Source organism: Enterobacter sp. JUb54 (genome assembly GCF_014298075.1).
In the GTDB taxonomy this organism is placed as follows: Bacteria; Pseudomonadota; Gammaproteobacteria; order Enterobacterales; family Enterobacteriaceae; genus Klebsiella; species Klebsiella lignicola.
In genome coordinates this window covers 3,334,827-3,391,628 of sequence record NZ_CP060418.1, presented here as the reverse complement: position 1 = coordinate 3,391,628, position 56,802 = coordinate 3,334,827, and the positions used below count along the sequence as shown (strand labels likewise).

52 protein-coding genes, 2 tRNA genes, 3 rRNA genes and 1 pseudogene (2 of these 58 running past the window's edge) are annotated in these 56,802 nt (G+C 57.0%); 20 read left to right on the top strand and 38 right to left on the bottom strand.

All coding sequences use genetic code 11. The annotated features are described in order from the left end of the window. Positions 1-1,070: the 5' portion of a glucuronate isomerase gene (uxaC, locus tag HF679_RS15650; RefSeq protein WP_187042193.1), read on the bottom strand. The gene continues 337 nt to the left of window position 1, outside the view; only the first 1,070 of its 1,407 coding nucleotides appear in the window; its start codon is at positions 1,068-1,070; its stop codon lies beyond the left edge, outside the window. Positions 1,071-1,534: 464 nt separating this feature from the next. Between uxaC and uxuA the strand changes: the two genes are divergently transcribed. Beyond that, complete coding sequence (gene uxuA / locus HF679_RS15645) at positions 1,535-2,605, top strand: mannonate dehydratase (protein ID WP_123757957.1); 1,071 nt, start codon at positions 1,535-1,537, stop codon at positions 2,603-2,605. Between the two features lie 52 nt (positions 2,606-2,657). Here the strand turns inward: uxuA and HF679_RS15640 are convergent, their stop codons facing one another. The 5 genes from HF679_RS15640 to HF679_RS15620 all read right to left on the bottom strand — a co-directional run bounded on the left by HF679_RS15640 (position 2,658) and on the right by HF679_RS15620 (position 9,581). Further along, a complete protein-coding gene (locus HF679_RS15640) occupies positions 2,658-3,173 on the bottom strand; it encodes a DUF2867 domain-containing protein (RefSeq protein ID WP_187042192.1) in 516 nt (171 codons plus the stop codon). Between the two features lie 131 nt (positions 3,174-3,304). Then, entirely contained in the window at positions 3,305-6,460 is a 3,156-nt protein-coding gene (locus HF679_RS15635) for a CusA/CzcA family heavy metal efflux RND transporter (protein ID WP_187042191.1), read from the bottom strand. A gap of 11 nt (positions 6,461-6,471) precedes the next feature. Then, positions 6,472-7,773 (bottom strand): efflux RND transporter periplasmic adaptor subunit, encoded by a 1,302-nt coding sequence (locus HF679_RS15630; protein ID WP_123757984.1) that lies wholly within the window; start codon positions 7,771-7,773, stop codon positions 6,472-6,474. A gap of 45 nt (positions 7,774-7,818) precedes the next feature. Continuing rightward, positions 7,819-8,166, bottom strand: a complete 348-nt coding sequence (gene cusF / locus HF679_RS15625) for a cation efflux system protein CusF (RefSeq protein WP_123757960.1) — start codon at positions 8,164-8,166, stop codon at positions 7,819-7,821. A gap of 29 nt (positions 8,167-8,195) precedes the next feature. Further along, complete coding sequence (locus HF679_RS15620) at positions 8,196-9,581, bottom strand: efflux transporter outer membrane subunit (protein ID WP_123757961.1); 1,386 nt, start codon at positions 9,579-9,581, stop codon at positions 8,196-8,198. 173 nt (positions 9,582-9,754) lie between these two features. Between HF679_RS15620 and HF679_RS15615 the strand changes: the two genes are divergently transcribed. Both HF679_RS15615 and HF679_RS15610 read left to right on the top strand, forming a co-directional pair. Further along, positions 9,755-10,438: a copper/silver response regulator transcription factor gene (locus HF679_RS15615; protein WP_123757962.1), complete on the top strand. Its 684-nt coding sequence runs from the start codon at positions 9,755-9,757 to the stop codon at positions 10,436-10,438. Next, complete coding sequence (locus tag HF679_RS15610; protein WP_123757963.1) at positions 10,428-11,879, top strand: Cu(+)/Ag(+) sensor histidine kinase; 1,452 nt, start codon at positions 10,428-10,430, stop codon at positions 11,877-11,879. The genes HF679_RS15615 and HF679_RS15610 overlap by 11 nt, the downstream gene beginning before the upstream one ends. 55 nt (positions 11,880-11,934) lie before the next feature. Here HF679_RS15610 and HF679_RS15605 read toward each other — a convergent pair whose 3' ends face one another. Then, on the bottom strand, positions 11,935-13,056 hold the full coding sequence (locus HF679_RS15605) for a cupin domain-containing protein (protein ID WP_123757964.1): 1,122 nt from the start codon (positions 13,054-13,056) through the stop codon (positions 11,935-11,937). Between the two features lie 655 nt (positions 13,057-13,711). Between HF679_RS15605 and HF679_RS15600 the strand changes: the two genes are divergently transcribed. The 7 genes from HF679_RS15600 (at position 13,712) to HF679_RS15570 (ending at position 21,143) form a co-directional block, all read left to right on the top strand. Beyond that, a 16S ribosomal RNA gene (locus HF679_RS15600) occupies positions 13,712-15,251 on the top strand. A gap of 70 nt (positions 15,252-15,321) precedes the next feature. Further along, positions 15,322-15,398, top strand: a tRNA-Ile gene (locus HF679_RS15595). 109 nt (positions 15,399-15,507) lie between these two features. Continuing rightward, positions 15,508-15,583, top strand: a tRNA-Ala gene (locus tag HF679_RS15590). A 205-nt stretch (positions 15,584-15,788) separates the two neighbouring features. Then, a 23S ribosomal RNA gene (locus HF679_RS15585) occupies positions 15,789-18,693 on the top strand. Positions 18,694-18,788: 95 nt separating this feature from the next. Continuing rightward, a 5S ribosomal RNA gene (gene rrf, locus HF679_RS15580) occupies positions 18,789-18,904 on the top strand. Together the 16S, 23S and 5S rRNA genes with 2 tRNA genes alongside form the textbook arrangement of a ribosomal RNA operon. A gap of 397 nt (positions 18,905-19,301) precedes the next feature. Continuing rightward, positions 19,302-19,619, top strand: a complete 318-nt coding sequence (locus tag HF679_RS15575; protein ID WP_154144417.1) for a hypothetical protein — start codon at positions 19,302-19,304, stop codon at positions 19,617-19,619. 114 nt (positions 19,620-19,733) lie between these two features. Beyond that, the gene (locus HF679_RS15570) at positions 19,734-21,143 is read left to right on the top strand and encodes a GGDEF domain-containing protein (protein WP_123757692.1); all 1,410 of its coding nucleotides are present in this window, start codon (positions 19,734-19,736) and stop codon (positions 21,141-21,143) included. Between the two features lie 19 nt (positions 21,144-21,162). Here the strand turns inward: HF679_RS15570 and trpS are convergent, their stop codons facing one another. The 17 genes from trpS to HF679_RS15485 all read right to left on the bottom strand — a co-directional run bounded on the left by trpS (position 21,163) and on the right by HF679_RS15485 (position 35,740). Continuing rightward, positions 21,163-22,170 (bottom strand): tryptophan--tRNA ligase, encoded by a 1,008-nt coding sequence (gene trpS / locus HF679_RS15565; RefSeq protein ID WP_187042190.1) that lies wholly within the window; start codon positions 22,168-22,170, stop codon positions 21,163-21,165. A 217-nt stretch (positions 22,171-22,387) separates the two neighbouring features. After that, complete coding sequence (locus HF679_RS15560; RefSeq protein WP_041143869.1) at positions 22,388-22,717, bottom strand: DMT family transporter; 330 nt, start codon at positions 22,715-22,717, stop codon at positions 22,388-22,390. Between the two features lie 17 nt (positions 22,718-22,734). Then, a complete protein-coding gene (locus tag HF679_RS15555; protein ID WP_123757690.1) occupies positions 22,735-23,145 on the bottom strand; it encodes a DMT family transporter in 411 nt (136 codons plus the stop codon). Positions 23,146-23,159: 14 nt separating this feature from the next. Continuing rightward, positions 23,160-23,852: a hypothetical protein gene (locus HF679_RS15550; RefSeq protein ID WP_123757689.1), complete on the bottom strand. Its 693-nt coding sequence runs from the start codon at positions 23,850-23,852 to the stop codon at positions 23,160-23,162. 12 nt (positions 23,853-23,864) lie between these two features. Beyond that, a complete protein-coding gene (locus tag HF679_RS15545) occupies positions 23,865-24,485 on the bottom strand; it encodes a phosphate propanoyltransferase (protein ID WP_123757688.1) in 621 nt (206 codons plus the stop codon). Further along, positions 24,482-24,919 (bottom strand): BMC domain-containing protein, encoded by a 438-nt coding sequence (locus HF679_RS15540; RefSeq protein WP_187042189.1) that lies wholly within the window; start codon positions 24,917-24,919, stop codon positions 24,482-24,484. The genes HF679_RS15545 and HF679_RS15540 overlap by 4 nt, the downstream gene beginning before the upstream one ends. A gap of 12 nt (positions 24,920-24,931) precedes the next feature. Next, a complete protein-coding gene (gene cutD, locus HF679_RS15535; RefSeq protein ID WP_123757686.1) occupies positions 24,932-25,903 on the bottom strand; it encodes a choline TMA-lyase-activating enzyme in 972 nt (323 codons plus the stop codon). 27 nt (positions 25,904-25,930) lie between these two features. Then, positions 25,931-29,323 (bottom strand): choline trimethylamine-lyase, encoded by a 3,393-nt coding sequence (gene cutC / locus HF679_RS15530; protein ID WP_154144423.1) that lies wholly within the window; start codon positions 29,321-29,323, stop codon positions 25,931-25,933. 25 nt (positions 29,324-29,348) lie between these two features. Continuing rightward, complete coding sequence (locus HF679_RS15525; RefSeq protein ID WP_123757684.1) at positions 29,349-30,515, bottom strand: 1-propanol dehydrogenase PduQ; 1,167 nt, start codon at positions 30,513-30,515, stop codon at positions 29,349-29,351. 14 nt (positions 30,516-30,529) lie between these two features. Next, positions 30,530-30,787 (bottom strand): EutN/CcmL family microcompartment protein, encoded by a 258-nt coding sequence (locus HF679_RS15520; protein ID WP_123757683.1) that lies wholly within the window; start codon positions 30,785-30,787, stop codon positions 30,530-30,532. Positions 30,788-30,813: 26 nt separating this feature from the next. Beyond that, entirely contained in the window at positions 30,814-32,409 is a 1,596-nt protein-coding gene (locus tag HF679_RS15515) for an acetaldehyde dehydrogenase (acetylating) (protein ID WP_123757682.1), read from the bottom strand. Positions 32,410-32,462: 53 nt separating this feature from the next. Then, entirely contained in the window at positions 32,463-32,741 is a 279-nt protein-coding gene (locus tag HF679_RS15510; RefSeq protein WP_015585230.1) for a BMC domain-containing protein, read from the bottom strand. A 14-nt stretch (positions 32,742-32,755) separates the two neighbouring features. Continuing rightward, on the bottom strand, positions 32,756-33,040 hold the full coding sequence (locus HF679_RS15505; RefSeq protein ID WP_041143877.1) for a BMC domain-containing protein: 285 nt from the start codon (positions 33,038-33,040) through the stop codon (positions 32,756-32,758). 16 nt (positions 33,041-33,056) lie between these two features. Then, positions 33,057-33,335, bottom strand: a complete 279-nt coding sequence (locus tag HF679_RS15500; RefSeq protein WP_010634659.1) for a BMC domain-containing protein — start codon at positions 33,333-33,335, stop codon at positions 33,057-33,059. A gap of 405 nt (positions 33,336-33,740) precedes the next feature. Further along, positions 33,741-34,259: a FidL-like protein gene (locus HF679_RS15495; protein ID WP_123757681.1), complete on the bottom strand. Its 519-nt coding sequence runs from the start codon at positions 34,257-34,259 to the stop codon at positions 33,741-33,743. Beyond that, entirely contained in the window at positions 34,256-35,092 is an 837-nt protein-coding gene (locus HF679_RS15490; RefSeq protein ID WP_123757680.1) for a transcriptional regulator, read from the bottom strand. The genes HF679_RS15495 and HF679_RS15490 overlap by 4 nt, the downstream gene beginning before the upstream one ends. A 63-nt stretch (positions 35,093-35,155) precedes the next feature. Next, complete coding sequence (locus HF679_RS15485; protein ID WP_123757679.1) at positions 35,156-35,740, bottom strand: TetR/AcrR family transcriptional regulator; 585 nt, start codon at positions 35,738-35,740, stop codon at positions 35,156-35,158. 244 nt (positions 35,741-35,984) lie between these two features. Between HF679_RS15485 and HF679_RS15480 the strand changes: the two genes are divergently transcribed. The 3 genes from HF679_RS15480 to HF679_RS15470 all read left to right on the top strand — a co-directional run bounded on the left by HF679_RS15480 (position 35,985) and on the right by HF679_RS15470 (position 37,173). Further along, complete coding sequence (locus tag HF679_RS15480; protein ID WP_123757678.1) at positions 35,985-36,404, top strand: FosA family fosfomycin resistance glutathione transferase; 420 nt, start codon at positions 35,985-35,987, stop codon at positions 36,402-36,404. Positions 36,405-36,596: 192 nt separating this feature from the next. Next, positions 36,597-36,884 carry a BrnT family toxin gene (locus HF679_RS15475; RefSeq protein ID WP_123757677.1) on the top strand — a complete coding sequence of 96 codons (288 nt, stop codon included), beginning with the start codon at positions 36,597-36,599 and terminating at the stop codon, positions 36,882-36,884. After that, positions 36,871-37,173 (top strand): BrnA antitoxin family protein, encoded by a 303-nt coding sequence (locus tag HF679_RS15470; RefSeq protein ID WP_123757676.1) that lies wholly within the window; start codon positions 36,871-36,873, stop codon positions 37,171-37,173. Before HF679_RS15475 ends, HF679_RS15470 begins: the two co-directional genes overlap by 14 nt. Positions 37,174-37,416: 243 nt before the next feature. On the opposite strand, the gene HF679_RS15465 is transcribed toward HF679_RS15470, so the two are convergent. Next, positions 37,417-38,841, bottom strand: coding sequence for a PLP-dependent aminotransferase family protein (locus tag HF679_RS15465; protein ID WP_123757675.1), 1,425 nt, complete (start codon positions 38,839-38,841; stop codon positions 37,417-37,419). 177 nt (positions 38,842-39,018) lie between these two features. Here HF679_RS15465 and HF679_RS15460 point away from each other — a divergent pair, with 177 nt between their 5' ends. The 4 genes from HF679_RS15460 to HF679_RS15445 all read left to right on the top strand — a co-directional run bounded on the left by HF679_RS15460 (position 39,019) and on the right by HF679_RS15445 (position 41,946). Then, complete coding sequence (locus HF679_RS15460; protein ID WP_123757674.1) at positions 39,019-39,183, top strand: DUF1127 domain-containing protein; 165 nt, start codon at positions 39,019-39,021, stop codon at positions 39,181-39,183. A gap of 170 nt (positions 39,184-39,353) precedes the next feature. Beyond that, positions 39,354-39,818, top strand: coding sequence for a MarR family winged helix-turn-helix transcriptional regulator (locus HF679_RS15455; protein ID WP_123757673.1), 465 nt, complete (start codon positions 39,354-39,356; stop codon positions 39,816-39,818). Between the two features lie 6 nt (positions 39,819-39,824). Next, entirely contained in the window at positions 39,825-40,892 is a 1,068-nt protein-coding gene (locus tag HF679_RS15450; RefSeq protein ID WP_123757672.1) for an HlyD family secretion protein, read from the top strand. Next, positions 40,882-41,946: a DUF2955 domain-containing protein gene (locus HF679_RS15445; RefSeq protein WP_123757671.1), complete on the top strand. Its 1,065-nt coding sequence runs from the start codon at positions 40,882-40,884 to the stop codon at positions 41,944-41,946. The genes HF679_RS15450 and HF679_RS15445 overlap by 11 nt, the downstream gene beginning before the upstream one ends. Positions 41,947-41,948: 2 nt before the next feature. On the opposite strand, the gene HF679_RS15440 is transcribed toward HF679_RS15445, so the two are convergent. The 5 genes from HF679_RS15440 to HF679_RS15420 form a co-directional block, all read right to left on the bottom strand. After that, positions 41,949-42,197 carry a DUF3343 domain-containing protein gene (locus tag HF679_RS15440; protein WP_123757670.1) on the bottom strand — a complete coding sequence of 83 codons (249 nt, stop codon included), beginning with the start codon at positions 42,195-42,197 and terminating at the stop codon, positions 41,949-41,951. Further along, positions 42,194-42,961, bottom strand: coding sequence for a putative 2-hydroxyacyl-CoA dehydratase activator YjiL (yjiL, locus tag HF679_RS15435; RefSeq protein WP_123757669.1), 768 nt, complete (start codon positions 42,959-42,961; stop codon positions 42,194-42,196). The genes HF679_RS15440 and yjiL overlap by 4 nt, the downstream gene beginning before the upstream one ends. Positions 42,962-42,970: 9 nt before the next feature. Continuing rightward, a complete protein-coding gene (locus HF679_RS15430) occupies positions 42,971-44,125 on the bottom strand; it encodes a double-cubane-cluster-containing anaerobic reductase (RefSeq protein ID WP_123757668.1) in 1,155 nt (384 codons plus the stop codon). Between the two features lie 109 nt (positions 44,126-44,234). Further along, positions 44,235-44,474, bottom strand: coding sequence for a DUF2164 domain-containing protein (locus HF679_RS15425; protein WP_123757667.1), 240 nt, complete (start codon positions 44,472-44,474; stop codon positions 44,235-44,237). A gap of 60 nt (positions 44,475-44,534) precedes the next feature. Continuing rightward, on the bottom strand, positions 44,535-45,461 hold the full coding sequence (locus tag HF679_RS15420; RefSeq protein WP_123757666.1) for a LysR family transcriptional regulator: 927 nt from the start codon (positions 45,459-45,461) through the stop codon (positions 44,535-44,537). A 222-nt stretch (positions 45,462-45,683) separates the two neighbouring features. Between HF679_RS15420 and HF679_RS15415 the strand changes: the two genes are divergently transcribed. Both HF679_RS15415 and metC read left to right on the top strand, forming a co-directional pair. Then, entirely contained in the window at positions 45,684-46,916 is a 1,233-nt protein-coding gene (locus tag HF679_RS15415; RefSeq protein WP_187042188.1) for a dicarboxylate/amino acid:cation symporter, read from the top strand. 37 nt (positions 46,917-46,953) lie between these two features. After that, positions 46,954-48,144, top strand: a complete 1,191-nt coding sequence (metC, locus tag HF679_RS15410) for a cystathionine beta-lyase (RefSeq protein WP_123757664.1) — start codon at positions 46,954-46,956, stop codon at positions 48,142-48,144. A 43-nt stretch (positions 48,145-48,187) separates the two neighbouring features. Here the strand turns inward: metC and HF679_RS15405 are convergent, their stop codons facing one another. From HF679_RS15405 to HF679_RS15395, 3 genes and pseudogenes are all read right to left on the bottom strand, one after another. Next, positions 48,188-49,459: a DUF445 domain-containing protein gene (locus tag HF679_RS15405; RefSeq protein ID WP_123757663.1), complete on the bottom strand. Its 1,272-nt coding sequence runs from the start codon at positions 49,457-49,459 to the stop codon at positions 48,188-48,190. Positions 49,460-49,464: 5 nt separating this feature from the next. Then, positions 49,465-50,127 carry a LysE family translocator gene (locus HF679_RS15400; RefSeq protein ID WP_123757662.1) on the bottom strand — a complete coding sequence of 221 codons (663 nt, stop codon included), beginning with the start codon at positions 50,125-50,127 and terminating at the stop codon, positions 49,465-49,467. Positions 50,128-50,161: 34 nt separating this feature from the next. Then, positions 50,162-50,990, bottom strand: a pseudogene (locus tag HF679_RS15395) (AraC family transcriptional regulator). A 227-nt stretch (positions 50,991-51,217) separates the two neighbouring features. Between HF679_RS15395 and HF679_RS15390 the strand changes: the two are divergent. Then, positions 51,218-52,141: an Rpn family recombination-promoting nuclease/putative transposase gene (locus HF679_RS15390; protein ID WP_187042186.1), complete on the top strand. Its 924-nt coding sequence runs from the start codon at positions 51,218-51,220 to the stop codon at positions 52,139-52,141. Between the two features lie 54 nt (positions 52,142-52,195). On the opposite strand, the gene yjiA is transcribed toward HF679_RS15390, so the two are convergent. From yjiA to hpaB, 5 genes are all read right to left on the bottom strand, one after another. Further along, the gene (gene yjiA / locus HF679_RS15385) at positions 52,196-53,149 is read right to left on the bottom strand and encodes a GTPase (RefSeq protein ID WP_123757660.1); all 954 of its coding nucleotides are present in this window, start codon (positions 53,147-53,149) and stop codon (positions 52,196-52,198) included. An 11-nt stretch (positions 53,150-53,160) separates the two neighbouring features. After that, the gene (locus HF679_RS15380) at positions 53,161-53,364 is read right to left on the bottom strand and encodes a YbdD/YjiX family protein (protein ID WP_123757659.1); all 204 of its coding nucleotides are present in this window, start codon (positions 53,362-53,364) and stop codon (positions 53,161-53,163) included. Between the two features lie 124 nt (positions 53,365-53,488). After that, the gene (locus HF679_RS15375) at positions 53,489-55,639 is read right to left on the bottom strand and encodes a carbon starvation CstA family protein (protein ID WP_123757658.1); all 2,151 of its coding nucleotides are present in this window, start codon (positions 55,637-55,639) and stop codon (positions 53,489-53,491) included. 290 nt (positions 55,640-55,929) lie between these two features. Next, the gene (locus HF679_RS15370) at positions 55,930-56,442 is read right to left on the bottom strand and encodes a 4-hydroxyphenylacetate 3-monooxygenase reductase subunit (protein ID WP_123757657.1); all 513 of its coding nucleotides are present in this window, start codon (positions 56,440-56,442) and stop codon (positions 55,930-55,932) included. A gap of 19 nt (positions 56,443-56,461) precedes the next feature. After that, positions 56,462-56,802, bottom strand: partial view of a 4-hydroxyphenylacetate 3-monooxygenase, oxygenase component gene (gene hpaB / locus HF679_RS15365; RefSeq protein ID WP_123757656.1) — the 3' end only. The gene runs 1,222 nt beyond the window's last position; the window shows 341 of its 1,563 coding nt (coding positions 1,223-1,563); the start codon falls outside the window, past its right edge; its stop codon occupies positions 56,462-56,464.

Here is a 56,802-nt window from a genome sequence, read left to right as displayed (position 1 = left end):
ACCTCGTTGTCGCGGGCGTTGAGGTTATAAACAATGGTTTTAGGCAGGCCGTTATTTTCGACCATGGCGTTGAGCAACGCGTTGAGGCTCTGCGCCAGGTGGGTCTGATCGCCAATGGAGTCAAAGCCACAGTTGATGCCAACCTGATTGAACATCGGCTGGTTGTTGTTCCGAATGGCGCCAAAGTGGATCTGCATGGCCCAGTCGCGTTGCTTGTACATTTTGGCCAGCGCGACAAATATCATGCTGTCCCAGGCCTGACATTCGTCTTCCGTCAGCGCATCGCCTGCCAGCCGACGCTGAAACAGTGCGGCCTGACCGGCGGCGTCGAGCGGGCGGAAACGGATCTCCAGCGGCCCGTGGTCCGACACGCGACAGCCGGCGTCGTGGAAAAAGCTCACCCGCGCTTCGAGGGCGGCGAGGAAGGTCTCCAGCGAGGTGATAGTCTGCTGCGTTTTCTGCGCCAACTGCGAGACAAACGTCAGGAAGCGGTCGGGATGGGCGTCGAACAGCTCATCCGGGCGGAAGGTGGGCAGAACCCGGGGGGCGAAATCGGCCTTTGTCGCCAGCAGCTGGTGCCAGGTCAGATCGTCGAGCGGGCCGTCGGTGGTGCACAGCGCTTCGACGTTGGAGCGGCAGATCAGCGCCTGCGGTAAAAAATCATCCTGACGCAACTGCGCATTACAGCGCGCCATGATATCGCGCCAGTTTTTACTGTTGAGAGTGTCGTCGATGCCAAAATAGTGTTTCAGCTCAAGGTGGGTCCAGTGATACAGCGGATTGCCAAAGCTGGATTCGACCGTCTGCGCCCAGGCGGCAAATTTTTCCTCCGCGCTGGCTTGTCCCGTAATGTACCGTTCGGCAATGCCGTTGGCCCGCATCGCGCGCCATTTATAATGATCGCCTTCCAGCCACAGCTGGGTGATATCGCGAAACGGTTTATTTTCCCAAATCGCTTTGGCGTCAAGATGACAGTGGTAATCAATAATCGGCAATGCTTTTGCTACGTCAGAATATAACCGCTGCCCTGGCTCGTTGTTTATCATGAAATGATTATTTATCAGCGACATACCTACTCCATAAACGGTGCTGCTTGCGCTAAAGGTTCCCGCGGCGAGGCGGGGTTCGGTGCATTACGGGAATTCAAGGAGGACGAGGGTAAACCCTCTTTTCATTTAACGTCTACTACCATACAAGATGCGATAATAAAAATGTGAGCTACCGCATGTTATTACCTGTCAGGCAGGTTAAGGGCTGGGGTAAATGCGGTGATATTTATTTTTCTGTTAATAAATAACGGTGTTGGTGTAAGTCTAAAAAATTAAATTCATTATTTTCTTTTACAGCAACAAAACAATAATTCCCACAGTTTGGCCTTCACCCGTTGCGTTCGTGAAATAGATTTCTTGCGTCGCTGCACTCTTTTTTTATCGGGTGGTTGATCGGCGGGGTATTAGTGCATATGCTAGTCAATACTAGTATGGTACTTACTCATCAACATGATGCACTGACGCAACGAAAAGGTGGATACGAAATGCAGATGACAATGCGCTGGTTTGGGCCACAGGAAGATAAAATCCCGCTGGAATATATCCGGCAGGTGCCGGGTGTCGAGGGGGTGGTGGGGGCGCTGTATGACGTGGCTCCCGGCGAAGTGTGGCCCGTCGACAAAATTCAGGCGCTGGTGAAACAGGCTCACGACGCGGGCCTGACGATGGAAGTGATTGAAAGCGTTAATATTCATGACGATATTAAAATTGGTACCCCCGAACGCGACCGCTATATCGAAAACTACAAGCAAACCATCCGTAACCTGGCGGGCTTTGGGGTAAAGGTCATCTGCTATAACTTCATGCCGGTGTTTGACTGGATGAAGACCGACATGAATTACGTCCTGCCGGACGGTTCCCTCACCATGGCCTTCGAAAAGCACGGCATTGATAAGAGCCTGGAAGAGGTGGTCAAAGAGGTGCTCGATAACGCCAACGGCTTTGCGTTACCGGGCTGGGAGCCAGAGCGTCTGGCAAAAGTGCAGGAACTCTTCGCCCGCTATGATGGGGTGGATGACGATAAACTGCGCGAGAACCTGTTCTATTTCCTGCGGGCGATTATTCCGGTCTGCGAAGAAGTGGGCGTGAAAATGGCGATTCACCCGGACGATCCGCCGTATTCTATTTTCGGTCTGCCGCGGGTCGTTAAAAACCATGCGGACCTGACGAAGATTTGCGACGCCGTCGATTCTCCGGCCAACGGAATTACGCTGTGCACCGGCTCAATTGCCGAAGACCCGAATAACAACGTCTATGAAATCCTTGCTGAATTTACGCGCCGCAAGCGGATCCACTTTGCCCATGTGCGCAATATCAAGCTGATTAAAGACAAAGACTTCTACGAATCGGCGCACCCTTCGCAGTACGGCTCGCTGGATATGTACCGCGTGATGCAGGCGCTGCACGATAACGGTTTTGACGGGTATATTCGCCCCGACCACGGCCGCTTTATCTGGGGAGAGACCGGGCGTCCGGGATACGGGCTGTTCGACCGCGCCTTAGGGGTAACCTACCTGATGGGGCTGTGGGAAGCGCTGGAGAAAAAACGCGTCTGACGTTCGTCGCCGGGGGTAGCAGGCCCCCGGTTGGCGTTGCGTGGTAGGTGGCTTAGTGCCAGCCCCGTGCCGCCGCTCTCTTAAGCATGGCGCGCACCACCAGGCGATGGAAGGGCGCAATCAGCGTGATATACAGCTTCCCGGTCCGGTTATGGCAGTGCACCACGGAGGCCAGCACAACCTCTCTTTTATCCTCTTCACCGCAGTGACGCTGTAGCACCGAGATCCTGAAATCCAGATGCCGGTCATCGGCGCCGATGATCAGCTCGTTGCTCTCTACGGCGATTACCGGAAAGAAATCGATGTGCGGCATACCGCCTGCAACCAGCGCGGCGCGCATTTGCGTGGAGGAGTGGATGCCAAAGGGTTTGACCATGATATCCCGGCAGGCCAGCAGCCATCTGAACCAGCGCGGTGGCCTCTCCAGGACCTGATGAGCCAAGGCGTTGATATCAGAAGGCGCATCTGGCGGCAGCGTGATGGCGAAAGCATCAGCAAGCTCGGGTGATGCAAAGAGATTTACGATCCGGCTATTTCCGGGTAACGGCACGGTACGAACGGTTTGCAAGGCGATCCCTCTGCTGGTGGTGGCATCCGATGACCAGTGTAGTGCGATCCCCTGTTTTTGCGAGAGCCGACCGTGCTGTCCCGAGGTGATAAAAAAGGGCGCCGTGTTGACGCCCTCTTGGTATCCGCCGCTTACGATGACGCGGGCGGTTTCTGCCGGTGGCGGTACAGCCACATCAGCTTATAGGCCGCCGGGATGATAAACAGCGACAGCAGCGGGGCGGTGATCATTCCGCCGATCATCGGCGCGGCGATACGGCTCATCACCTCCGATCCCGCGCCGGTTCCCCATAAAATCGGCAGCAGACCGGCGATAATCACCGCCACGGTCATCGCCTTTGGCCGCACGCGCAGCACCGCGCCTTGATACAGCGCTTCGTCGAGCCGCTCGGCGCTGAAGGTCTGCGGATTTTCCAGCGTCGGGTCGGCCTCAATGGCGTGGCGCAGGTACATCAGCATCACCACGCCAAACTCCGCCGCCACCCCGGCCAGCGCGATAAACCCGGTGCCGGTCGCCACGGACAGGTGGAACCCCATGGCGTAGAGGAACCAGATCCCGCCAACGAGGGCGAACGGCACGCTGGTGATGATCAACAAGGCTTCACCAAAACGGCGGAAGGCCAGATAGAGCAGCACGAAAATGATCATCAGCGTCATCGGCACCATCAGTTTTAACTTCTGGTTAGCGCGTTCGAGCAGCTCAAACTGCCCGGAGTAAGAGACGCTGATGCCCGGCTTCAGCTTCACCTGCTGGGCGATGACCTGCTGCAGATCGTGCACCACCGAGACCATGTCGCGATCGCGGGCGTCGATGTAGATCCAACTTGCCGGGCGGGCGTTCTCGGTTTTCAGCATCGAAGGGCCGGTCACCACCTTCACGTCGGCCACGTCGCCGAGGGTGATCTGCTGCTTCAGCGGCGTCAGGATCGGCAGCTGGCGCAGGGCTTCCGGGCTGTCGCGATAGCTCTGCGGGTAGCGAATGTTGATCGGGTAGCGTTCAACGCCTTCGACCGTTTCGCCCACCATGGCGCCGCCGATGGCGGAGGAGACGAACAGCTGGACGTCGCCGATGGTCATGCCGTAGCGGGCGGCTTTCTCGCGCTGAATATCGATGTTGAGATAGCGTCCGCCCACCAGGCGTTCCGCCAGCGCCGAGGTGACGCCCGGCACGGTACGGGCGACAACTTCGATCCGTTCGGCGACCTCGTCGATATCGGACAGCACCGTCCCGGAGACCTTAATGCCGATCGGGCTTTTGATCCCGGTGGAGAGCATATCAATGCGGTTGCGGATCGGCGGCACCCATAGATTCGCCAGCCCCGGCAGGCGCACGGTTTTATCCAGCTCCTCGATAATCTTCTCCATGGTCATTCCCGGCCGCCACTGATCCTGCGGCTTAAGCTGAATGGTGGTTTCGACCATTTCCAGCGGCGCGGAGTCGGTGGCGGTCTCCGCTTTACCGGTCTTGCCGAACACCCGGGCCACTTCTGGCACGGTCATGATCAGCTTGTCGGTTTTCTGCAGCATATCTGCCGCCTGCGCCGCCGAGATCCCCGGCAGCGTCGAGGGCATATACAGCAGGTCGCCTTCATTAATCTGCGGCAGGAATTCGCCGCCGACGCGGTTAAGCGGCCAGATGATGGTGAGGATCGACAGCAGGGCAATCAGCAGCGTGGTCTTTGGCCAGTGCAGGACCTTCAGCAGCAGCGGATGGTAGATGCGGATCAGGAAGCGGTTGAGCGGGTTGCTGGTTTCCGCTGGGATCTTACCGCGGATCCAGAATCCCATCAGGATCGGGATCACCACGATCGCCAGCAGCGCCGCGCCCGCCATGGACCAGGTTTTGGTAAAGGCGAGGGGGCCAAACAGTTTCCCCTCCTGGCCTTCGAGGGTGAAAATCGGGATGAACGACAGGGTGATAATCAACAGGCTGATAAACAGCGCCGGGCCAACCTCCACCGAGGCGTCGGTGATGATTTTCCAGCGCGTGTCGTTACTGAGCTTTTGCTGTGGATGGTGATGCTGCCACTCTTCCAGCCGTTTATGGGCGTTTTCAATCATCACGATGGCGGCGTCCACCATCGCCCCGACGGCAATGGCGATCCCGCCGAGCGACATAATATTGGCGTTCAGTCCCTGGAAATGCATCACGATAAAGGCGATACACAGGCCGAGCGGCAGAGAAATAATCGCCACCAGGGCGGAGCGGATGTGCCACAGGAACAGGGCGCAGACCAGCGCCACCACGATAAACTCTTCCAGCAGTTTGTAGCTGAGGTTGTCGATCGCCCGGTCGATCAACTGGCTGCGATCGTAGGTGGTGACGATCTCCACGCCGGGCGGCAGGCTGCCTTTCAGCGTCTCCAGCTTGTCTTTCACCGCGGCGATCACGTCGCGGGCATTCTTGCCGGAGCGCAGGATCACCACGCCGCCGGCCACTTCGCCTTCGCCGTTCAGTTCGGCAATACCGCGGCGCATTTCCGGGCCAATTTGCACGCGGGCGACATCGCGCAGGTAGACCGGCACGCCGTTCGCGCCGGTTTTCAGCACGATGTTGTTGAAGTCATCCAGCGTCTGCAGATAGCCGCTGGCGCGTACCATATACTCCGCTTCCGCCAGTTCGACCGACGAGCCGCCCGCCTCCTGGTTCGAGGCATCCAGCGCCGATTTCACCATCGACAGGCTGATGCCGTACTGGGTCAGCTTCTGCGGGTCGACGACAATCTGATACTCTTTGACCACGCCGCCCACCGACGCCACTTCGGAGACGTTGGGGATGGTTTTCAGCTCATACTTCAAAAACCAGTCCTGCAGCGAGCGCAGTTCGGCAAGGTCATGCTTACCGCTGCGGTCGACCAGGGCGTATTCAAAGATCCAGCCCACGCCGGTGGCATCGGGGCCCATCTCGGCGCTGACGCCTGAGGGCAGCTTGCTCTGCACCTGATTGAGATATTCCAGCACGCGGGAGCGCGCCCAGTACGGGTCGGTACCGTCTTCAAAAATCACGTACACGTAGGAGTCGCCAAACTGCGAGAAGCCGCGCACCGTTTTGGCGCCCGGCACCGACAGCATGGTGGTGGTCAGCGGCCAGGTGACCTGGTTTTCAACGATCTGCGGCGCCTGACCGGGATAGCTGGTCTTGACGATCACCTGCACATCGGAGAGGTCCGGCAGGGCATCGACCGGCGTATGCACGATGGTCCAGGTGCCCCAGATACTGAGAAACAGCGCGCCCATCATCACCAGAAAACGGTTGGCCACCGAGCGACGGATTATCCATTCAATCATTTGTCATTTCCTCAGTGGACGTGTGCCGCCGGTGCTGCGCTTGCCGGAGCCGTACTTGCTGGTGTTGCGGCAGGCGTCTGCGCGCGCATGCGATCCAGCGCCCCGGAGATATTGGCTTCTGAATCAATCAGGAACAGGCCGCTGGAGACCACGTTCTCGCCTTCGCTGAGGCCGCTGCGCACCGCGGTCATGCCGTTGGATTGCTGGAAGACGTCGATACGTTTCGGCACGAAGCGCCCGTCGCTATCGACGGTGATCACCCGTTGCTCGGTGCCGGTATCGATCAGCGCTTTAGAAGGGATCAGCAGCATCGGCTGACTTTGCGTGCTCAGCCGGAGCCAGGCGTTCATTCCCGGCTTCAGCGCTTCATCCGGGTTGTCCACCTGCAGGCGCAGCTGGAGGGTGCGGGTCTCGGCATCGGCGCTGGGCAAAATGGTCCATTTGCTGATGGTGAAGGTCTTATCGGGCCACGCCGGAACCGAGATCGTAAACTGCGAGCTGTCTTTGAGCAGCCAGGCGATAGATTCCGGCACTGCGGCGCTGATCCACACCGGGTCCATCCCCTGAATCTTCGCCACTACGTTATCTTTGGTGATGTTCATCCCGCTGCGTAAATCAAACGCGGTAATCACGCCGTCGATGGGCGCTTTGAGGGTGAAGCGGGTCTGGATTTTGCGCGTCGCTTTGAGGCGACGAATATCCTCCTCCGGCATCCCGGCGAGGCGCAGGCGCTCGAGGATCCCCTCTACCTGGGTGGCGGTGCCGCCGGTTTCCCGCAGCAGTAAATATTCACTCTGGGCTTCGACCCAGTCGGGGATCGTCAGGTCGACCAGCGGCGTGCCCTGGCGGATTTTATCGCCGACGGTCAGAGGGTAAACCTTGTCGATAAACCCCGCCGAGCGTGCCTGGACAATGACAAACTGATATTCGTTAAAGCTGACGCTCGCCGGAAGCAGCTGCGAGAAATGCAGCGGCCCGCGGCGCACGGGTTCGGTTTTTAAGCCCAGGTTTTGGGTTTGCGTCGGGTCGATGCGCACACCGGGCGTGCTGGACGCCGCTGCGTCTTCATCGGCATATTTTGCTACCAGGTCCATGTCCATAAACGGCGACTTTCCCGGCTTATCAAAACGGGTGTTGGGGTACATCGGGTCATACCAGAACAAGACTTTACGGGCGGCGTGTTCGCCGCTCGCCACCGCGCTGTCTGCTACGGCGGGGGGCGAAAAATAGCGATACAGGCCTGCGGAGATAAGACCGCCAATCAGCATACTGCCGATGATTAGCGCACTGTTTTTGCGGGTGAACGATGCCATATCTTTATCCATATCAACGTTATTGGTGGTTATCTCCGTGGGCCGTTATTGCGCGAGATGGATGTCCTGTAATAAGGAGAGGTTGCCCTGCTGCACAAAGGTAAAGGCGACTTTGCTGCCGGTTTTAATGTCGTTGAGCTGGGTTTGCGGGGTGATGGTGAAGCGCATGGTCATCGGCGGCCAGTTCACGGCCGGGATGGCATCGTGGGCGATGGTGACCTTTTTGCTTTCCATATCAATGGATTTGACTTCGCCGGTGGCGCTGATGGCCTGCGCCTGCTGCGCGGCAGGCTGACTGTTCATCATGTCGCCATGCTGGTGCTCAGCGGCCTGGGCGCTAAACATCACTGCGGAAAGAAAGCCAAAAACGATCGTTTTCGTGACCTGATTCATGATTCATGCTCCTGAGAGTAAGTAAAAAGTTATTCCACCCATCCGCCGCCAAGGGCGGTGAACAGTGCGATTTCGTTGACCTGACGGGCGTAGTTGAGGTCCAGCAGGGTTTGCCGGGTGGTGAACAGCGAACGCTCGGCGTCCAGCACTTCGATGTAGCTCACCGCCCCGTGCTGATAGAGCGTTCTTGCCCGCTGCAGTGTGATTTGCAGCGAGGCGAGGTAGCGCTGCTGGGCGCTGATTTGGTCGGCCAGGCTCTGGCGCAGGGCCAGGGCGTCGGCGACCTCTTTAAACGCGGTCTGGATTTTTTGTTCGTAATTCACCACCGACTGCTGCTGGCGGATTTCGGCAAGATCGAGGTTGGACTGATTGCGCCCGGCGTTAAAAATCGGCAGCTCGATGTTGGGGACGAAATTCCACAACCCGCTGGCGGGGTTAAATAAGCGCGATAGGTCGGTGCTGCTGCTGGATAACGAACTGGTTAAGGTTATCGACGGGAAAAATGCCGCGCGTGCGGCGCCAATATTGGCATTGGCGGCGCGTAAACCGTGCTCGGCTTCTAAGATATCCGGGCGCTGCAACAGGATCTGCGACGACAGCCCGGGCGGTAAGACCACGCCGTTGATATCAAGCAGGCTGCTGGCCGCGTCATCGGGCAGATGCTGATAGCTGCCGAGCAGCAGCTGTAACGCATTGTTGGCCTGCGCCAGTTCGCCTTCACGTTTGGCGATATCGGCGCGGGTGCTTTCGATCACCCCGCGAGCCTGCTCCAGAGCCAGCACATTGGTGCTGCCGGTCAGCAGTTGTTTCTCCACAAAGGCGTAGGACTGCTGATAGTTCTGCAATGTTTCCTGGGCCACCTGTAGCTGGGCCCAGGCCAGGCGCTGGTTGAAATAGCTTTGCGACACATTGGAGATCAGCAGGATATGGACCGCCCGGCGGGCCTCTTCGCTGGCGAAATAGTTTTGCCGGTCGGCCTCGCTTAAGTTCTTCAGTCGGCCGAAGAAATCGAGATCGAAGCTGAGGTTAAGCCCGGCCTGATAGTCGCTGTTGGTGGTGGTATCGCCTTTGAGTTTGCCGCTGTAGGTGGTGCTGGCGGCGCTGTTCAGCTGCGGGTAGCGGTCGGCGTCGGTGACGCCATATTGCGCTCGCGCCTCCTGAACCTTGAGCGTCGCCATGCGCAAATCACGGTTGTTCAGCAGCGCTTCGCCAATCAGCGATTTGACCTGCGGGTCGACGAAAAACGTCCGCCAGCCGGTATCCTGATAGTGGGCAGTGGCGGCGACCAGTTTGTTCTGGCTGAGCGAGAACTGCTGCGGCACCGGCGAGGCCGGCTGCTGGTACTCTGGCGCCAGCGAGAGACAGCCGGTCAGAGCAAAGACCACGCTGAGCGTGATGAGCTTTAATGTGCGCATAGGGCAGGTCGTTTTTTGGCGATGATTGAATGGCTGGTACTTTACAAAACCGCCTCTGTTCGACGCGTGACAGGAAAATGACAATGCTGTCATTTTCCTGAGAATTCATTGCTATCCGGTCGCTCTCCACTAGAATTGGAAACCCGCACAAACGGCGCGTGAAGGAGCATGTCATGAAGATTTTGATCGTCGAAGATGAGAAGAAAACCGGTGAGTACCTGACCAAAGGGCTGACGGAGTCCGGTTTTGTCGTCGATCTGGCCGATAACGGCCTGAACGGCTATCACCTGGCGATGACCGGCGATTATGACCTGCTGATCCTCGACATTATGCTGCCGGATGTGAACGGCTGGGATATTGTCAGAATGCTGCGCGCCGCCGGGAAAAGCATGCCGGTTCTGCTGCTGACGGCGCTGGGTACCGTCGAGCACCGGGTCAAGGGGCTGGAGCTGGGGGCGGATGATTATCTGGTGAAGCCGTTCGCGTTTGCCGAACTGCTGGCGCGGGTAAGAACCCTGCTGCGGCGCGGGGCGTCGGCTATCGTCGAAAACCAGTTTCAGGCGGCGGATTTATTCGTCGACCTGCCCAGCCGCAAAGTAACCCGCAGCGGCGCGCGGATCACCCTGACCAGCAAAGAGTTCACGCTACTGGAGTTCTTCCTGCGTCATCAGGGGGAGGTACTGCCCCGGTCGCTGATTGCCTCCCAGGTCTGGGATATGAACTTTGACAGCGACACCAACGCCATCGACGTGGCGGTGAAGCGGCTGCGGGCCAAAATAGATAATGATTTTGAGCCGAAGCTTATCCAGACCGTGCGCGGCGTCGGCTATATGCTTGAGGTGCCGGATGGCGAGTAAGTGGCTGCAGCGGCCGTTTTCGCTGGCGACCCGGCTGACCTTTTTTATCAGCCTGGCGACGGTGGTGGCGTTCTTTGCGTTCACCTGGATAATGATCAACTCGGTCAAAGCGCACTTTGAAGAGCGCGACGTTCACGACTTAAAGCAGCTGGCGACCACCCTGGAAACGGTGCTCAATCATGGCGATGACTCGCAGGCGCGACGGCTGGAAATCCTGAAAAACGTTATCGATGGCTATGCCAATGTCTTTATCTGTCTGGATGATGCCAACGGCACGATCCTGTTCCAGTCGCCAAATGGCCCGGACCTGAGCCATATTCTGCGCACTCCGGGGCTGGCGGCGCAGCTGCAGGACGGGAGCGTGATCTCGTGGACCGACCCGCACCCGCAGGTCATGACCCATGATAATCATCAGCTGCAGACCCGCGCCTGGCGGCTGATTATGCTGCCCCTCGGCAAGCAGGCGGATGGCAAACCGGCGTATCACCTGCTGATGGCCTTATCGATCGATTTCCATCTGCACTATATTAATGAGCTGAAGGCGAAGCTGGTGTCGGCGGCGTCGGTGATCAGCCTGCTTATCATCCTGATTGTGCTGTTCGTGGTCTATCAGGGGCACAAACCCATTCGCCAGGTCAGCCGACAGATTCAGAACATCACTTCGAAAGATCTCGACGTGCGTTTAGATCCTGGCCGTGTCCCGGTTGAACTGGAACGGCTGGTGCTCTCTTTTAACCATATGCTGGAACGTATTGAGGATGTCTTTACGCGCCAGTCGAACTTCTCCGCCGACATTGCCCATGAGATCCGCACGCCGATCACCAACCTGGTGACGCAAACCGAAATCGCTCTCAGCCAGACTCGTAATCAGAAAGAGCTGGAAGAGGTGCTGTACTCCAATCTGGAAGAGTTCTCGCGGATGTCGCGGATGGTCAGCGACATGCTGTTTCTGGCGCAGGCGGACAATAACCAACTGACGCCTGAGCAGAAAACCATGAATCTGGTGGATGAGGTCAATAAGGTGTTCGACTTCTTCGAGGCGTGGGCCGAAGAGCAGGCGGTGACGCTGCGTCTGAGCGGGAGCGCTGGTTGGGTGACCGGCGATCCGCTGATGCTGCGCCGGGCGATCGGTAACCTGCTATCGAACGCCATTCGCTATACCCCGGCCCAGCAGGCGGTGACGATCCATATCCATGAACGCCAGGGGCAGGTGACGCTGGTGGTGGAAAACCCCGGTAAGCCGATTGCCGCCGAGCATTTGCCCCGGCTGTTCGATCGTTTCTATCGCGTCGACCCGTCCCGCCAGCGCAGCGGCGAGGGGAGTGGGATCGGCCTGGCGATCGTGAAGTCTATTGTGACGGCCCATCACGGCAGCGTGGCGGTGGAGTCCGACAGCCGCTCAACGCGGTTTATCCTGACGTTACCAACGCAGCAGTTGTAACTGCCGGAAGCCGGAGCTATCAGGCTCCCGGCTATCCGGCGGTAGTACGGCGGGATTACTCTTCGAAGTACCAGTAGCCCTGGTTGATCAGGCGCGTCAGTTCCGTCACAAAGGCCGGGTTCTGCAGCGCATCGCCCAGCTCTTGCTGGCTCAGGGTGGTGTAACGGCACAGGGCGTCCAGCGACTGAGCATCGGTTGTTTCCAGACGCTCGCTGTTCACAAAGAAGCTGTCGCCGATATGCAGCACCCGCAGTCCGCTCAGGCGGCACAGGTTTTCCCCGCCGGCCAGTGCATCGACGATTTCATCTTCAGCATACGGCGGTTCCGCCGGGGCGACGTCCAGCTCATGACGTGGCGTGGTCGCGAAGCGGCCGAACCACTGGGTAAAGTCTTCCGGCTGGTTAATCATGTCGATCATCATCGTGCGCAGGCGTTCGAGTTCGTACTCTTCTACCCGGCCAGGATGTTCGCGACAGGTGAGGTCCGGATCGCTGTAGTGTTCGCCGCCGAGGTCGTTTTCCAGCGCATAGTCCGCAAAGCTGCTGATCAGGTCGCGGCCATTAGGGCCACGGAAGCCCACAGAGTAGTTCAGCGCGGTCTCGTGGGTGATGCCATCGTGTGGGAATCCCGGCGGAATATAGAGAATATCGCCAGGTTCCAGATCTTCATCGATGATCGGTGGGAAAGGATCGACATGCAGCAGCGCCGGGTGCGGACAGAACTGGCGCATCGGCAGCTTGTCCCCAACGCGCCAGCGACGGCTGCCCATTCCCTGAATAATAAAGACATCATACTGGTCGATATGCGGACCCACGCCGCCGCCGGGGACCGAGAAGGAGATCATCAGATCGTCCAGGCGCCAGTCCGGCAGAACGCGGAACGGGCGGACCAGTTCGGCGGCAGGCATATGCCAGTGGTTCACCGCCTGGGCCAGCAGGGACCAGCCGGTCTCGCCCAGACCGTCGAAATGTTCAAACGGCCCGTTGCTGGCCTGCCACTGATCGTTGACCAGGCTTACCAGGCGACTGTCGACTTCCGGCTCCATGGCCAGGCCAGCCAGCTCGTCCGGGGTAATCGGATCGACGAAGTTCGGGAAAGCCTGCTTTAACACTACCGGCTGCTTTTGCCAGTACTTCTCTAAAAACTCGGGCCAGTTAATGTTCAGTTGATAAGCCATAGATTCACACCAGTCATGAAGAAACGGGCCTGATTATAGAAAGGTGTCGGTGGCGGGCGCTTTGTCATGCGTCAAAGCCGCTGCTTAATTCACCATCGCGGAAGGGCGTTTTCCATTGCTATATATGTATGGCAATGGATGACCATGAGAGAAGAACCGGGAGCAGCAAGGATAACGTGTTCTTTTGTCTGCGAGGCGAAATAGTGTGAATGCGTCTGCAGGCCGCGTGGTATCTGGGTTTCTTTGTTATCAGGCCAGCGCGGGAATAACCGTTTCGTTTAAATAATGAGCGCTTGATAAGTTTTTTGTATTTTAGCGCTTGCCATCCAAAGAGAACTCCCTATAATGCGCTCCCACTGACACGGCAAATGTGAACAACTTCACAGAGTAAGCCGGGTCGGAAAGAGAAAAACTTCTGAAAATGAGGTTGACTCTGAAAGAGGAAAGCGTAATATACGCCACCTCGCGACAGAGCGCCAAGCGCCGTCGCACTGCTCTTTAACAATTTATCAGACAATCTGTGTGGGCACTCAAAGTGACATGGATTCTTAACGTCCTCGGACGAAAAATGAATACCAAGTCTCAGTGAGTGAACATACGTAATTCATTACGAAGTTCTTTTCTTTAGAAATAAAGAAACACGAGCGTCAAACTTAAATTGAAGAGTTTGATCATGGCTCAGATTGAACGCTGGCGGCAGGCCTAACACATGCAAGTCGAGCGGTAGCACAGAGAGCTTGCTCTCGGGTGACGAGCGGCGGACGGGTGAGTAATGTCTGGGAAACTGCCTGATGGAGGGGGATAACTACTGGAAACGGTAGCTAATACCGCATAACGTCGCAAGACCAAAGTGGGGGACCTTCGGGCCTCATGCCATCAGATGTGCCCAGATGGGATTAGCTAGTAGGTGGGGTAATGGCTCACCTAGGCGACGATCCCTAGCTGGTCTGAGAGGATGACCAGCCACACTGGAACTGAGACACGGTCCAGACTCCTACGGGAGGCAGCAGTGGGGAATATTGCACAATGGGCGCAAGCCTGATGCAGCCATGCCGCGTGTATGAAGAAGGCCTTCGGGTTGTAAAGTACTTTCAGCGAGGAGGAAGGCATTAAGGTTAATAACCTTAGTGATTGACGTTACTCGCAGAAGAAGCACCGGCTAACTCCGTGCCAGCAGCCGCGGTAATACGGAGGGTGCAAGCGTTAATCGGAATTACTGGGCGTAAAGCGCACGCAGGCGGTCTGTTAAGTCAGATGTGAAATCCCCGGGCTCAACCTGGGAACTGCATTTGAAACTGGCAGGCTTGAGTCTTGTAGAGGGGGGTAGAATTCCAGGTGTAGCGGTGAAATGCGTAGAGATCTGGAGGAATACCGGTGGCGAAGGCGGCCCCCTGGACAAAGACTGACGCTCAGGTGCGAAAGCGTGGGGAGCAAACAGGATTAGATACCCTGGTAGTCCACGCTGTAAACGATGTCGACTTGGAGGTTGTTCCCTTGAGGAGTGGCTTCCGGAGCTAACGCGTTAAGTCGACCGCCTGGGGAGTACGGCCGCAAGGTTAAAACTCAAATGAATTGACGGGGGCCCGCACAAGCGGTGGAGCATGTGGTTTAATTCGATGCAACGCGAAGAACCTTACCTACTCTTGACATCCAGAGAACTTAGCAGAGATGCTTTGGTGCCTTCGGGAACTCTGAGACAGGTGCTGCATGGCTGTCGTCAGCTCGTGTTGTGAAATGTTGGGTTAAGTCCCGCAACGAGCGCAACCCTTATCCTTTGTTGCCAGCGGTTCGGCCGGGAACTCAAAGGAGACTGCCAGTGATAAACTGGAGGAAGGTGGGGATGACGTCAAGTCATCATGGCCCTTACGAGTAGGGCTACACACGTGCTACAATGGCATATACAAAGAGAAGCGACCTCGCGAGAGCAAGCGGACCTCATAAAGTATGTCGTAGTCCGGATTGGAGTCTGCAACTCGACTCCATGAAGTCGGAATCGCTAGTAATCGTAGATCAGAATGCTACGGTGAATACGTTCCCGGGCCTTGTACACACCGCCCGTCACACCATGGGAGTGGGTTGCAAAAGAAGTAGGTAGCTTAACCTTCGGGAGGGCGCTTACCACTTTGTGATTCATGACTGGGGTGAAGTCGTAACAAGGTAACCGTAGGGGAACCTGCGGTTGGATCACCTCCTTACCTAAAGAACCTGCCTTTGTAGTGTCCACACAGATTGTCTGATGAAAAATAAGCAGTAAAACATCTCTGCAGGCTTGTAGCTCAGGTGGTTAGAGCGCACCCCTGATAAGGGTGAGGTCGGTGGTTCAAGTCCACTCAGGCCTACCAAATTCGCTACCGTGCTGCGTTATGGCGACGCTCGCATACTTCAGTATGCTTCGTGTCACCACGCCTTGCCCGATATCGAATTACGGTAAACAGAGATGGCAATTACGATGGGGTTATAGCTCAGCTGGGAGAGCGCCTGCCTTGCACGCAGGAGGTCTGCGGTTCGATCCCGCATAGCTCCACCATCCTTTACTGCGATTAACAAGAAAACTTCAGAGTGTACCTGAAAAGGTATGCTGCGAAGTTTTGCTCTTTAAAAATCTGGATCAAGCTGAAAATTGAAACGACACACTGTTTCCTTTCTCCGTAATAAGAAAGGAAAAATGGTGTGTTCGAGTCTCTCAAATTTTCGCAATGCGGACTGTTTTACGAAACAGCTTCGGGTTGTGAGGTTAAGCGACTAAGCGTACACGGTGGATGCCCTGGCAGTCAGAGGCGATGAAGGACGTGCTAATCTGCGATAAGCGTCGGTAAGGTGATATGAACCGTTATAACCGGCGATTTCCGAATGGGGAAACCCAGTGTGATTCGTCACACTATCGTTAAGTGAATACATAGCTTAACGAAGCGAACCGGGGGAACTGAAACATCTAAGTACCCCGAGGAAAAGAAATCAACCGAGATTCCCCCAGTAGCGGCGAGCGAACGGGGAGGAGCCCAGAGTCTGAATCAGCGCGTGTGTTAGTGGAACGGTCTGGAAAGTCCGGCGGTACAGGGTGATAGCCCCGTACACTAAAATGCACACGTTGTGAACTCGAAGAGTAGGGCGGGACACGTGGTATCCTGTCTGAATATGGGGGGACCATCCTCCAAGGCTAAATACTCCTGACTGACCGATAGTGAACCAGTACCGTGAGGGAAAGGCGAAAAGAACCCCGGCGAGGGGAGTGAAAAAGAACCTGAAACCGTGTACGTACAAGCAGTGGGAGCACCTTCGTGGTGTGACTGCGTACCTTTTGTATAATGGGTCAGCGACTTATATTCTGTAGCAAGGTTAACCGTATAGGGGAGCCGCAGGGAAACCGAGTCTTAACTGGGCGTTAAGTTGCAGGGTATAGACCCGAAACCCGGTGATCTAGCCATGGGCAGGTTGAAGGTTGGGTAACACTAACTGGAGGACCGAACCGACTAATGTTGAAAAATTAGCGGATGACTTGTGGCTGGGGTGAAAGGCCAATCAAACCGGGAGATAGCTGGTTCTCCCCGAAAGCTATTTAGGTAGCGCCTCGTGAACTCATCTTCGGGGGTAGAGCACTGTTTCGGCTAGGGGGTCATCCCGACTTACCAACCCGATGCAAACTACGAATACCGAAGAATGTTATCACGGGAGACACACGGCGGGTGCTAACGTCCGTCGTGAAGAGGGAAACAACCCAGACCGCCAGCTAAGGTCCCAAAGTCACAGTTAAGTGGGAAACGATGTGGGAAGGCACAGACAGCCAGGATGTTGGCTTAGAAGCAGCCATCATTTAAAGAAAGCGTAATAGCTCACTGGTCGAGTCGGCCTGCGCGGAAGATGTAACGGGGCTAAACTGTGCACCGAAGCTGCGGCAGCGACACTATGTGTTGTTGGGTAGGGGAGCGTTCTGTAAGCCGTTGAAGGTGGCCTGTGAGGGTTGCTGGAGGTATCAGAAGTGCGAATGCTGACATAAGTAACGATAAAGCGGGTGAAAAGCCCGCTCGCCGGAAGACCAAGGGTTCCTGTCCAACGTTAATCGGGGCAGGGTGAGTCGACCCCTAAGGCGAGGCCGAAAGGCGTAGTCGATGGGAAACAGGTTAATATTCCTGTACTCGGTGTTACTGCGAAGGGGGGACGGAGAAGGCTATGTTAGCCGGGCGACGGTTGTCCCGGTTTAAGCATGTAGGCGGGAAGTTTAGGTAAATCCGGACTTCTGTTAACGCTGAGGTGTGATGACGAGGCACTACGGTGCTGAAGTAACAAATGCCCTGCTTCCAGGAAAAGCCTCTAAGCATCAGGTAACATCAAATCGTACCCCAAACCGACACAGGTGGTCAGGTAGAGAATACCAAGGCGCTTGAGAGAACTCGGGTGAAGGAACTAGGCAAAATGGTGCCGTAACTTCGGGAGAAGGCACGCTGATGGTAAGTGAAGCGACTTGCTCGTGGAGCTGAAATCAGTCGAAGATACCAGCTGGCTGCAACTGTTTATTAAAAACACAGCACTGTGCAAACACGAAAGTGGACGTATACGGTGTGACGCCTGCCCGGTGCCGGAAGGTTAATTGATGGGGTTATCCGTAAGGAGAAGCTCTTGATCGAAGCCCCGGTAAACGGCGGCCGTAACTATAACGGTCCTAAGGTAGCGAAATTCCTTGTCGGGTAAGTTCCGACCTGCACGAATGGCGTAATGATGGCCAGGCTGTCTCCACCCGAGACTCAGTGAAATTGAACTCGCTGTGAAGATGCAGTGTACCCGCGGCAAGACGGAAAGACCCCGTGAACCTTTACTATAGCTTGACACTGAACATTGAGCCTTGATGTGTAGGATAGGTGGGAGGCTTTGAAGCGTGGACGCCAGTCTGCGTGGAGCCAACCTTGAAATACCACCCTTTAATGTTTGATGTTCTAACGTAGACCCGTAATCCGGGTTGCGGACAGTGTCTGGTGGGTAGTTTGACTGGGGCGGTCTCCTCCCAAAGAGTAACGGAGGAGCACGAAGGTTAGCTAATCCTGGTCGGACATCAGGAGGTTAGTGCAATGGCATAAGCTAGCTTGACTGCGAGCGTGACGGCGCGAGCAGGTGCGAAAGCAGGTCATAGTGATCCGGTGGTTCTGAATGGAAGGGCCATCGCTCAACGGATAAAAGGTACTCCGGGGATAACAGGCTGATACCGCCCAAGAGTTCATATCGACGGCGGTGTTTGGCACCTCGATGTCGGCTCATCACATCCTGGGGCTGAAGTAGGTCCCAAGGGTACGGCTGTTCGCCGTTTAAAGTGGTACGCGAGCTGGGTTTAGAACGTCGTGAGACAGTTCGGTCCCTATCTGCCGTGGGCGCTGGAGAATTGAGGGGGGCTGCTCCTAGTACGAGAGGACCGGAGTGGACGCATCACTGGTGTTCGGGTTGTCATGCCAATGGCATTGCCCGGTAGCTAAATGCGGAAAAGATAAGTGCTGAAAGCATCTAAGCACGAAACTTGCCCCGAGATGAGTTCTCCCTGACTCCCTGAGAGTCCTGAAGGAACGTTGAAGACTACGACGTTGATAGGTCGGGTGTGTAAGCGTAGCGATACGTTGAGCTAACCGATACTAATGAACCGTGAGGCTTAACCTTACAACGCCAAAGCTGTTTTGGTGATTAGAGAGAAGATTTTCAGCCTGATACAGATTAATTGGGGTGCTTTTTGAGCATCCTGATAACAGAATTTGCCTGGCGGCGATAGCGCGGTGGTCCCACCTGACCCCATGCCGAACTCAGAAGTGAAACGCCGTAGCGCCGATGGTAGTGTGGGGTCTCCCCATGTGAGAGTAGGGAACTGCCAGGCATCAAATAAAGCAAAGGGCTCAGTCGAAAGACTGGGCCTTTTGTTTTTTCTGCTTTTTGTCGGTGAGCGCGACTTACCCCATTCCGATAGTATTTATATTTCCCCCCTCCATTTATATATTCTCGTTATTTTATTACTCCCTTTTTATTGTACAAATATACGCAATTATGAATATTTACCATGTATCAGAAATATAAAAATAATAAAGATAAAGTTATTATTTTTATTATTTAAAAGTATTTAACGGTAATTTGTTCTCATATTTAACGACCTGTGCGGTTGTCACTGGACATTTTAAATGAAATGTTTTAGTGTCATTAACAGTTTGTTAACTCGGATGAACAGAACGTGTGTCGTGGCCGACAGAATTGTATCGAGCGGCACGATGAGAATACCCATGAAGAACCTGCTAACATGGTCGCCCCTGCGCCCGCTCATAAGTTACCTGCAAGAACGCTTCACCTTTTTAGTTCTGCTATGCTGGCCGGCGATTATTTGGGTCGTATGCCGGGGATGCGTCTGGGCCATCGAAAGCGTACTGCTGCTGATGGGAAAGCCGCTCAGCGAGTCGTTTACCGTACACCTGCAGCCACTGATGACCTTCAGCGCCCTGGTACGCATTTCCCTCAGTTGGGTAGCGCTGCTGTTTATCCTGTTTAGCATGGCGATGGGATTCACCTGGTTGCTACGCCGCGTGATGAACCGCAAACCATAGTTATCGCCGCCAGGATCGTTCTCACCTGCTGAATTTTCAATCTGGTTGACCAGAGCGAACTGTTGTATGATCTTCAGCCTTAAAATAGATCCTAATCGGTGAGTGCTTTATTCAATGAGTGATGAAAGCAAGAAATATATCTCCGTTATTTTCAAGGAATGGCTGCCGCTGTATGACGGTTTGACTCCCGATGTGAAGGCTGTTCTTAAAAATATTGCCTCTGAGCGGTCAGAAGCGTTGGCGGCCCGATTTTATGACTTTATTTTTCAGGATCCTGATATTGCCCGCCATCTGACCTATGACCTGGTGCAGGAGCGCCTCAGTCGTTCGCTGACCGCCTGGGTCAATGAGATTTTGACCTGCGACCGGGATGGACTGCAGGCGCTGGCAGAACGGCAATATTTTATCGGCAGTATTCACGCGCGTATTGGTATTCCCGCCGAGGCCGTACTGCGCGGTGCCCGCCAGCTCAAGGCCGGGCTGATAGAGTACATCCGCGATCGCCACGACATTGACCACCAGACCGCGCTGGCGACCCTCCATTATTCGGTCATGGCCATTAACATGGCCATCGAGATGATGTGCCATGCCTACACGCTATCGCACTACCGGGCGACGAAAAATGAAGAGGCCTACCGCCTGTATAGCCTGATGGATAATATCCCGATGGAGTACGGCAAACAGCAGGCCTCGCTCTCCGGCTGGGAAAACAGCACTATTTTTAATATCGTCAGCGAAAATAAAGCCGCCATTAACGGCACATTATTATCGGAATCCGAATTTGGCCTGTGGTTCCGCCATAAATGCGTGCGCTATTTTAATAAAAATGCCCAGATGGCAGAGATCACCGGCATCATTGAACAGGTCGATCGCTTAATTATCGACTGGAAATCATCAGCGGATCGTTCCGGGTATAAAAACACCCAAAGCCTGCTCCAGAGCATCCATATCCATTGCCAGCAGATTGGTCACCAGCTGGAAGTGATCTTTAGCAGCCTGTCGCAGATGCAGAACGGCAAGGATTCACTGACCAGCCTGCTAAACCGCCGCTACCTGCCGGTGGTCCTCAAACATGAGGTTACCCTCGCCATGGAGCATGGGCTGCCGATGACGGTGGCGATGGTGGATATCGACCATTTCAAAGAGATTAACGATAACTGGGGCCACGTGGTGGGCGACCGGGCGATCAAGCACGTTGCCGACCTGCTCAGCGATAATATTCGTTCCAGCGACTATATCTTCCGCTATGGCGGTGAAGAGTTTTTACTGGTTCTGGTGGAAACCAACGCCGGTGAAGCCTTTACGCTACTGGAACGTCTGCGAAAAAGCATCAGCCAGCTCCAGTTTGACGTTGGCGCCGATACCCACATTGCCATCACCGTCAGCATCGGCTATGCCGTGCATAGCGGCCACCCGGATTACAACCGACTGCTGCGCGATGCCGACAGTGCGCTGTACACCGCCAAGCGCAGCGGGCGCGACTGCGTGAAGCTGCATCAGGGCGGGCACGACGCATCACACTGAGGCGCCGTGCCCCGGCTGTTCAGAACAGTACCGGCAACCCTAATCCCCGCATGACCTCATGCAGCGTCTGCTGCGTGAGGTGCTGCGCCCGCTCACTCCCCTGACGCAGCAGTTCCAGCAGCATCCCTTTATCAGCGATAAACGTTGCCCGGCGTTCGCGAATCGGCGCCAGCAGCGTCTGCAGGCACTCCTCCAGCACATTTTTACACTGCCGATCGCCCAGCCCGCCACGCTGGTAGTGGGCTTTCATCTCGGCAACCAAGGCGTGGTCGGGATGGAAGGCGTCCAGATAGGTAAAGACGACGTTGCCGTCGAGTTGGCCTGGATCGCTGACGCGCAGATGGTGTGGGTCGGTATACATCGCGCTGACCGCATGATGGATCTCCTCTTCGGTAGCAGAGAGCGTCAGCGTATTCCCTAGTGATTTTGACATCTTGGCGCCGCCATCAATGCCCGGCAGGCGGCTGACATCGCTGAGCAGCGCTTTGCAGTGCTGCAGTACCGGCGTCGTCGTCAGGCTATTCATTTTGTGGACGATCTCATTGGTCTGCTCAATCATCGGCAGCTGATCGTCGCCCACCGGCACCAGCCCGGCTTTAAAGGCGGTAATGTCCGCCGCCTGGCTGATGGGGTAGGCGAGAAAGCCGACCGGCAGCGAGCGGGAAAATCCCTTCTGCGCGATCTCGTTTTTGACCGTCGGATTGCGCTCGACGCGGGCGACGGTGACGATATTCATATACAGCGCGCTCAGTTCAGCCAGCGCCGGAAGCGATGATTGCAGGCAAATCGTGGTTTTACGTGGGTCGATCCCCACCGCCAGATAATCCGCCAGCACCTCGCAGATGTTGCGGCTGATTTTGTGCGGATCGCTGCCGTTGTCCGTTAGCCCCTGCAGGTCGGCGACGAGAATAAACTGCTGATGGTCATGTTGCAGCTCGACCCGCTGGCGCAGCGAGCCCACATAGTGGCCGAGATGCAGCTGGCCGGTCGGGCGATCGCCGGTAAGAATGGTAGGTAATGTGTTCATCAGAGACTCCTAAGGCTGCGGTAAGCCGAAAGACGTCGCTAAGAAATGATTAAGCCGCCTTCCGGCGGCTTAAAAAATGGAAAACATCAATCGTGCCGCCTGTTATGCAGGCAGCCACCAACGGCATGAGCGGGAGATGACAACGATTCTGTTCATGCCGATTATCCTGACACGAAAAGGGCGCGGGGTAAACCCACGCCCGGCCATGTTTTGCGGATTACATCGTGGAGAAGACGTTCATGATGATGCCGCCGGAGATGATCAGCACCATGGCGAAGATCGCCGGCAGATCCGGTTTTTGCTTATACAGGATCATCGAGCAGATGGTGACGCCGACGATGCCGAAGCCGCACCACAGCGAGTACGCCACGCCCACCGGAATGGTGCTCATTGCGCGGGTGAGGGCGAAATAGCACAGCCCGTAAGCGCAGACGACCAGTACGGAAGGTGCCAGTTTGCTAAAGCCGTTGGTTTTTTTGATCATCGACGTACCGGTAATTTCTGAGCCGATGGACAGCGCCAGCCATAAGAACCCGAGATTAAACATATGCTATTCCTTTTCAGTTAGTTGGCGATCTTGCTATCCAGTGGCGTCACCGGCTCGGCAGGCGCGTCGGTGCTCTCTTCGCTGCCCATTTTTGAAAACAGATTCATGATCACGATGCCGCTGGCGATAATCGCCATGCCAATAATGGCCGCGGTATCCGGATGCTGGCCGTAGAAGGCCATCCCCAGGGTCGATACCACCAGAATGCCGGTACCGGACCAGGTGGCGTACGCCAGGCCGACGGGAATGTCTTTGACCGCGCGGGACAGCGAGTAGTAGCAGGTGCAGTACAGAACAATCAGCAGCCCGAGCAGCAACATTTTGGTGGAGCCTTCGCTGCTACCGAACATCTTGAGGGTGGACGTCGCCGAGGTTTCCGAGAGGATAACCAACAGCATCCATAGCCAACATTTTGTTTTTGAAGACATAATAAACTCCGGATCTATTTATTAAGGTAGGGTTCTTTATTTCTGTTTTTAAGAAAATCGCTCGCGGCATCGGTTAAAACGGCATCGCTGGCGGCGGCCAGCGCCGGATTATTGACGATGTCTGTGACAGTGAGATAACGACGCGCCCCGCCGACCGGCGTCGGAACGGACGCTCCCGGCCCGGCGTCCAGCGTCGCCAGCAGTTCATTCATCGAGCACAACGTGACGCCGCATGCCGTCAACCGGGCCAGGGTCGCGTGCATCTGGCTGGCGTATGGCGTCTGGCTCGCCGCGCCGCACAGCTGGTTCAGCTCGCTGTCCGGGTCGCAGTGATAGCGCAGCGCCAGCACCGGCAGACCGGCCAGCAGCGCGTCGTGCAGGCGCCGGGCAACCGGGCTGTGCAACGTGCCGTTTGCCAGATCGGCCGCCATCGGATAATCGAGAAACGGCACTATCACGGCCCGCCAGGCCATCGACGGCAGCGCCGCCTGCCAGATCCCGGACGGGATAATCTCGCCGATTGCCTGCCACTGGGCCGCATCTACTATTCCGTCTTCCAGCGCGAGGTGCAGACGCTGCCCGCATCCCGCCAGACGACGGTGGACTAGCGGGCGATACCCCTCCGCCGCGCCGACCATCACCAGCACCGGCGGCTGTAGCCGCTGGATAACCCGCGTCACCAGGTGGTCGATCTCTTCATCGGTCATGGCTGGCCCCCGTTATGCAATAAGCGTGACCTGCGCGCCGTTTTTCAATCCGGCGGCGTTGGCTTCTTCGGTATCGATATGCAGCTCGAGGACAAAATCGTCCCGTACCCGCACCACCACTTCATCGAACGTCAGCTGGCGTTGGCCCCGGCTGCCGACCTTGACCTTCTGGCCATGGCTGACGTTCAGGCGCTGCGCATCCTGCGGCGACATATGAATATGCCGCCAGGCACAGATCACCTGAGACTGCAGCTCAACGTGGCCCGCCGGGCCAATCAACAGGGCGTTACCGGCCTGCTCCAGCTGCCCGGACTCGCGAACCGGCGCCTGGACTCCCAGCGTGAAGGCGTCGGCGCGGGAGATTTCCAGCTGGGTTACCGGGCGAGTGGGCCCGAGCACGCGCACCCGGGTCAGCGAGCCTTTGGGCCCGACCACGGTCACGCACTCCTCGGCGGCAAACTGCCCCGGCTGGCGTAGCGGTTTAAACGGCGTCAGCGCGTAACCTTTGCCAAACAAGGCCTCGACATCCTGCTGCGACAGGTGCACGTGACGGTTAGAAATGCCGACTGGAATATCCGGCGTGAGGCGGGTCAGTCGGGCGCTGATTTTTTCCTGTAGCAGGGTGTCGATCATGCCTTCTTCCCTTTCTTCATCGCGGCGCTTTTATCATCCGCCTCGCCAGCTGCCGGTTGGGACGGCGGCATCTCCGGCCCGCTTTTTTCCGCCGACGTCGTGACGACGACAGGTTCTGCGACCGCAGGTTTTATTACCGCTGGTGCCTCAGGGCGCGGCGGACGGCCTTTTAAGTTCCCCAGCGCCTCAACCACGCTGCGTTCCGGGCGGGCGATGACCAGTGAACCCACAACCTGGTCTGCGGCAACCACGGCGATGCCGCGCTCAATGGCGGTGTGGATGGCGCTGATCTCGCCCTCGAAGCAGACGCTGACCAGCCCCGACCCGACTTTGCGATAACCAATGCAGGTCACGCCTGCAGCTTTACAGGCGGCATCGACAGCCTGAATGGCGGCGACCAGCCCTCGCGTTTCAATTACGCCTAAACTTTTCATTGTCGGCTCCTGTTAATGGCGGACTAAGCGGATATCAAAATCGAACTGCGTGAAGAACGTCTCCAGCTGGCTCAGCTCTTCGGGTGAATAAGACGGGTCCTGGGTAATGGGATAGGGCATATCCAGACGCTCATATTTTTTGCGCCCCAGTTGGTGGTACGGCAGCATGTCGATGCGGCGGATATTCCCGCGCTTCGCCAGCTTCTGCACATAATCAATGGCCCCGGTAATCGCATCGAATGAGTCGTTATATCCCCGCACCAGCGGCATGCGCACAATCACGTTGGCGCCGGAATCCACCAGCCATTCCAGATTGCGGCGAATACCTTCATTGCCGATGCCAAATAACGCTTTATGGTGCTCGCTGTTAATTTGCTTAATGTCGAATAAGAAGGTGTCGGTGACCGGCGCCAGCTTTTGGTAATTGGCCAGCGAGGTGGTGCCCTGGGTTTCGACGGCGGTATTGAGCATCATCTTTTTGCATTCGCTGAACAGGGCCACGGCAAAATCGGTCTGCAGGCTCATCTCGCCGCCGCCGATGGTTACGCCGCCGCCGGAGGCAATATAGAAGTCATAATCCTGCATGATGACCTCCATCAACTCGCTGACGGTGACGTCTTTGCCCATAATATCCAGCGCGTTCTGGGTGCAGATCTCTTCGCACTTGCGACAGCCGATACAGTCTTTATTGCGATCGACGAAGTGCTTCATTTCGCCGTTTTCTTCCGCCCGGTAATGGACTCCGGCCGGGCAGACGTTGACGCAGTCGCCGCAGTTAATGCATTTGTCGTGCGAGAACATCACCTGAAACTGGCTGGTCAGCCCTTCCGGGTTGGCACACCACGGGCAGCGGATATTGCAGCCTTTGAAAAAAACCAGCGTGCGAATCCCATCGCCGTCGTAGATCGAATATTTCTGAATGTTGAAGATTCGCCCGGTTAATTCTTTATTCACGCTTGCCTCCAGAAAAAATTGCCAGGACATCCTTGTCCAAAAACGTCCGTGTCTTTATCAGAACTTCTCGATGACCGTACGGCTGATAATCTCGTCCTGAACCTCTTTGCACAGCTCCACGAAGTAGGCGCTGTAGCCGGCGACGCGGACGATCAGGTCGCGATATTTTTCCGGCTCCTGCTGGGCTTTTTTCAGCACTTCGTTATCGACATAGCTGAACTGCATCTGGCCGTTGCCGAGAATCGACGCCGTGCGCAGCAGGGTGATCAGGCCATGGCGTCCTTCCGGGGTATCGAGCAACCCTTTGAGGAATTTGAAGTTATGCACCATGCCGATATTCATGGTCTCGACGTTCATCTTGCTCACGGACTTGATGATGGCGGTCGGGCCTTGCTTGTCCGCGCCCTGCGTCGGGCTGATGCCATCGGAAAGCGGCATCCAGGCCAGGCGCCCGTTCGGCGTGGCGTTGGTCAGTTCGCCAATCGGCGTGTTGTTGGAGATGGACAGCGTGCCGTGGCTGAGGGTGGAGTAGAGCATCTGGTACTGACGGCACTCACGCTCGGTCCACTCGGTGATATCCAGCGCGTACTGGTCAACGTAGTTGTCGTCGTTACCGTATTTCGGTGCGTTCAGGCAGTCGCGGCGCAGCGCTTCAAAGCCTTCGAAGTTCGCCAGCATCGCGTCGCGCATCTGCTCGAGGGTGTATTTCTTATCCTCAAACACCAGCTTGCGGATGGCGGCGAGGGAGTCGACGTAGGTCGCCAGGCCGGAGAAGATAAGCCCAGGTCCGTGGTTGACCATCGCACCACCGGCGGCGACGTCTTTGCCACTTTCCATGCAGCCTTCCACCAGCAGCGACATCAGCGGTTTCGGCGCCACGTCGCGGTGTACGCGCTGGCTGATCACCGTGCCAATCGCGGACAGACGCACGATATGGGCAATCTGTTTTTTCACTGCCGCATCAAACTCTTCGAAGGTGTGCAGGTCGCGCAGGTCGCCGGTATCCAGCCCCTGATAGCTATCAAACAGCACCATCCGGCCGCGGTTGAGCACGAACTCGATGGCAATAGGCCACTGGGTGTAGCCGGTGGAGGTCCACTGGTAGATACGGCCGGATTTCTGCGGCTCTACGCAGCCCATCAGGCAGTAGTCGCGGGCGTCTTCAAAATCGAAGCCCTTGCGCAGCATCATCTTGATATGAGAATCATCAAAGTGGCAGGCCGGGAAGCCCATGCCCGCTTTCACCACGTCGACGATTTTTTCCATATATTTTTGCGGCGACTGGTTGTGAATGCGGCAGGCCAGCGACGGCTGGTAAACCTTCACGAAGCGCACGGCATCCATAATCAGGTAGGTCAGGTCGTTACAGGCATCGCCGCCGCTGCGCTTCTGGCCGCCGACGGTCAGGTTGATAAACGGCTGGTAGCCGGCAAAGTATTTCGCCCCCAGCTCGCTGGACATCCACATCAGCTCGGCGCACTTGATAATAAACGCCTGCATCATCTCCAGCGCGCTTTCGTGGGTCAGGCGGCCTTCGCGAATATCGGCTTCAAACATCGGGTAGCAGTACTGGTCAACACGCCCCAGCGACAGGCCGGTCTGGTTCTCTTCAATTTCGAACAGCGATTCCACGGTCCAGATACTTTGCAGCGCTTCCTGCAGGGTTTTCGGCGGGTTCGCCGGAACGTTGTGGTTCACTTCGGCAATGGTCAGCAGTTCGGCGCGACGCTGAGCATTCTGCTCAAGGGCGGCCAGCTCACGGGCGCGGGCGGCGATACGGTGAGAGTAGTTAATCACCCCTTCGCAGGTTTCAATCGCCGCTTTGTAGTAGTAGATGCGGTCGATATCTTCCGGGTTCTCCATGCTCAGCTGCGCGAGATGCGCCTCGGCATCGGCTTTAATACCGTTCATCCCTTTGGTGAACAGCAGCACGTCATAGCCCGGGCAGGTGTCGCCGCCGCCGTTGATCTGGTGGTAGGAGAGGTCGCTGACGAAGGTCTCGCCGCTAAACGCCCAGACGCCCGCTTCGCGGTACTGTGCTTCGCAGATCTCATCCAGCGAACGGCCTTCCCAGAACGGCACGATCTCTTCGCGAATGGTTTTTTTATCTGCTTCGCTGATCTCAAACGGATCCTGTGGGCGGGTGCTCATGGTATCGAGTTCGTCACGCACCCAGCGCCAGGCGATATCCGGCGAGAAGGCGCCAGCACGCGGTTTGCCGCACGGATGACCGACGATCAGCTCGTCGTCCTGAATCAGAATCGGCGCGGTTTCGCAGGCGTGACGGAAGGCTTTGGCACGCAGCAGAATCGTTGGCATGCCGGGGTTGGCTTTCACCACCTCGGTAAAGGCCAGCGCGCGGTAGATGGACACGCTCGGGCGTACCGTCAGGTAATGGTTGCGCAGGCGCAGCATACGCGGCGTCAGCCCTTCCGCCGTCGGGGTGTCGCAATCGGCGGCAAACGGTACGGATGAGACGCTCCGGGCGCCGCTGAACAGGCGAACCGGCAGGTTCAGGGCGCTCAGGTTGCGCTGGGCGCAGAGGAACAGGCCGGAGAGTTCGTTGATGATAACGTTGGCGTCATCGAGGCGCGCGCCGTGCCGCAGGGCATCGAACATCGGGTAGCCGTCGATCGCGCAGGGGGCGCGGACGTCGCTCAACTGTGCCAGTTTGAACCACAGGCACTCTACGATTTCATACGCCTGCTGCGGCGTCAGGAGACCGCTGGCGATGTCGCGTTGATACCACGGCAGCAGAACTTTATCGGCGCCTTCCGGGTTGACCGCGTAGCTGCCGTTATCCAGCTGCAGCGCCAGCTGGAACAGATAGAAGGCCTGGCAGGCTTCTTTAAAGTTGCGTGCCGGGTGGGCTGGCACCTGATGCAGGATCGCCGCGCTTTCACGCAGTTCGGCCTGGCGGTAGGGGTTACTTTCTGCCGCGGCCAGCGTTTCGGCGCTGGTGGCCAGCTTTTGTGCCAGGGTGAGCAGCGCGTCGCAGGCGTACAGGGCGGCGCGGCAGCCGTTCACTTCATCCATGCCGCTGCGGCTGACGGCGCTGCCGAGGCTGCGGGTTTTCTCTTCCAGCTGATGTTTAATCGCCAGCACGCCCTGCTCGACAATCAGCCGGTAGTCCGGCGAGTCCAGCTCACTGCTGAGATTGAGGAAGCGAAACGCCGACGGGCGGTGGGCGGCGCTTTCATCGTGGAAAATGGCCCCGCGCGGTTTGCGAGTCTGGTCGCCGACAATCAACTCATCGGGGCTGATGACAACCGGCAGCTGGCGCATCAGTTCATAGAAGCGGCGCGCCGGTTTGACGACGGCGGGAATACCCGCGATATCGCCATCGAGGGCGTTCAGCGTGGCGGCATGCTCGGTGCACAGAGTGCTTTTTTGTGAGAGTAAACGTTCAGCCAGCACGGTGACGCGCGGCGTTAAGCTGTAGTGTGCCATGGGTAAGGTTCTCCAAATCTTGTTATCAGTCGCCCTGAACGGCGACGCCGCTCTGGTGCCCGGTCCAGGCCCGGCGATAAATCCCGGTTAACGCACAGGCGTCCGGCGTACGTGGGTTGGTCGGCGTACAGCTGTCGCGCAGCGCCTGGCCAACCATCTCTGCCAGTCGTTGTTCGAATTCGGTAGCATCAACGCGGGTCTCCCCGATGCCGGTCGGCATGGTCATTTCATCTTTGAGCGCCTGAATCGCCACCAGCAGGCTGGCGACGCCCTGGCGCGTGGTGACCGCAGGCAGGTCCAGCAGGTGGGCCAGTCGGGCATATTTGTGGGCGGCGTCGGTGTCGCACTGCCCTTGGTAATCTGCGTTCCATGCCACCACTTCCGCCATTAACAGGGCGTTAGCGCGACCGTGAGGAACATGGAAGATGCCGCCAAGCGCATGGGCCAGACTGTGGGTGATGCCTAGCGACGCGTTGGTAAACGCCATCCCCGCCATGCAGGAGGCGTTGTGCATCTTTTCGCGGGCCAGCAGGTTGTCGCCGCTCCGCCAGCAGGTAGGCAGGTAGCGGAACACCTGCTGCACCACTTTCTCAGCCAGCGCATCGGAAAAGTCGCTGGCGGCGCGGGAGACATAGGCTTCCAGCGCGTGGCACAGCACGTCCATTCCGGTATCGGCGGTGATGGCGGGCGGTACGGAGGCCACCAGCGCCGGGTCGAGCAGGGCGATATCCGGCAGCAGTGTCGGGTCCACCAGCACCAGTTTTTCGTTGTGGGCTTTGACCACCGAAAACGCCGTGACTTCAGAACCGGTACCGCTGGTGGTCGGGATCGCCACGAAGCAGGGGCGCTGGCGTTCGGCCTGCGGGCGGGTTTGCGCCAGGGCGAAAATAACCGCTTTGGCCGCATCAATCACCGATCCGCCGCCCAGCGCCACCACCAGGTCCGGATAGCAAGCATCCATCAGCTTCATACCGCGTACGATGGTGGCAATATCCGGGTCGGCAACCACGTCGTCCCAGACCTGGAAGGCGATGCCGCGCTGGCGCAGGATCTGCGTGACGCGATCGGCGAGGCCAAACGTGATCATCGCCTGGTCGGTGACCAGCAGAACGTGGCGGGCGGGCAGCTCGTTCAGGACCGACAGGGCGTCCTGACCAAAGCAGATCCGGGGTTTCAGCAAAAATTCACTCATTGGGTTATTCACTCCTAAGCGTCCCGAAACACGTTCTCGACAATGGCAACCACCGACATGGCTTTGTAGTGCGCCTGGTTGAGCGCGAAATACGCTTCAGCCAGGACGATGTCGTGCATGCCGGCGCCGACGCTATCGACGGCGACCCAGGTCTGGTCCTTCATTGGCTGCTGGTTATCGTCTAATTTGACGATCAGCAGCAGGTTGCTACCGCGTAGCTCAGCGCATTTCTGCGTGGCGACGACATGGCCGACTACCTTTGCGAGAATCATCGTTTTTATCGCCTTATATCAGTGTGTTACTTGCCAAGACGTTCCAGCACCTGGCGGATGACGCGCTCTACGTTTTGCTCGTTAATCTCGCTGTGTTCCCCGGCGGTTGCGGGAACGGCAAAGCGGTCATCGGCCTGGGCATCGTGGGCCACCGCCGCCGGAGCGCGGAAACGTTGGTCGTCGACGATGCTGTGGTGCGGGTTACTGCTCGGGGTGACGATGGCTGGCTGCGGTTCCGGGCGGCTGCCTGGGGCGCGCAGTTCATCAATGGATCGCACGCCGTAGCCTACTTTGCGGATGTTAAGCAGGTTCATCGGCCCGACGTTATCGGAGCTGGAGCCGCCGCCGACCGCGCCGCAGCCGAGGGTCAGCGCCGGGGTAATATTGGTGGTCGCCCCGATGCCGCCCAGCGCCGCCGGGGTGTTGATCAAAATGCGGTTCACCGGTTTTTCGAGACAGAACTGGCGGATTACATCCTGGTTGCGGGTATGGATAACCAGCGTATGGCCGAGGCCTTCGTTGGTCAGCAGCTCCATCACGCGGTGGCAGGCTGCTTTCCAGTCCTCTTCGACATACAGGCCGAGTACCGGGCACAGCTTTTCGCGGGAGTAGGGATTCTTGTGGCAGACGGTGGTCTGCTCGGCGATCAGCACTTTGGTGCTGGCGGGGACGCTGAAGCCGGCAAGCTGGCTGAGATAGAGGGCGGTTTTGCCGACCACTTTCGGGTTAATGGTGCCGTTCGGGCGCAGCAGCAGCGCCGCCATTTTGGCCGCTTCAGCTTCATTCATGAAGTACGTACCCTGGGCTTCCAGCTCACGATGCACTTCATCGTAAATGCAGCGTTCGACGATGATCGACTGCTCAGAAGCGCAGATCACTCCATTATCGAAGGTTTTACTGGTGATAATATCTTTCACCGCATGGTGAATATCGGCGCTACGTTCGATAAAGGCCGGGCCGTTCCCCGGGCCGCCGCTGATGGTCGGCGTGCCGGAAGCGTAGGCCGCCCGCACCATGCCTTCACCGCCGGTGGCGAGGATCAGTGAGACCTCTTTGCTGTGCATCAGCTCAGAGGTGGCATCCAGCGTCAGTTCGGTGATGCCGCTGACGCAACCGGCCGGTGCACCTGCCGCTTCGGCGGCGCGGGCGACGATCTCAATCGCTTTCCAGCTGCACTGGCGTGCCCCCGGATGCGGGGAGAAGATAATCGCGTTGCCGGCTTTCAGGGCGATCAGCGTTTTATAGATCACGGTAGAGGTCGGGTTGGTCGACGGGACCAGCGCACAAATCACGCCCAGCGGCACGCCCACGTCCATCACTTTTTTAAGCGGATCGTCATGAATGATGCCGACGGTCTTCATATCTTTGATGGCGTCGTAGACGCGCAGCGAAGCGAAACGGTTCTTCAGCACTTTGTCCTGCCAGTTGCCGAACCCGGTTTCTTCCGCGGCCATTTTCGCCAGCGTTTCGGCGTGGTGCGCTGCTTCCTGGGCCACGTTTTTCACGATGGCGTCGATTTGTTGCTGCGAAAAGGTGGCCAGAATCGCCTGAGCCTTTTTGGCGTTGCGCACCAGTTCCCGCGCGTTCTGGCGGGACTGCAAATCGTTATCCAGTTCAATCATGAGTCTATCCTTCATCAGACGAAAAGAGTGGGGACGGGGCGCGCCCTGTCAGGTCATGCCTTGTGCTGCGACGCGATTTTTTCGATATCGTTGTGCGGGCGGGCAATGACGCGAGAGGTGACCACTTCGCCGATGCGTTTGGCCGCTTCCACGCCGGAGTCAACGGCAGCGTTAACGGCGCCGACATCGCCTTTCACCATCGCGGTGACCAGACCGGAGCCGACGTTTTCATAGCCAATCAGCTCGACGTTGGCGGCTTTGCACATCGCATCTGCTGCTTCAATGCAGGCCACCAGACCTTTGGTTTCAATGAGACCAAGTGCTTCTTTCATCATGTTGTCTCCCGTTATTCCGCGACTTTGTAATGCGCGACGATTTTGTTGATGTCGTTATGTGGACGGGCGATAACCAGTGAGGTCACCACTTCCCCGATGCGCTGTGCGGACTCCACGCCGGAATCCACCGCCGCCTTGACCGCGCCGACATCGCCTTTCACCATCGCGGTGACCAGCCCGGAGCCGACGTTTTCATAGCCAATCAGCTCGACGTTGGCGGCTTTGCACATCGCATCTGCCGCTTCAATGCAGGCCACCAGACCTTTGGTTTCAATCAGACCTAATGCATCACCCATTTGCGTTCTCCCGGCCTTAAGCCTTGTGTTTAATGACGATTTTGTTGATGTCGTTATGCGGACGGGCGATAACCAGCGAGGTCACCACCTCGCCGATGCGCTGCGCCGATTCCACGCCGGAATCGACCGCGGCTTTGACGGCGCCGACGTCGCCCTTCACCATGACGGTGACCAACCCGGAGCCGATGTTTTCATAGCTAATCAACTCGACGTTGGCGGACTTGCACATCGCATCCGCCGCTTCAATGCAGGCCACCAGGCCTTTGGTTTCAATAAGCCCCAATGCATCACCCATGGTGATTTCCTCCAGAACAGGTTTTGTGATTCGGGAAAACCGTCCGCGTAACGGCGTCAACACGCGGTAGCGGCGTTCGAAAGTCACTATAGGGCGTAGGGAGATAAGTGAAATTTAAATTCACCAGGCGGCTGTTTTTAGTTTTTTGTTCTGCTATTTAGCGTTTGCGAACGCTGTATTTATCTGTTTGTGCTGATTTGTCGTGAAGGATTTGGTGCTGGATATGGCGGTTTTTGCTTCGCAGAAGCGGGCGATGGGGAATGTTAACGGGATGCTAATTTATTGCGGAGGAGGGGTAATTTAACCCTCTTTAAAGTGTGGCTATGATCGTGTTTTTTCGCGGAGGCTGAAAGCAAAAAGTGCGCTTTTCGGACGCGGGGCGGCGAGCAATATTGCGTGGCGGGATTAATCGAGCTGGCTGCCGGATTTCAGGGTGCAGACAAACAGCGGCGAATTGATGGAGCTGAGCAGGATCGCTTTCTCGTTGAGCTTCTGGGCATTGAGAAACAGGCCGTCATGGCTGTCGGACATCTCACGCATAAAGTAGGCAAAGATAACGTCCGGGGACTCGTCGATGGATGAGGCGCTGGATTCCCACTTGCTGATGCGGTAGTGACGCTCGGTGGGGGAGATGCGTTGGCTGCTGTAGTTAAATTTGACGTAGCGTTGCAGATAGAGCCAGCCGGCGGCGGAGTCGGTATAACCCTCCACGACCATTGAGCCTTTCCCGCCGGCGGCAAAATTGAAATGAATATTGCCGTTAACGTTCTCTTTATCCATGTTCTCGAAACGCATGATGGCTTTGGTCGAGCAGCTCATCACGCCCTCTTTTTCTACAGGCAGCAGTTTCCAGGTGCTGACGCCGGCGGCGGCGATAAACACCAGGGCGGAGAAGGCGAAGAAGGAGCGTGGCGCGAGTTTCATTGCGGCTTCCAGGAGTAGTAGAAATAGTTATCGCAATAGCTGAACGGGTTGTCTTCATGCATGGCGCAGTGGGCGAGGAACACCCGGCCGAGGCCGTTGGTTTCCAGCCTGTCGCCGTAGAAAAAGACAAAGCGTTCGCCGGGCTTACACTCCAGCTTCAGCCGTTGGCGCACTTCATCAAAATTGGCGCCGTAGGCGGTGCCCGATACGGAGCGCAGCATCTCGTCACTGGCCAGCAGCTCACACTGGCTATGGCGCATCTGGGTCAAAGTAATCGGCCGGGGCGGCGCATGGCCGACGAAAGCGCTTATCACCAGCAGCAGGGCGATGACCAGCAGGCAGACGCCGGCAAGGTACCAGCAGGTCCCCCGGCGATGGCCCGGCGGGGGCGTTTTTTGTGTTTCTGCCAGCGGTGTGCCGGGCTGTAGGGGCGGTTGCGCATCTGGCACGTGATTCACCTCAGCAGCGGCGGTAGTCGTTGCTGGTGGTATCGCCGGCGCGGCGTCCATGAGGTCGATGGTGATCTCGGGATTCAGCTGCAACATGCCGCGCGACACGGTGACGATGATGTTATCGATATCGTAGTGGCGGAAGGTTTTACGCAGCATGCTCAGATACTGGTTGAGGTTGCTGTTGGATGAGGTTAACCCGTTGTCATCCCATACTTTTTTCAAGACCTCATTGCGGCTGATAACGCCGGTGTGGCACAGAAAATAGTACAGCAGCGCGCTGGCGGTGATGGACAACTGGCTGTCTGGTTCATTGCTCCCCGGGAGGGTGAGGGTGCCGTCCGTTGCATCATAAATCAGACTGGCATTGATGTTGTAGCGCATCGCGGCCTCGATCTCAGCGCCTGTCTCATCAGGCTATGTTGTTATCAGTCTGGCGCGACAGCCTCACGCCGGCAGCGTCATTCTCGTCAGATCGCTCACTAGCGACTGGCGATGATCGGCGTTCATGGTTGGTCCCTCCGTCAGCTCTGACAGCCAGATGCCGTCTGCCGCATAGCGCACCAGGGTACCAGTGTGGCTGTTATCCAGCGCATCGCCCTGTGCCAGGTGGGCCAGCATCCAGTCACGCCAGCATTTTCGCAGTACCGGCTCATCCGGCATGGCCAGCGACAGCACCATCAGCTGACGGCTTTCGTGGGTTCCGGTCAGCTCGGGAGCGGACAAATAGTGCAGATAAGCGCGTGTAAAGCGGCCATAAGAGAGATTATCTGCCGCCATCAGTTCTGAAATAGCCTCTTCCATAATGGCCAGCAGGCGGGCGAACAGGGCAAAGATCAGCGCCTGCTTGTTGGGGAAGTGATGCAGCAACCCGCCTTTACTGACCCCGGCCTCGCGCGCGACGGCGTTCAGCGAGAGCGAGGCGATGCCATCCCTGCCGGCAATCATTGCCGCCGATTCCAGCAGCTGCTGATGCAGACGCGCGGGATCTTTTTTCCGATGCTGAGTTTCCGTATTCATGGGCGGGATCATACCGACCAGACGGTATGATTATTCTTGATAGCGATCAAGATGAGGGCCAGCGTGATGACGTGGATTGTCGTTATTGCGCGGAGGCTCACAAATCGTCATATAAATCACGGTGATATCTGCGGCATTATCAATATCTGTTTATTTTGCTGCCATATTTCCGCTTTATGCTGGTGGAGAGGAATGGATTGGACAGGCTGATGCGCTGGCTGCGCCAGCAGATTGTGAGGTCATGAGAGGATAAGTCATGTTAAGCGGATTGAATCATCTGACCCTGGCGGTCAGCGAACTGGCGTCGAGCATCGTGTTTTATCAGCAGCTGTTAGGGATGAAACTGCACGCCCGTTGGGACAACGGCGCCTATCTCTCCTGCGGCGATCTGTGGCTGTGCCTGTCGCTGGACCCGCAGCGGCGTGTGACCCCACCGGAAAAGAGCGACTACACCCATTACGCATTTAGCGTCGCCGAAGCCGATTTCGCCGGGTTTGCCGCGCGACTGGAGGTGGCGGGCGTGGCGGTGTGGAAGGTGAACCGTAGCGAAGGAGCATCGCATTACTTCCTCGACCCCGACGGCCACAAGCTGGAGCTGCACGTCGGCAGCCTTACCCAGCGCCTGGCGGCGTGTCGCGAGCAGCCCTATAAAGGCATGGTGTTTTTTGACGAGTGAAGGGAAGCACGTCGCGGCAGAACCGGTGAGCGCCACTCCCCGGAGGCGGCGCTTCGCGCCTTGTCCGGGCTACCAACGGCGGGGCATCTTTACACTTTCCATGATGTAAATGTGAGGTTATTTCCAACACGAACAGTATAATCGCCAGATAATTGTATATACTTTTTCGTATATACAACCAGGACGGATGTTATGCCTTTAGAGTTTGAATGGGATGCAAACAAGGCAACGAGCAATCTAAGAAAACATGGGATCCGGTTTGAGGAAGCGATGTTGGTTTTTGACGATCCGCGCCATCTCACCCGCCAGGATCGTTATGAAAACGGTGAATATCGGTGGCAAACCATAGGCCTTGTTCATGGGATCATCGTTATCCTGGTTGCGCACTCGATCCGTTTTGAAAGTGGTTCCGAGGTTGTTCGAATAATCAGTGCCCGGAAGGCCGACAGCAAAGAGAGGAATCGTTATGAGCGTGGTTAAACATAAAGGCGATAATCCGGCTGTGATGACGGCCCAGCGGGAAGCTGAGCTTAACGCGCTGGCAAACAAAACGGATGATGACATTGATTACAGCGACATTCCCGCTTCAGATGATGAGCAGTGGTCAGATGCGGTACGCGGTAAATTCTATCGGCCGCTAAAAACCCAGGCCTCGGTGCGCATTGATGCCGATGTGATGGAGTGGCTTAAACGCCCGGGAAAAGGTTATCAAACGCGATTGAACGCGATTTTAAGAGAAGCGATGATTCGCGACCTTAACAAGAAATAACCTGTCCCCGGAGCTTGTCCGGGCTACTAACGGCGGGGCATCTGTAACCCCGGTAAGCACAACTCCCCGGAGGCGGCGCTTTGCGCCTTGTCCGGGCTACCAACGGCGGGGTGTCTGTCGCCCCGGTAGGCACAGTCCCCCGGAGGCGGCGCTTCGCGCCTTGTCCGGGCTACCAACTACCAACGGTGGGGTATCTGTAGCCCCGGTAAGCGCAGCGCAACCGGGGTTCAATATGCGATAGCCTTATTCTGGCGCCTGTTCCATCGCGACTTTTACCGCCATTCCCAACTGGACCATCACCTCGCGGTGCTTTTCAACCGGCGGCAGTGCGCAGTTGATTCGCAGACAGTTACGGTATTTCCCTGAGGCTGAAAACAGCGATCCCGGCGCGACCTGGATTTTCATGCGGCACAGCTGCTGGGCGACGCAGACCATATCGACATGTTCAGGCAGCTCCACCCACAGCATATAGCCGCCTTTCGGGCGGGTGACGCAGATCCCGCAGGGGAAATATTCCCGCAGCCAGCAGGTGTAAATCTCCATGTTGCGCTGGTAGATCTGGCGCATACGCCGCACGTGGCGGTGGTAGTGTCCTTCACGAATAAAGGTGGAGGCCGCCAGCTGCGTGGAGGGAACGTTGGTACCGCTGGCGGCGTATTTCATCTGCAGCAGACGATCGTAATAGCGGCCCGGCGCGATCCAGCCGATGCGTAGACCCGGTGCGATAGTCTTGGTAAACGAGCTACAGAGAATTACCCGACCGTCGATATCCCAGGAATGGATCGTACGCGGACGCGGGTAATCGGTGGCCAGTTCGCCATAAATATCATCCTCAAATATCACAATATCGTGGCGCTGAGCGAGGGTCAGGATCGCGCGTTTACGGGCATCCGGCATGATAAACCCCTGCGGGTTGTTGCAGTTAGGCACCAGGATCACCCCTTTGATCGGCCACTGCTCCAGCGCCAGTTCCAGCGCTTCGATACTGATCCCGCTGTCCGGATCGGTCGGGATCTCGATGGCTTTGATCCCCAGCCCGCGTAGCAACTGCATCGTGCCGTAATAGGTGGGTGATTCGACGGCGACGATATCACCGGGCTGGCACACCGACAGCAGGGCCAGAGACAGGGCGTTGTGGCAGCCGCTGGTCATTATCAGATCGTTGGCGGTGACCACGGAACCACCGTCGAGCATCAGGCGGGCAATCTGTTCCCGCAATTCGCGACGCCCCGCCAGTTCGTCATAGTTGAGCACTTCGCTGAGATTATGCTGTATCACCCGGCTGAGTTCGCGCCAGAGTGGTTTCAGGCTGGGCTGGGTGACATCCGGTGAGCCGCCGCCGAACGGAATTATCGATTTGTCATTACGCGCGTCGAGCATGGTCAGCACCTGATCCCACTGGGTGATCTCGACCGGGCGCTGCACCGGACGCGACATCGGCGGCACCGGCGGCTGGGCCTTACGCGGGGCGACAAAATAGCCGGAGCGAGGCTGCGGGGTGATCAGCCGCTGCTGTTCCAGGGTCTGGTAGGCCTGCTGGACGGTACTGATGCTGACGCCGTGCTCCTGACTCAGATTGCGCACCGAAGGCAGCTTTTCGCCGTCGCGATACAGACCTTGTTCTATACGTTCCGCCAGCAGATTGGCCAGATGTTGGTAACGCGTCATGCTGTATCCCTTGTTGTCGCCATACAGATAAATAAACCAGTACAGATGGGTGGAGAAAACGCCACGCAGATACCGTTTTAGCCAATCTGTATGTTAAAGAAAAGTGTTTTGTGCATCTGTATTGTTGGGCCTCGGATCCGTGAAGATAAAGCCTCTGGCAAGGTGAGGAGGTGGAGTATGGAATTTCATGAGAACCGGGCAAGACAGCCGTTTATCGGCTTCATTTTGATGGGGCGGATGATCAGAAAATGGTGGATCAGGCAGAGAACGCGGCGGGTATTGCAGCGAATGAGCGACGAACAGCTGAAGGACGTAGGATTGCGGCGGGATCAGGTCAATTAAAAAATGCGATCTGGCTGGTCCCCCCGGTAAGCGTAGCGCCATCGGGGGATTCCCTGATGGCGGCGCGAATGCATTCACAATATTTATCAATTGATGCTGCCATGTCGGCTGTTTCTTGATACTTACCCTGATAAGTATTATTTTCTTCTCAGCTTACTGAGGAAAGAAACATGACCGAAGACGAACTGTTCGCCCGCCGCCCGATGGGGATGCGGATGGCGATGGTAGTACGCCAGTGGCGTGCGACCATCGACGCTGCCATCACCGATACCGGCCTGACTCAGTCAAGCTGGACGGTACTGATGCAGCTGCATCAACTGGGGTGCAACGTTTCGGTCAGCGAACTGGCGGAAGTGCAGGGCATTGAACTGCCGCCGCTGATGCGCACCCTCACGCAGCTTGAAAACCAGGGCTACCTGGTGCGTTCAACCTCTCCCTATGACAAACGCATACGTCTGCTGACGCTCACGGCGGAAGGTCGCTCGACGCTGGAAACGCTGAACCGCGTGATTGAGGTTTATCAGGCCCGCGTCACCCGCACCATTCCCGAGGCTGACCTCGAGACTTTCAGTGCCACATTAAATCAAATCGCCTGCAATTTGCGGACAATCCGCGAAGAAGATAACAAGATCTAACACACTATGATGACGCCAGAACAAAAGTTTGCCCGCTGGGTAAGGGTGAGTATTGCCGCTTTCCTTGCCATATTCGCCTGGTTTATTGTTGCCGATATCTGGATCCCGCTGACGCCGGATTCAACCGTGATGCGGGTGGTGACGCCGGTATCGCCTCGGGTCTCCGGCTACGTATCCCAGGTCTATGTCCACAACAATAGCCAGGTGAAAAAAGGCGATCTGCTCTATGAGCTGGATCCCACGCCGTTTATCAACAAAGTCCAGGCCGCGCAGATTGCCTTTGAACAGGCGAAGCTGAGTAACCAGCAGCTGGATGCGCAGATTGCCGCCGCGCGTGCCAACCTGCGCACGGCGCAATACACCGCCCGCAACGATAAAGTGACCCTTGACCGCTATCAGCGCCTGAGCACCATGCAAAACGTCTCGCAATCGGATCTGGATAAGGTGCGCACCACCTGGCAGACCAGCGAGCAATCGGTCAGCGCGCTGAATGCCAGCATTCAGAACCTGCTGATCCAGCGCGGAGAGCGCGACGATAGCCGTAACGTGACGCTGCAAAAATACCGCAACGCGCTGGAAGAGGCGCAGCTCAATCTGGGCTGGAGTAAAGTCCATGCGGAAACGGACGGGATGGTGAGCAACCTGCAGCTCAATCCGGGCCTGTATGCCACGGCCGCCACGCCGCTGCTGGCGCTGGTCAGCAACCATACCGATATCGTCGCCGATTTCCGCGAAAAAAGCCTGCGCCATACCGCCGTAGATACCGATGCCGCCGTGGTCTTTGACGCCCTGCCGGGCAAGGTGTTTCCGGCACACGTTACCAGCAGCGACGCCGGGATTTTAGCCGGTCAGGAAGAGGTCAACGGCCAGCTCTCGCAGCCGGAGCAATCCACGCGCTGGGTGCGTGATGCCCAACGTATGCGTATTCATGTGGCCCTCGATGCGCCGCTGGAGAAAGCGCTGCCGACCGGTGCGCGAGCCACGGTACAGCTCTACAACAGCGACGGGCCGTTCGCCCGCACCTTTGCTGGCCTACAGATCCATCTGGTGAGCCTGCTGCATTATGTCTATTAATACGCTGGCGCGCGTCTTCACCCCGCACGGCAATATCGTCTACACGGCGAATGATTTCCGCCAGACGCTGCGTATCGCCTTTGCCGGGATGATATCGCTGAGCATATCGACCTTCTACGACGTGCAGTACGGCGTTTTCTTCGTGGTCTACCCGCTGATGCTGCTGTCGCTGGTGCCGGTATTCAACCGGCACGTCGCCAGGCAGTTTATCTTCAGTGCGGCGGTGAACTGCGTTGAAATGGTGCTGATCGTCGGCTATTTGTCGCAATGGCCGATTGTTATGACGCTGGTGGTGTTTGGCCTCTACGTGATGCGTTTTCGCTTTATGAGCCAGGGTCCGCTGTTCCTGCTGGGGTCGATGGGCGTGGTCTGTCAGAGCACCATGCTCAACTTTATGAGCTATACCAGCAGCAACTGGCACACGCTGCTGTTCTCGAATATGGAAGCCTGCGTGATGGCGGTGGCGCTCAGCGCCTTGATGAATTACCTGATCCCCGACGTCGAACCGCGTAAGCCGCCGCCGAGGATCGAGAAAGATGCCGCCCGCGTGCGCCACGAATCGCTCCTCTCCGGCACCGTTGCGACCCTGATTTTTGTGGTCTTCCAGATGTGCGATCTTAGCGATTCTCTCTCGGCGCTGATGGCCGGGATCCTGATTTTATTCCCGATGCACTATCGCGGCGCGGTGATCAGTTCGGTGTGGCGTGTGGTGGGGGTGGTGCTCTCCTGCCTTTATATCCTGGTGGTGCAGCTGCTTATCTACGATTTCAGCAACCATATGGTATTGATGATGCCGCTGATTGGCCTGGGCCTGGCCTTTAGCGCCCGCCTGCATGTGATGGAAAAGGTCGGCGCCGGGGTGGGCTTTGCCAGTATCACCACCATCGGGATTATGTTCGGCCAGAACCTGCATCCGGACCAGGATCTGATCTTCAGCGATCTCTACCGCATCACTTCGGTGACGACATCGCTGATCGTGACCCTGACGCTGGTCTTTCTGGTCCACCGCATCCTCAACTGCTTTGCCCCGACGCGTTTTATCTTCAGCGAATAGCTTCAGGCCGGCCAGGTCGATACACAGCGCCATTCGTCGTCATCGTGGCGATAAATGGCGGCCGTCTGGCCGGGGATAACCCAGCGGGTTTCTTCCCCCAGTGGGCAATGCAGCAGGATGCACAGCCCGCAGCCGCTGCGCAGCTGGCGCGGAATATCCTGCACCTGAAAGGGGATGTCCGCCGCCTGCAGGGCTTTGCGGGTCCGGACCACGCCCACCGTCGAATGGAATAAAAACAGATGCGCCGTCATCGTTGCCGCCTCTGGCGCTGGCCGATGCAGGCGGCGCCCACGGCGCCGGCGAACTGGGCATCCGGGTGGCGGTGCACCGTCATGCCGAGATGGTTTTCCAGCATGCGGGCAAAGGTCGCGCAGTGGCTGACGCCGCCGGTAAACAGCAGCGGCCCCTCGGTCGACAACCGGGCGATAAAATGGGCGCTGCGTCTGGCCATGGCGTTAACCACACCGGCAAGAATCGCTTCCGGCGAAACGCCCACCGAGCGCAGGCTGATCACTTCCGATTCGGCGAAGACCGTGCACATGCTGGTGATGGCGTGAGGCGCGACGTCCTCGATGATGGTATCCAGTTGCTCCACGCTGGCGCCGAGGGTGCGGGAAATGACGTCGAGAAAGCGCCCGGTCCCCGCCGCGCATTTGTCGTTCATCAGGAAATCGCTGAGATTGCCGGCGTCATCTAACTGGATAACCTTGCTGTCCTGACCGCCGATATCAATCACCATGCGGGTTGCCGGAGCCAACAGACGCGCTCCAAGCCCATGACAGGAAATTTCCGTCACCTGCTTATCGGCAAAATCCACCAGCTGGCGGCCGTAGCCGGTTAAGGTCAAAAAAGGGCGTTCGGCCAGCCCGGCGCTGAGGGCCTCCCACGCGTCGACAATGGCGTCGGCGGGGCGAAACGGCGTCGGGCAGATGAAACGGCGCTGAATCACGCCGTCAGCCAACAGGATGCCTTTGGTCGTCGTGGAACCTGAATCAATACCTACTGTAAACACCACAACCCTTCCTTAGAGCATCTCAATAAACGCCGCGACGCGGGTGCTGAGCTGGCCGATATCAGCCGTTGAATAGTCGGTTTCAATCGCGATATAGGGAATGTTGTGCTGCTGGCGGACGTGGCGTTTAATCGCCAGCGATTCCACCGCATAGGTGTGGCAGGCTTGTAAAATCACGTCCACGACGCCATCCGCCTGGTACTCCTCGACCATCTGGCTGAGCAGGGTCAAGCGCTGGTCGTTGGGCGAGATGCAGGAGCAGCCGATGGCGAGGTATTTGTCGGTCAGGGCGTCGTAGACGTCGCCGGTCTCATCCACGCAGCGTTCGGTGGCCTTGGCGCCGGTGCAGTTTTCAAAGCCGACCACCCAACCGCCATGCTCTTCGATGGCGCGCACCACTTTTTCGGCCGCGCCGCCAATCGGGCAGCCGGTGATGAGGATCCGCGGGCGCGGCGCCAGCCGTGTGCTGCCAGACTGCCACTGCTGACGAACCTGCTCAGCCATGGCGTTAAGCTCGTCGATCAGTGCCGTTTTGTCGAAACGAAAGGTCGCGCCGTAGACCACTTTCAGTATGTCGCTGCCGCTGAGCGCGGGCGGATTCAGTTGCCCGACGCGGTAGAAATTCGCCAGCGCCCGGCGCTCGCGGTTCTTGAGCGCGACGGCTTCACGCAACGCTGCTTCAGTCACCGGCGTGCCAAAACGCGCTTCCACCGCCTGCTGCAAACGCACAATTTCCGCCTTCCACAGCGCGCGGGAAGCGGCATCGCTGGCGCTGTTTGGCAGCTGCATCACGTGGACCGCTTTAAATTCCGCCATGTATTCATACATTTTCTTTTTGCCGTCGCAGGTCGTTTCGCCGACCACGAGGTCCGAAAAGTAGAAGTAGGGGCATTTGTCCGTTTTGCCAAAGCCATAGCTGCTTTTAATTAGCGGACAGAGATTGCGCGGCAGGTCTTTTTCCGCCTCTTCGATGGTTTCGTCGGAGGTGGAGCACAGCGAGATAACGACGGCGCCCGCCGCCATCGGGATCTCCTGGGGCATAAAGGTGCAGTAGGTCCCCACCAGCGGAATATTGCGCTCTTTGAGTTCCATCACGGTAAGAAAGCCCTTCTGGCGGGCTTCGGAGAACTGATCAAAAATGGCGGGCAGGTCGGTAATAAGCGACATGGTTTTCCTTCCCCGTACACGGGAGATGATGAAAGTGTTCGCATTATAACCATGATAATTGTGCGTGTTTATTGATCTCCCGCCCATGTCGGGCTATCGCGCCATCGCGCTAATAGACTTTTTTCAAATCCATCTCTTCCTGAATGCGTTCGCTGTAGGCGACATGGGTGCGAATCGCCTCTTCAATGCCGGCGTTATAGAACATTGGCCCCAGCTCTTTCGCGATAAAATCGACAAAGAATTCGGCGTCAAACTGCTCCAGTTCAAGGTCAAAATTCTTTTCGCAGTAGGCGCATAGCTTTTCGCGTAACAGGTCGCGTTCGGCGGAGGTCAGGTTGATGTCAGCCATTTTTAGCTCCTTAAAAGGGGTCTGAAGTCACCATAAAATACGGATCGCAGGAGGCTGGCGCTAGTGCGGGATCCAACTGTCCCATGCCGGCACCGGGCCTAATTCTGCCACCAGAAAATCGATAAACGATCGTACCTTAGGATTGCTGTATTTGCTGGGGAAATAGAGCGCATACAGGGTATGCGTTTCGCAGGTAATGGTGCCATCGAGGATCAGCGGCGTGACCTCTTCTTTCTGAATATGATCGCCGATCAAATAGGTAGGAAGGTAGGCCACCCCCTGATCTTCAAGGACCGATTTTAAGAGCACCAGGCTGCTGTTGGCCTGGATCGGCATGTGCAGTTTCAGCTGATGCAGACGATCCTGCTCATCGGCCACCTTCAGGACTGGCGTCAGACCGGGGTACACCAGGCAGTCATGATTCACCAGATCGCTGCGTCTTACGGGCATGCCTTTCTTCGCAAGGTAGCCTGGCGATGCGCAATAGGCCCAGCGGATGGGGACCAGCTTGCGCATGGCGTAGTTTTGCGGCGGGGCGGTGGAAATACGTAAGGCGATGTCAAAATCGGTGTCATTGAGATTGACGAAATTATCGTTCAAATCGATATAGAGATTCACATCGGGATATTGCTGACGATATTTATCCACCAGGTTGACCAACCGGGAGTAACCAAAGGCAATAGAACAGGTAATACGTAATTCACCCTGCGGACTGTGATAATAGCCGGAGGTGGTATTTAAGGTGTCATCAAACTCTTTTAGTAACTTATTGGCGCGATTAAACAAATATTGCCCGGCATCGGTCAGGGTAATACTGCGGGTGGTGCGTTTAATTAAGGTGGTTCCCAGAGTATCTTCCATCGCGGAGAGGCTTTTGCTGACCGCCGAGGGGGAGACGTTAAGCTGTGCGGCGGCTTCTGATAGTCCTCCGCAGTCGACAATCTTAATAAAAAACTCCAGGTGCTTTAACGAGACAGGATTGCTCATTCTTTCCTTTAATTCACAAGTGATTTGCAAAAACGGTACGAATGAGCCGTTACATTCGCGTGTAAATCATGTGACTATTGAATCACAGGAAACAACTTGCTGGCAAAATGAAAAAATAACAAGTTAAGTGAGTTGCATCACAAAATAAAAGGAGGCGGCCCAGAAAGTTATTACTTTGTGAATTTCATCTCATCAATATAATTTTAATTAAAGGTACCGGTTATGTGGTCACGACTCGAACCCTACAAATCTTCTATTATTTTATTAATTGCTCTGGTGATTGGCGGCCTGACAGGTATTTACGCCCCGGGGCTGGCTGGTAAACTGCAACCGATAGGTCAGATATTCCTCAACCTGTTATTTATGATTATTGTTCCGCTGGTGGGTATCAGCGTGATGTCGTCGATTGCCAGTATGACCGACCTGAAAAGGCTGGGGCGTATTATGGCGATTATCTTTATTGTCTCGATCGCGATGGCGTTTATTCCGGCAGCAGGTATCGTGGCGCTGGCGTTATGGTACAACCCGGCGCAGGGCGTCACTATCGATCTCTCGCAGTCGGTACAGGCGGGCAGCGGGCAGATGGATTTTGTCAGCATGATTACCACCAGCGATTTTATTGGGCTGTTTTCGAAGTCCAATATTCTGGCGCTGATCGTGATGGCGATTATTGCCGGCGTCGCCATTGGGCAATCTGAGCAGGTGGGTAAACGCATCGCCTCGCTGCTGGAAGATGCCAATACCGTCATTATGAAGATTGTCTCGATCATTATGAAAGTCGCGCCAATCGGCCTCGGCTGCTACTTCGCCGCGACGATGGCCAGCCAGGATTCCGGGCTGTTGCTGACCTTTGCGCGGGCGATTGGCCTGTTTATGGTGGCCACGCTGGTCTATTTTATCTTCGGGTCCATTTTATATTCCTGGATCGGGGGCGGCATACCGGCAGTGAAGGCGTTCTGGCGCAATGCGGTGGAACCTTCTGCGACCGCGCTCGGAACCTGCTCCTCATTAGGGACGCTGCCCGTCACGCTGCGTGCCGGTAAAGCGATGGGCATTAACCCGGAAATCGTCGATGTCTCTATTCCGCTGCTGGTGAATCTCAATAAGGGCGGGGTGGCGATGATTGCCGCGCTGAAGATCGTCTTTATCTATTCGGTGCTGGGGATGGAATTCACCACCGAAACCTTCTTCCTGACCATGCTGATCGCCGTGCTCTCCGCCATCATCGTCGGCGGTGTGCCGGGCGGGGCCTTCCTCGGGGAAATTTTTATTGTCACCACGCTGGGACTGCCGATGGAAGCGATCCCGATGCTGGTGGTGCTCGGCACCATCACCGATGCCCCGGCTACCCTGATCAACGTAATTCATGATTTGAACGCCGCGCAAATTGTGGAGCGCTTCGCCGGAAAAAAGCAGGCACACACTGAGCTGAATTCCACGGCGGCTGCCGCATAAATTTGCCCACGGATAAAAGGATGTCACAGGAGACGTTATGAACAAGAAACTCAAACTCGACACGCAGTTAGTTATCGCCGGACGCGACAAGCGCTACACCCAGGGCGCGGTGAATCCGGTTATCCAGCGCGCCTCTTCACTGGTCTTTGAGACGGTGAAAGACAAAAAATTCGCCACCGCCAATCGTGCCAACGGCGAGTTGTTTTACGGCCGCCGCGGGACCTACACCCATTTTGCGTTTCAGCAGGCAATGAGCGAGCTGGAAGGCGGCGCGGGCTGCGCGCTTTATCCGTGTGGCGCTGCGGCGGTGACCAATGCCATTCTGGCGTTTGTACAAAGCGGCGACCATATCCTGATGACCGGCGCGGCCTATGAACCGACGCAGGATTTTTGCAATAAGATCCTCAGCAAATTCAACGTAGAAACCACCTATTACGATCCGTTGATCGGCGCAGACATTACTCGCCTGCTGCGCCCTGAAACGAAAGTGGTCTTTCTGGAGTCCCCCAGCTCGATCACCATGGAAGTACAGGATGTACCGGGCATGGTGCAAGCGATCCGCGCGGTGAATCCGGAGATCGTCATCATGATCGATAACACCTGGGCGGCAGGCGTGCTGTTCAGGGCGTTGGATCTCGGCGTGGATATCTCTATTCAGGCAGGCACCAAGTACATCGTTGGCCATTCGGATGCGATGCTGGGGACGGCGGTGTCCAACGCCCGCTGCTGGGATCGTTTACGCGAAAACTCCTACCTGATGGGCCAGACGCTGGATGCCGACACTGCCTATAACGGCAGCCGTGGGTTACGCACGCTGGCGGTGCGTCTTAAACAACATGAAACGAGCAGCATCCAGATCGCGCGCTGGCTGTCGGCGCGACCGGAGGTGGCTCGGGTGAATCACCCGGCGCTGGCCGAATGCCCCGGACACGCCTGTTTTCAACGTGACTTCACGGGCAGTTCAGGTTTGTTCTCTTTCATCCTGAAAAAACGGCTGACCGACGAGCAACTGGCGGCGTTTCTCGATAACTTTACCTTGTTCCATATGGCCTACTCCTGGGGCGGGTTTGAGTCACTGATTCTGGCGAACCAGCCGGAGGAGCTGAACAGCATTCGCCCGGCCGGGGATGTTGATTTCAGCGGGACGCTGATCAGGGTACATATCGGGCTGGAAGATGTTGATGACCTGATTGCCGATCTGGATGCTGGCTTTACCCGCATCGGCTAACTGCAGGGCCCTGCCAGCGCGGCGGGGCCACCGTTTTGGTCGCTTAATGCAGGAACAGCGCCGGGATCTGCGAGAGCAACCACAGGACCAGGCCGATGCTGCCGCCGACCAGGGTGCCGTTGATGCGGATATACTGCAGGTCTTTGCCGATATTGAGTTCAATCTGCCGCGACATATCCCGCGCGTCCCAGCTCTTCACCGTATCGCTGATATGACGGGTCAGGAAGGTGGCGAACTCCGGAGCAACCCGATGGGCCGCCTGCTCAAGGTGTTCGTTCAGCGATTCGCGCAGCGCCTCATCATGGATTAACGTCTCGCCGAACCACTGCCCGGCATCGGCAATCCGCTGCTGGATCCGCGAGTCATCACTGCTGACATCGTTTTTAATCCATGCCCGCAGGTCGGCCCATACCTCGCCGAGATAGCGGTTAAAGGTCTCATCATTTTTCAGCCAGGCCTTCATGTTCTCCGCTTTTTCCGCCATCAGCGGATCGGTTTTCAGGTTGTCGATCAGTTTCAACGTCGCCCGATCGAAGGCCTGACGGATCTGATGGCTGCGATCCTGGGTGACCTCGTCGAGTAGCGTATTCACCGCATCGGTGACCATTTCAGCGCTGTGCTCGCCCAACCATTCGGTGGGCAGGATTTTGGCCTTCAGCGGGTGTTCGGTCTCCAGCCAGCGGACGATCCCGCGGGCCACAAAGGCGCGCGAGCTGTCGCGCTGTAACAGGGCGATAAGCTGGGAAATCAGCGAGTCCAGCAGCTTCTGATGGCGGTTATTGCGAGTTAATCCCTCCAGCATCATGGCGCTGGTCTGCGTCAGGTCGACCTTATCGATGGCCTTATGCACCGCCCGGCGCAGCAGGCGCTGAATGCGGGCGTCGTCGGTCAGTTCCAGAAAACCGCTCATCACCTGTAGCAGGTGATGGCCCACCCGCCGGGCGTTTGCCGGCTGGCTGAACCAGTTGCCGAGCATCAGGGCCGGCTCATAGCGGCGGATCAGCGCCACCAGCGATGGGGTATCGAGAAACTTCTCCTGCACGAAATAGCCGAGGTTATCGGCGATCCGGTCTTTGTTGCGGGGAATGATCGCCGTATGCCGGGAGATAAACGGCAGCGGAATCGGGCGAAACAGCGCCACCACCGCAAACCAGTCGGCCAGCGCTCCGACCATCGCCGCTTCGGAGACAGCCTTCAGCGCGCTGACCCACGGCGTCGGTGGCAGCAGCAGCGTGGTGATAAAAATGGCGACCGCAATCAGCAGTAGCGACAGCGCCAGCAGTTTGGCGCGTTTCAGTTCAGCGAGTTTTTCCATAGGCTTTAAGCATATAACCTGACGGCGGACTCGTGCAAAAACTGCCACACAATCCACAGGCCAAAACCTGTCAGGACCGCGCCCGCCGTCCGCTCGACGCGCCAGATCACGCCGGATAAGCGATGCTGGACTGGCCCCAGCGCCATCAGCGAGACCAGCAACAGATCCCATATCAGCACCACGCTGACCATCCAGATGCCGCAGCTTGTCTGCTGGAGCAAGGTGACATCGGGACCGAGCAGCGAGGTCATTAATGCCAGATAAAACAGGACGTTCTTGGGATTGAGCAGCGATGAACCCAGCCCCAGCAGCAGCTGTTTACCCGGCGAGGGACGGCAAGCGCGCGCGGCCTGCCACTCCAGAGTGGCCGGGGCGCTTTTCAGCAACTGGCGGCCAATCCACAGCAGGTAGGCCGCGCCCAGCAGTTCAACCACCGTAAACAGCAGCGGAGCCTGACGCAGTACGCCCCAGCCGATAATCGCCAGCACAATGTACAGCCCGTTGCCGACGGCGATGCCAAGGCACAGGCCGACGCTGCCGCGCAGGCGATAGCGCAGGGCGTAACCCATCAGCAAAAAGAAATCGGGTCCTGGGCTGAGCAGGGCAACGAAGTGGGAGAGCGCCAGCGCCGGAAAGGCGGGCGGGAAAAGCGACGTTAACATATCCATAGCGACCTCTGAACAAATCAGTGGTCAGCCTACGTCAGAGAAAACATGACTTATTGTTTGATATTGATCGGTCTTGCGGCGTACTGACGCGGGGTGGCGGCGGTATAGCTGACAAAGGTTTTATGGAAGTGGCTCTGGTCGGCAAAACCGGCCTGATAGCCGACGTCGGCGATTTCATCCCCGGCGCGCAGCCGCGCTTTGGCAAATTCGATGCGCGTCATGTTCATATAACTGGCGGGGGTCAGGCCGGTATCCTGCTTGAAGGTGCGGATCAGCGTCTCTTTACGCAGGGCGAACTCGTGGGCCAGGGCATCGAGTGAAGGCGGAGCCTGCGGGTCAGTCGCCAGGCGATGAAAAAGCTGCGAGCTGGTGTCGCGCAGCGGCGGCACGTCGGTGGGGGACAGCGGCAGCGAGCGAAGCAATTGCGCCACCAGCGCGGGCAGCTCTGCCGTTTGCTGCTGCGTCATCAGGGTCACTATCTGCTGATAGCGCTCGAAAAGCTGAGGGTCCCGGATCACCGGTTGCGGCGCATGCAGTTGCGTCTTGCGCGGGAGAGGCGGCAGCTGCTGCAGGCACCACGTCACGTCGAGATACAGCATATGGTAGCTGCGTGGCCGACCGTCGCACGGGTTACAGCTGTGCGGAGCGTCGGCCGGGATAACGATCAGATCGCCCGGCTGCAGCAGATACGTTTGCCCGTCGCACTGGCAGCAGGTTTCCCCGGCGATAATGGCCCCCAGCGACAGCTGCGGATGGCGATGGCGTTTATAGGCCTGACGGCTATGCCGGGTGCTGCGCAGCTCCAGCCAGGGCAGTGTCTCGTCGCGCCAGAAGGTCTGCGCAATATCACGGGTGTGGCTCACGGCACGCTCCTGTGCTGAGGGGATGGCTCGTTTATAGCACGCCTGCCCGGGGCTGTCTTCGGTCTGTTTTGGTGAATTTCTGCGAGCAGGCTGCAGAAAATATGTTGTGATTACCGTCGGGGAAAAAGCGTTTCCGGCCCGGCTCGCAAACCCTGAAACGGTGAGGTGTCTTAAGGTTTGCTGGCAAGTAGAGTCGTGGTCATTATCCGTCGCACGGGCAGGCCACAATGAAAAAAAACGCAACGTCGACGCCGCATGATGCGGTTTTTAAGCGATTTTTGCGGCATCAGGATACGGCTCGCGATTTTCTCGAGATCCATCTGCCTGCTTCGCTACGCCAACGTTGCGACCTGGAGACGCTGCAGCTTGAATCCGCGAGCTTTATTGAAGAGGACCTGCGCGCCTGTTACGCCGATGTGCTGTGGTCGCTAAAAACGACCGCTGGCGATGGTTATATTTATGTCGTTATAGAGCACCAAAGTTCGCCGGACGCGCATATGGCGTTCCGGCTGATGCGTTATGCCATTGCCGCTATGCAGCGCCATCTCGATGCCGGGCATCAGCGCCTGCCGCTGGTGATACCGATGCTGTTCTATCACGGTATCGCGACCCCATATCCTCACTCGTTATGCTGGCTCGATGACTTCAGCCATCCGGCTGAGGCCCATGAACTTTATGCCACGGCTTTTCCGCTGGTGGATATTACGGTGATCCCAGATGACGAGATCGCCCGGCACCGCCGCGTCGCGCTGCTGGAGTTCATGCAAAAGCATATCCGCCGGCGCGATCTGTCGGGGTTAACCGAGCAGCTTATTTTCATTTTGGTTAAGGAATATACTAATGACAGCCAGTTGAAAACGCTGTTTAATTACCTGGTGTATTCCGGCGATACTCGCCGTTTTGGCCAGTTTATTCAGGAAATTGCCCGACGGGTACCGCAACACAAGGAGGAGCTGATGACGATTGCGGAAAGACTTCGTGAAGCAGGACGCCGAAAAGGAAAGCAGGAAGGGCGGCTTGAAGGGCGGCTCGAAGGCCAGCGTGCGGAAGCGGTGCGTATTGCCCGCACCCTGCTGGCGGAAGGACTTGCGCTGGAGAGGGTTCTGCGAATTACCGGCCTGCCCAAAGAGGAGATTACCGGATCGCGATGACCGGGCGATATTCGCCCGGAAGCCACGATAGCTGCCGCAGGTTGTGAGCGGTTATCAACGCAAGCCGGCAAACGCCGCGCGGATCTCTTCTTCCGGCAGATTAATGCCGATAAACACCAGCGTACTGTGTGGCGTTTCGTCACCCCAGGGGCGGTCCCAGTCGGCGCTGTACAGGCGCTGGACGCCCTGGAAAAGCAGGCGGTTCGGCTCGCCATCAACCCACAGCATCCCTTTATAGCGCATCAGCTGTTCGGCGAAAGAGAGCAGCAGGTTTTCCATTACCCTGGAGACTGCGCTGATATCGACCGGGTAATCCAGCTCGACCACGATAGAGGCGACGTCGTTCTGTTTATCAGCCATAAAGTGGAAGCGCGGTTTATTGTTGACCACGTTCTCTTCCAGCATAAAGCCGCTAGTATTAAACAGCAGGCTCAGATCGATATCACCGTGGGTGACGGTATATATCGGCGCCCGGGCGTTGATGCGCGTCAGCCGTTCACGTAAGGCGTCGCTGTTGCCTGCGACGTCGGTTTTGGTCAGCAGAATACGGTCGGCATAGCCCACCTGCGACTGGGCAATGGTGAACTGGCTCATCTGCTGATCCGCATGGACCGCATCCACCAGCGCAATCACGCCGTCCAGCAGATAGCGCTCGCACAGTATCTCATGGGAGAAAAAGGTCTGAATAATCGGGCCGGGGTCGGCCATGCCGGTGCACTCAATCACCAGCCGGTCAAAATCAATCTCGCCGCGATCGCGGCTGTCGAGCAGGTCGAGCAGCGCATCTTCCAGCTCGTTCGAGCGGGTGCAGCAGATGCAGCCGTTAGTCAGGGTTTTGATCTGGGTGGCGCGGTCGCCAATCAGCTGATCGTCTACCGCGACTTCACCAAATTCGTTTTCAATGACGGCAATCTTAAACCCGTGCTGTGCATTGAGAATATGGCGCAGCAGGGTGGTTTTTCCCGCGCCAAGAAAGCCGGTCAACAGGGTCACTGCAATCGGTGCCATTTTGCCTCCATTTAACAGCAGCGCACGCCACCTTTGCCGTCACCGCCGTAGCGGGCCTGCTGGCGTTCGCGAAAGAATTCATCGTAGGTCATGTACGGCTTATCCGGATGGGTGGCTTTCATGTGTTCGACATAATTATCGTAGTCCGGAATGCCAATCAGCATCTTCGCCGCCTGACCGAGGTATTTTTTTGCCTGACCCAAGTTACCAAACATAGTGCCATCCAGATATACCCTTTTGTCTTTCGGGCGGCATCTGCGTTACCGCCTTGATACCGCCCGAAATCCATTGGATATAAAGATAAAACCCGGTGCAATCAGCTGCACCGGGCATGAGGGGTTAGTGATGCGAAGAGGTCTTCACGCCACCTTCCGGTACCGGTACGTACGGCGTCTCTTTATCGGTGCGCACTTTGTTGTTACGCACGTTGATCCAGGTTTTGATGCCGTAGAAGATGATGCTGTAAACCACCACCAGGAACAGAATGCTTAACCCGGCGTTGGTGTAGTTGTTCACTACGATATGGTTCATGTTGGCAATCTGCTGCGCGCTCAGTTCACCGCCGGCGGCAATCTTCTCTTTGTACTGCTGAGCCATAAAAAAGAAGCCTTCCATCTGCGGGTTGGTGCTGAACAGTTTCAGACCCAGCGCCCAGGTGGTGCACAGCAGCAGCCATGCGGCTGGGATCACGGTGACCCAGATGTATTTAGTACGCTGCATTTTGACCAGCACCACGGTACCCAGCACCAGCGCCACGGCTGCCAGCATCTGGTTCGAGATACCAAACAGCGGCCACAGGCTCTTGACGCCGCCGAGCGGGTCGACAACGCCCTGATACAGCAGATAACCCCACAGGCCTACGCAACCAGCGGTGCCGACAATCCCGGCCACCAGCGAGTCGGTTTTCTTGAGGAACGGCACGAAGTTACCCAGCAGATCCTGGAGCATAAAGCGACCGGCACGGGTACCGGCATCCAGTGCGGTGAGGATAAACAGCGCTTCAAACAGAATACCGAAGTGGTACCAGAAGCCCATATCCGCCATCGGGATGATTTTGTGGAACACGTGGGCGATACCGACGGCCAGCGTTGGTGCGCCACCTGCGCGGTTCAGTACCGACGGTTCGCCGATATCTTTCGCCGTTTGCAGGATCTGCTCAGGGGTGATGACGAAGCCCCAGGAGCTGACGGTTGCCGCCGCATGCACGGTGACTTCTTTCAGTTGCGCAGCAATCATTGCCGCATTTTCGCCACCCATTTCGTGCAGGTTCGGCATCACAATGCCCAGACCGGCCGGCGGGGTGTTCATCGCAAAGTAGAGGCCCGGTTCAATGATAGAGGCTGCGACCAGCGCCATCACCGCCACAAAGGACTCCATCAACATGGCACCGTAGCCGATAAAGCGGGCGTCGGTTTCATTCGCCAGCAGCTTCGGCGTAGTGCCGGATGCGATCAGCGCGTGGAAGCCAGAGACCGCACCACAGGCGATGGTGATAAACAGGAACGGGAACAGCGCGCCTTTCCACAGCGGACCGGTACCATCGATGTACTGAGTCACTGCCGGCATTTTCAGGTCCGGGTTGAGGATAACGATCCCCAGCGCCAGGCCGACGATAACGCCGATTTTCAGGAAGGTCGCGAGGTAGTCACGCGGTGCCAGAATCAGCCATACCGGCAGCAGCGCGGAGATAAACGCATAGCCAATCAGGGTGAAGGTGATGGTGGTGTCTTTAAAGGTCAGCGCCGGGCCCCAGTACGGGTCGTGGGCAATCACACCGCCGAAATAGATAGAGGCCACCAGCAGCACGATACCAATCACCGACACTTCGCCCACGCGACCGGGGCGCAGGAAGCGCATGTAGATCCCCATAAACAGCGCGATCGGCACGGTTGAGCAGACGGTAAAGACGCCCCACGGGCTCTCTGCCAGCGCTTTTACTACGATCAGCGCCAGTACCGCGAGGATGATGATCATAATCAGGAAGCAGCCAAACAGGGCGATAGAACCCGGAATCGGCCCCATCTCTTCTTTGATCATTTCCCCGAGGGATGACCCGTTACGGCGCGAGGAGATAAACAGCACCATAAAGTCCTGCACTGCCCCCGCCAGCACCACGCCCGCCAGCAGCCACAGGGTGCCGGGCAGGTAGCCCATTTGCGCGGCCAGCACCGGGCCGACCAGCGGACCTGCCCCGGCAATAGCGGCAAAGTGGTGGCCGAACAGCACGTAGCGGTTGGTAGGAACGTAGTTCAGCCCATCGTTGTTGATGACCGCCGGCGTCGCGCGCGTGGGGTCAAGCTTCATCACCTTCTGGGCGATGTACAGGCTGTAGTAGCGATAGGCCACCAGATAGACGGAAACCGACGCCACGACAATCCACAGGGCACTGACGTGCTCACCGCGGCGCAGGGCGACGACCGAGAGGCAAAATGCCCCGATGATTCCAAGAATCACCCAGGGTATATGTTTAAAGAGTTTTTTTGTGTCCATAGTAGACCCGGTTTTTTGATTAATAACTGGCCGAAACCGTTTAAGGTTGAGTAATGTTTGCGGAGGTATTGATTGCTCTGTCAGAGGGCATTCTGCCAGAACGCTGGCCGCGTAAAGTTGGGTAAGTTTGTGAGTGGTTATATGGGGGGCTGAGCGGTCACTTGGCAGGATAAGCGGTTGGGCAGGAAATGAGCAGAACGGCAATATGTGATTGAGATCACATGTATTCTTGCGGTTCTTCCCTCCCCGCGGAGGGGAGGGAAATGTGAATCAGAGAGAAAGCGAGCGAATCAGACCGCCACTTCCATCTCCATCATCACCGGATGGAAACGGCGCTTGAAGTAAATCAGCCCGTGGCCTTCCTGACTCAGGACGATGTTTTTGATCTCAACCAGATAGACCAGGTGGCTACCGATGGTCTGTACCTGGCTTATTTCACCTTCAAGGTTGGCCAGCGATCCTTTCAGGAGCGGTTGTCCCAGCGCCCCTTTTTGCCAGCAGGAGAGGCTGAAGCGCTCTTCCATGGCCATGCCGGTCATCCCGGCGAAGTGGCGGGCCATCACTTCCTGCTCATGGTTCAGCACGTTAATACACAGTTTGCCGTTCCCCTGGAACACCGGGTTCATGGCGCTGTTGGCGTTGATGCAGACCATAACCGACGGCGGCGTATCGGTCACCGAGCACACCGCCGTCGCGGTGATACCGCAGCGGCCGGCTTCGCCTTCGGTGGTAATGACGTTGACCGCAGCCGACAGGCTGGACATAGCATCGCGAAAACGCAGGCGTTGTTCATCTAATTGCATTGTGACCTCCTGCTGCGAATTACTTCAGCAGCTTATCCAACATATTGATATCAGAGTTGTTGTGCAGGTGCGGCACCGTCCAGCCGTGCTGGTCGTACTCGGACAGACAACGGTCGACCATGGCCATCATTTTGTCCATATTGCCGGAGCTTTGTGCCTGACGCAGGCACTGCAGGCGGATCTCGTCCTGGCTCCCGGAGTAGTTGATTTCATACAGTTCGTGACGGCCGCCGAATTCGCTGCCGATGGCGTCCCACATCAGTTTGAGGATCTTGATACGTTCGACGTGATCCATACCGTTAGAGCCGCGGACATATTTTGCCAGGTACTGGTCGATCTGCGGGTTATTCAGATCGCGGG

What these genes read in the sequence shown, in the direction of transcription:
- HF679_RS15480 (WP_123757678.1), top strand. Translation starts at nt 35,985, where the DNA reads ATGTTAAGCGGATTGAATCATCTGACCCTGGCGGTCAGCGAACTGGCG.
- HF679_RS15485 (WP_123757679.1), bottom strand. Translation starts at nt 35,740, where the DNA reads ATGATCCCGCCCATGAATACGGAAACTCAGCATCGGAAAAAAGATCCC.
- HF679_RS15620 (WP_123757961.1), bottom strand. Translation starts at nt 9,581, where the DNA reads ATGCGCACATTAAAGCTCATCACGCTCAGCGTGGTCTTTGCTCTGACC.
- HF679_RS15460 (WP_123757674.1), top strand. Translation starts at nt 39,019, where the DNA reads ATGGAATTTCATGAGAACCGGGCAAGACAGCCGTTTATCGGCTTCATT.
- HF679_RS15540 (WP_187042189.1), bottom strand. Translation starts at nt 24,919, where the DNA reads ATGAAAAGTTTAGGCGTAATTGAAACGCGAGGGCTGGTCGCCGCCATT.
- cutD (WP_123757686.1), bottom strand. Translation starts at nt 25,903, where the DNA reads ATGTCCTGGCAATTTTTTCTGGAGGCAAGCGTGAATAAAGAATTAACC.
- HF679_RS15500 (WP_010634659.1), bottom strand. Translation starts at nt 33,335, where the DNA reads ATGGGTGATGCATTGGGGCTTATTGAAACCAAAGGCCTGGTGGCCTGC.
- yjiA (WP_123757660.1), bottom strand. Translation starts at nt 53,149, where the DNA reads ATGGCACCGATTGCAGTGACCCTGTTGACCGGCTTTCTTGGCGCGGGA.
- HF679_RS15430 (WP_123757668.1), bottom strand. Translation starts at nt 44,125, where the DNA reads ATGTCGCTTATTACCGACCTGCCCGCCATTTTTGATCAGTTCTCCGAA.
- HF679_RS15520 (WP_123757683.1), bottom strand. Translation starts at nt 30,787, where the DNA reads ATGATTCTCGCAAAGGTAGTCGGCCATGTCGTCGCCACGCAGAAATGC.
- trpS (WP_187042190.1), bottom strand. Translation starts at nt 22,170, where the DNA reads ATGAACACATTACCTACCATTCTTACCGGCGATCGCCCGACCGGCCAG.
- metC (WP_123757664.1), top strand. Translation starts at nt 46,954, where the DNA reads ATGAACAAGAAACTCAAACTCGACACGCAGTTAGTTATCGCCGGACGC.
- HF679_RS15420 (WP_123757666.1), bottom strand. Translation starts at nt 45,461, where the DNA reads ATGAGCAATCCTGTCTCGTTAAAGCACCTGGAGTTTTTTATTAAGATT.
- HF679_RS15490 (WP_123757680.1), bottom strand. Translation starts at nt 35,092, where the DNA reads ATGCGCTACAACATCAATGCCAGTCTGATTTATGATGCAACGGACGGC.
- HF679_RS15425 (WP_123757667.1), bottom strand. Translation starts at nt 44,474, where the DNA reads ATGGCTGACATCAACCTGACCTCCGCCGAACGCGACCTGTTACGCGAA.
- cusF (WP_123757960.1), bottom strand. Translation starts at nt 8,166, where the DNA reads ATGAATCAGGTCACGAAAACGATCGTTTTTGGCTTTCTTTCCGCAGTG.
- HF679_RS15370 (WP_123757657.1), bottom strand. Translation starts at nt 56,442, where the DNA reads ATGCAATTAGATGAACAACGCCTGCGTTTTCGCGATGCTATGTCCAGC.
- HF679_RS15515 (WP_123757682.1), bottom strand. Translation starts at nt 32,409, where the DNA reads ATGATTGAACTGGATAACGATTTGCAGTCCCGCCAGAACGCGCGGGAA.
- HF679_RS15510 (WP_015585230.1), bottom strand. Translation starts at nt 32,741, where the DNA reads ATGAAAGAAGCACTTGGTCTCATTGAAACCAAAGGTCTGGTGGCCTGC.
- HF679_RS15465 (WP_123757675.1), bottom strand. Translation starts at nt 38,841, where the DNA reads ATGACGCGTTACCAACATCTGGCCAATCTGCTGGCGGAACGTATAGAA.
- HF679_RS15405 (WP_123757663.1), bottom strand. Translation starts at nt 49,459, where the DNA reads ATGGAAAAACTCGCTGAACTGAAACGCGCCAAACTGCTGGCGCTGTCG.
- HF679_RS15375 (WP_123757658.1), bottom strand. Translation starts at nt 55,639, where the DNA reads ATGGACACAAAAAAACTCTTTAAACATATACCCTGGGTGATTCTTGGA.
- HF679_RS15415 (WP_187042188.1), top strand. Translation starts at nt 45,684, where the DNA reads ATGTGGTCACGACTCGAACCCTACAAATCTTCTATTATTTTATTAATT.
- HF679_RS15570 (WP_123757692.1), top strand. Translation starts at nt 19,734, where the DNA reads ATGAGTGATGAAAGCAAGAAATATATCTCCGTTATTTTCAAGGAATGG.
- HF679_RS15630 (WP_123757984.1), bottom strand. Translation starts at nt 7,773, where the DNA reads ATGGCATCGTTCACCCGCAAAAACAGTGCGCTAATCATCGGCAGTATG.
- uxuA (WP_123757957.1), top strand. Translation starts at nt 1,535, where the DNA reads ATGCAGATGACAATGCGCTGGTTTGGGCCACAGGAAGATAAAATCCCG.
- HF679_RS15610 (WP_123757963.1), top strand. Translation starts at nt 10,428, where the DNA reads ATGGCGAGTAAGTGGCTGCAGCGGCCGTTTTCGCTGGCGACCCGGCTG.
- HF679_RS15450 (WP_123757672.1), top strand. Translation starts at nt 39,825, where the DNA reads ATGATGACGCCAGAACAAAAGTTTGCCCGCTGGGTAAGGGTGAGTATT.
- cutC (WP_154144423.1), bottom strand. Translation starts at nt 29,323, where the DNA reads ATGGCACACTACAGCTTAACGCCGCGCGTCACCGTGCTGGCTGAACGT.
- HF679_RS15380 (WP_123757659.1), bottom strand. Translation starts at nt 53,364, where the DNA reads ATGTTTGGTAACTTGGGTCAGGCAAAAAAATACCTCGGTCAGGCGGCG.
- HF679_RS15550 (WP_123757689.1), bottom strand. Translation starts at nt 23,852, where the DNA reads ATGACCGATGAAGAGATCGACCACCTGGTGACGCGGGTTATCCAGCGG.
- HF679_RS15575 (WP_154144417.1), top strand. Translation starts at nt 19,302, where the DNA reads ATGAAGAACCTGCTAACATGGTCGCCCCTGCGCCCGCTCATAAGTTAC.
- HF679_RS15555 (WP_123757690.1), bottom strand. Translation starts at nt 23,145, where the DNA reads ATGTCTTCAAAAACAAAATGTTGGCTATGGATGCTGTTGGTTATCCTC.
- HF679_RS15470 (WP_123757676.1), top strand. Translation starts at nt 36,871, where the DNA reads ATGAGCGTGGTTAAACATAAAGGCGATAATCCGGCTGTGATGACGGCC.
- HF679_RS15605 (WP_123757964.1), bottom strand. Translation starts at nt 13,056, where the DNA reads ATGGCTTATCAACTGAACATTAACTGGCCCGAGTTTTTAGAGAAGTAC.
- HF679_RS15525 (WP_123757684.1), bottom strand. Translation starts at nt 30,515, where the DNA reads ATGAGTGAATTTTTGCTGAAACCCCGGATCTGCTTTGGTCAGGACGCC.
- HF679_RS15545 (WP_123757688.1), bottom strand. Translation starts at nt 24,485, where the DNA reads ATGATCGACACCCTGCTACAGGAAAAAATCAGCGCCCGACTGACCCGC.
- HF679_RS15635 (WP_187042191.1), bottom strand. Translation starts at nt 6,460, where the DNA reads ATGATTGAATGGATAATCCGTCGCTCGGTGGCCAACCGTTTTCTGGTG.
- HF679_RS15615 (WP_123757962.1), top strand. Translation starts at nt 9,755, where the DNA reads ATGAAGATTTTGATCGTCGAAGATGAGAAGAAAACCGGTGAGTACCTG.
- HF679_RS15505 (WP_041143877.1), bottom strand. Translation starts at nt 33,040, where the DNA reads ATGGGTGATGCATTAGGTCTGATTGAAACCAAAGGTCTGGTGGCCTGC.
- HF679_RS15400 (WP_123757662.1), bottom strand. Translation starts at nt 50,127, where the DNA reads ATGGATATGTTAACGTCGCTTTTCCCGCCCGCCTTTCCGGCGCTGGCG.
- HF679_RS15495 (WP_123757681.1), bottom strand. Translation starts at nt 34,259, where the DNA reads ATGAAACTCGCGCCACGCTCCTTCTTCGCCTTCTCCGCCCTGGTGTTT.
- HF679_RS15455 (WP_123757673.1), top strand. Translation starts at nt 39,354, where the DNA reads ATGACCGAAGACGAACTGTTCGCCCGCCGCCCGATGGGGATGCGGATG.
- HF679_RS15475 (WP_123757677.1), top strand. Translation starts at nt 36,597, where the DNA reads ATGCCTTTAGAGTTTGAATGGGATGCAAACAAGGCAACGAGCAATCTA.
- HF679_RS15445 (WP_123757671.1), top strand. Translation starts at nt 40,882, where the DNA reads ATGTCTATTAATACGCTGGCGCGCGTCTTCACCCCGCACGGCAATATC.
- HF679_RS15390 (WP_187042186.1), top strand. Translation starts at nt 51,218, where the DNA reads ATGAAAAAAAACGCAACGTCGACGCCGCATGATGCGGTTTTTAAGCGA.
- HF679_RS15440 (WP_123757670.1), bottom strand. Translation starts at nt 42,197, where the DNA reads ATGACGGCGCATCTGTTTTTATTCCATTCGACGGTGGGCGTGGTCCGG.
- HF679_RS15560 (WP_041143869.1), bottom strand. Translation starts at nt 22,717, where the DNA reads ATGTTTAATCTCGGGTTCTTATGGCTGGCGCTGTCCATCGGCTCAGAA.